The organism is Micromonospora sp. SH-82 (assembly GCF_051132485.1).
GTDB lineage: Bacteria > Actinomycetota > Actinomycetes > Mycobacteriales > Micromonosporaceae > Micromonospora.
This window is the reverse complement of record NZ_CP148049.1, coordinates 1,481,886-1,537,399: the sequence shown is the minus strand read 5'-3', so window position 1 is coordinate 1,537,399 and position 55,514 is coordinate 1,481,886. Positions and strand designations below refer to the sequence as shown.

General features: G+C 71.1%; 54 protein-coding genes, 1 tRNA gene and 2 pseudogenes (2 of these 57 cut by a window edge). 28 read left to right on the top strand and 29 right to left on the bottom strand.

Annotation, left to right across the window (positions count from 1 at the left end):
• Positions 1–2,122, top strand: the 3' portion of a protein-coding gene (locus tag WHN02_RS07165; RefSeq protein ID WP_434742616.1) for a helicase-associated domain-containing protein. 350 nt of this gene lie to the left of the window's left edge; the window shows 2,122 of its 2,472 coding nt (coding positions 351–2,472); the start codon falls outside the window, past its left edge; it ends in the stop codon at positions 2,120–2,122.
• Between the two features lie 19 nt (positions 2,123–2,141).
• On the opposite strand, the gene WHN02_RS07160 is transcribed toward WHN02_RS07165, so the two are convergent.
• Positions 2,142–2,345, bottom strand: a complete 204-nt coding sequence (locus WHN02_RS07160) for a hypothetical protein (protein WP_434742615.1) — start codon at positions 2,343–2,345, stop codon at positions 2,142–2,144.
• 441 nt (positions 2,346–2,786) lie between these two features.
• On the opposite strand from WHN02_RS07160, the gene WHN02_RS07155 reads away from it, so the two are divergent.
• A complete protein-coding gene (locus WHN02_RS07155) occupies positions 2,787–4,466 on the top strand; it encodes a DNA repair helicase XPB (protein WP_434742614.1) in 1,680 nt (559 codons plus the stop codon).
• A 216-nt stretch (positions 4,467–4,682) separates the two neighbouring features.
• A complete protein-coding gene (locus tag WHN02_RS07150; RefSeq protein ID WP_434742613.1) occupies positions 4,683–6,245 on the top strand; it encodes a hypothetical protein in 1,563 nt (520 codons plus the stop codon).
• Positions 6,246–6,272: 27 nt separating this feature from the next.
• On the opposite strand, the gene WHN02_RS07145 is transcribed toward WHN02_RS07150, so the two are convergent.
• The 3 genes from WHN02_RS07145 to WHN02_RS07135 all read right to left on the bottom strand — a co-directional run bounded on the left by WHN02_RS07145 (position 6,273) and on the right by WHN02_RS07135 (position 10,456).
• On the bottom strand, positions 6,273–7,025 hold the full coding sequence (locus WHN02_RS07145; RefSeq protein WP_434742612.1) for a TIGR03089 family protein: 753 nt from the start codon (positions 7,023–7,025) through the stop codon (positions 6,273–6,275).
• Positions 7,026–9,294: 2,269 nt separating this feature from the next.
• Positions 9,295–9,753, bottom strand: a complete 459-nt coding sequence (locus WHN02_RS07140; protein WP_434743854.1) for a hypothetical protein — start codon at positions 9,751–9,753, stop codon at positions 9,295–9,297.
• Between the two features lie 103 nt (positions 9,754–9,856).
• Positions 9,857–10,456 (bottom strand): dihydrofolate reductase family protein, encoded by a 600-nt coding sequence (locus WHN02_RS07135; RefSeq protein ID WP_434742611.1) that lies wholly within the window; start codon positions 10,454–10,456, stop codon positions 9,857–9,859.
• Positions 10,457–10,689: 233 nt separating this feature from the next.
• Here WHN02_RS07135 and WHN02_RS07130 point away from each other — a divergent pair, with 233 nt between their 5' ends.
• A complete protein-coding gene (locus WHN02_RS07130; RefSeq protein WP_434742610.1) occupies positions 10,690–11,454 on the top strand; it encodes a hypothetical protein in 765 nt (254 codons plus the stop codon).
• A 37-nt stretch (positions 11,455–11,491) separates the two neighbouring features.
• Here WHN02_RS07130 and WHN02_RS07125 read toward each other — a convergent pair whose 3' ends face one another.
• A complete protein-coding gene (locus WHN02_RS07125) occupies positions 11,492–12,253 on the bottom strand; it encodes a class I SAM-dependent methyltransferase (protein ID WP_434742609.1) in 762 nt (253 codons plus the stop codon).
• A 134-nt stretch (positions 12,254–12,387) separates the two neighbouring features.
• Between WHN02_RS07125 and WHN02_RS07120 the strand changes: the two genes are divergently transcribed.
• Positions 12,388–13,005, top strand: a complete 618-nt coding sequence (locus WHN02_RS07120; protein WP_434742608.1) for a hypothetical protein — start codon at positions 12,388–12,390, stop codon at positions 13,003–13,005.
• Here the strand turns inward: WHN02_RS07120 and WHN02_RS07115 are convergent.
• On the bottom strand, positions 12,984–13,121 hold the full coding sequence (locus WHN02_RS07115; protein WP_434742607.1) for a hypothetical protein: 138 nt from the start codon (positions 13,119–13,121) through the stop codon (positions 12,984–12,986). The two genes, WHN02_RS07120 and WHN02_RS07115, sit on opposite strands and share 22 nt — an antisense overlap.
• Before the next feature lie 590 nt (positions 13,122–13,711).
• Positions 13,712–13,930 (bottom strand): GntR family transcriptional regulator, encoded by a 219-nt coding sequence (locus WHN02_RS07110; protein ID WP_434742606.1) that lies wholly within the window; start codon positions 13,928–13,930, stop codon positions 13,712–13,714.
• Positions 13,931–14,373: 443 nt separating this feature from the next.
• Here WHN02_RS07110 and WHN02_RS07105 point away from each other — a divergent pair, with 443 nt between their 5' ends.
• Together WHN02_RS07105 and WHN02_RS07100 are read left to right on the top strand one after the other, a co-directional pair.
• Positions 14,374–14,667 (top strand): hypothetical protein, encoded by a 294-nt coding sequence (locus WHN02_RS07105; protein WP_434742605.1) that lies wholly within the window; start codon positions 14,374–14,376, stop codon positions 14,665–14,667.
• Between the two features lie 106 nt (positions 14,668–14,773).
• Positions 14,774–15,532 carry a hypothetical protein gene (locus tag WHN02_RS07100; protein ID WP_434742604.1) on the top strand — a complete coding sequence of 253 codons (759 nt, stop codon included), beginning with the start codon at positions 14,774–14,776 and terminating at the stop codon, positions 15,530–15,532.
• 52 nt (positions 15,533–15,584) lie between these two features.
• On the opposite strand, the gene WHN02_RS07095 is transcribed toward WHN02_RS07100, so the two are convergent.
• Entirely contained in the window at positions 15,585–16,433 is an 849-nt protein-coding gene (locus WHN02_RS07095; protein WP_434742603.1) for a hypothetical protein, read from the bottom strand.
• Between the two features lie 230 nt (positions 16,434–16,663).
• Between WHN02_RS07095 and WHN02_RS07090 the strand changes: the two genes are divergently transcribed.
• On the top strand, positions 16,664–18,091 hold the full coding sequence (locus tag WHN02_RS07090; RefSeq protein WP_434742602.1) for a hypothetical protein: 1,428 nt from the start codon (positions 16,664–16,666) through the stop codon (positions 18,089–18,091).
• Between the two features lie 11 nt (positions 18,092–18,102).
• On the opposite strand, the gene ligD (WHN02_RS07085) is transcribed toward WHN02_RS07090, so the two are convergent.
• On the bottom strand, positions 18,103–19,011 hold the full coding sequence (ligD, locus tag WHN02_RS07085; RefSeq protein ID WP_434742601.1) for a non-homologous end-joining DNA ligase: 909 nt from the start codon (positions 19,009–19,011) through the stop codon (positions 18,103–18,105).
• 17 nt (positions 19,012–19,028) lie between these two features.
• Complete coding sequence (ligD, locus tag WHN02_RS07080; RefSeq protein ID WP_434742600.1) at positions 19,029–19,991, bottom strand: non-homologous end-joining DNA ligase; 963 nt, start codon at positions 19,989–19,991, stop codon at positions 19,029–19,031.
• Between the two features lie 90 nt (positions 19,992–20,081).
• Here ligD (WHN02_RS07080) and WHN02_RS07075 point away from each other — a divergent pair, with 90 nt between their 5' ends.
• Positions 20,082–21,134, top strand: a complete 1,053-nt coding sequence (locus tag WHN02_RS07075; RefSeq protein WP_434742599.1) for a Ku protein — start codon at positions 20,082–20,084, stop codon at positions 21,132–21,134.
• 76 nt (positions 21,135–21,210) lie between these two features.
• Positions 21,211–21,849: a hypothetical protein gene (locus tag WHN02_RS07070; RefSeq protein ID WP_434742598.1), complete on the top strand. Its 639-nt coding sequence runs from the start codon at positions 21,211–21,213 to the stop codon at positions 21,847–21,849.
• A gap of 70 nt (positions 21,850–21,919) precedes the next feature.
• Here WHN02_RS07070 and WHN02_RS07065 read toward each other — a convergent pair whose 3' ends face one another.
• On the bottom strand, positions 21,920–22,312 hold the full coding sequence (locus WHN02_RS07065) for a PPOX class F420-dependent oxidoreductase (RefSeq protein ID WP_434742597.1): 393 nt from the start codon (positions 22,310–22,312) through the stop codon (positions 21,920–21,922).
• Between the two features lie 164 nt (positions 22,313–22,476).
• Between WHN02_RS07065 and WHN02_RS07060 the strand changes: the two genes are divergently transcribed.
• The 7 genes from WHN02_RS07060 (at position 22,477) to WHN02_RS07030 (ending at position 28,868) form a co-directional block, all read left to right on the top strand.
• The gene (locus WHN02_RS07060; protein WP_434742596.1) at positions 22,477–23,139 is read left to right on the top strand and encodes an FKBP-type peptidyl-prolyl cis-trans isomerase; all 663 of its coding nucleotides are present in this window, start codon (positions 22,477–22,479) and stop codon (positions 23,137–23,139) included.
• A gap of 67 nt (positions 23,140–23,206) precedes the next feature.
• Positions 23,207–24,031 (top strand): SCO6745 family protein, encoded by an 825-nt coding sequence (locus WHN02_RS07055; protein WP_434743853.1) that lies wholly within the window; start codon positions 23,207–23,209, stop codon positions 24,029–24,031.
• A gap of 41 nt (positions 24,032–24,072) precedes the next feature.
• Positions 24,073–24,726 carry an HAD family hydrolase gene (locus WHN02_RS07050; protein ID WP_434742595.1) on the top strand — a complete coding sequence of 218 codons (654 nt, stop codon included), beginning with the start codon at positions 24,073–24,075 and terminating at the stop codon, positions 24,724–24,726.
• Positions 24,727–24,786: 60 nt separating this feature from the next.
• Entirely contained in the window at positions 24,787–25,923 is a 1,137-nt protein-coding gene (locus tag WHN02_RS07045; protein WP_434742594.1) for a glutathione-independent formaldehyde dehydrogenase, read from the top strand.
• 163 nt (positions 25,924–26,086) lie between these two features.
• Entirely contained in the window at positions 26,087–26,956 is an 870-nt protein-coding gene (locus WHN02_RS07040) for a MerR family transcriptional regulator (protein WP_434742593.1), read from the top strand.
• A 143-nt stretch (positions 26,957–27,099) separates the two neighbouring features.
• The gene (locus WHN02_RS07035; RefSeq protein WP_434742592.1) at positions 27,100–28,110 is read left to right on the top strand and encodes an NADPH:quinone reductase; all 1,011 of its coding nucleotides are present in this window, start codon (positions 27,100–27,102) and stop codon (positions 28,108–28,110) included.
• 266 nt (positions 28,111–28,376) lie between these two features.
• Positions 28,377–28,868 carry an NUDIX domain-containing protein gene (locus WHN02_RS07030; protein ID WP_434742591.1) on the top strand — a complete coding sequence of 164 codons (492 nt, stop codon included), beginning with the start codon at positions 28,377–28,379 and terminating at the stop codon, positions 28,866–28,868.
• Between the two features lie 7 nt (positions 28,869–28,875).
• Here WHN02_RS07030 and WHN02_RS07025 read toward each other — a convergent pair whose 3' ends face one another.
• Positions 28,876–30,483: an MDR family MFS transporter gene (locus WHN02_RS07025; protein ID WP_434742590.1), complete on the bottom strand. Its 1,608-nt coding sequence runs from the start codon at positions 30,481–30,483 to the stop codon at positions 28,876–28,878.
• A 190-nt stretch (positions 30,484–30,673) separates the two neighbouring features.
• Positions 30,674–31,222 carry a type 1 glutamine amidotransferase domain-containing protein gene (locus tag WHN02_RS07020; protein WP_434742589.1) on the bottom strand — a complete coding sequence of 183 codons (549 nt, stop codon included), beginning with the start codon at positions 31,220–31,222 and terminating at the stop codon, positions 30,674–30,676.
• A 120-nt stretch (positions 31,223–31,342) separates the two neighbouring features.
• On the opposite strand from WHN02_RS07020, the gene rfaE2 reads away from it, so the two are divergent.
• Together rfaE2 and WHN02_RS07010 are read left to right on the top strand one after the other, a co-directional pair.
• Positions 31,343–33,373, top strand: a complete 2,031-nt coding sequence (rfaE2, locus tag WHN02_RS07015) for a D-glycero-beta-D-manno-heptose 1-phosphate adenylyltransferase (protein ID WP_434742588.1) — start codon at positions 31,343–31,345, stop codon at positions 33,371–33,373.
• Positions 33,370–34,233 (top strand): glycosyltransferase, encoded by an 864-nt coding sequence (locus tag WHN02_RS07010; protein WP_434742587.1) that lies wholly within the window; start codon positions 33,370–33,372, stop codon positions 34,231–34,233. Before rfaE2 ends, WHN02_RS07010 begins: the two co-directional genes overlap by 4 nt.
• Before the next feature lie 10 nt (positions 34,234–34,243).
• On the opposite strand, the gene WHN02_RS07005 is transcribed toward WHN02_RS07010, so the two are convergent.
• From WHN02_RS07005 to WHN02_RS06990, 4 genes are all read right to left on the bottom strand, one after another.
• Complete coding sequence (locus tag WHN02_RS07005) at positions 34,244–35,320, bottom strand: glycosyltransferase family 9 protein (RefSeq protein WP_434743852.1); 1,077 nt, start codon at positions 35,318–35,320, stop codon at positions 34,244–34,246.
• Between the two features lie 92 nt (positions 35,321–35,412).
• Positions 35,413–35,868: an Hsp20/alpha crystallin family protein gene (locus WHN02_RS07000; RefSeq protein ID WP_434742586.1), complete on the bottom strand. Its 456-nt coding sequence runs from the start codon at positions 35,866–35,868 to the stop codon at positions 35,413–35,415.
• The gene (locus WHN02_RS06995; protein WP_434742585.1) at positions 35,865–36,428 is read right to left on the bottom strand and encodes a DUF2231 domain-containing protein; all 564 of its coding nucleotides are present in this window, start codon (positions 36,426–36,428) and stop codon (positions 35,865–35,867) included. The genes WHN02_RS07000 and WHN02_RS06995 overlap by 4 nt, the downstream gene beginning before the upstream one ends.
• Positions 36,429–36,622: 194 nt before the next feature.
• Entirely contained in the window at positions 36,623–36,922 is a 300-nt protein-coding gene (locus WHN02_RS06990; RefSeq protein WP_350894224.1) for a helix-turn-helix domain-containing protein, read from the bottom strand.
• A gap of 234 nt (positions 36,923–37,156) precedes the next feature.
• On the opposite strand from WHN02_RS06990, the gene WHN02_RS06985 reads away from it, so the two are divergent.
• Positions 37,157–37,444: a DUF4190 domain-containing protein gene (locus WHN02_RS06985; protein WP_434742584.1), complete on the top strand. Its 288-nt coding sequence runs from the start codon at positions 37,157–37,159 to the stop codon at positions 37,442–37,444.
• A gap of 46 nt (positions 37,445–37,490) precedes the next feature.
• Here WHN02_RS06985 and WHN02_RS06980 read toward each other — a convergent pair whose 3' ends face one another.
• The gene (locus WHN02_RS06980; RefSeq protein WP_434742583.1) at positions 37,491–37,901 is read right to left on the bottom strand and encodes a winged helix-turn-helix domain-containing protein; all 411 of its coding nucleotides are present in this window, start codon (positions 37,899–37,901) and stop codon (positions 37,491–37,493) included.
• Positions 37,902–38,093: 192 nt separating this feature from the next.
• Between WHN02_RS06980 and WHN02_RS06975 the strand changes: the two genes are divergently transcribed.
• The 4 genes from WHN02_RS06975 to WHN02_RS06960 all read left to right on the top strand — a co-directional run bounded on the left by WHN02_RS06975 (position 38,094) and on the right by WHN02_RS06960 (position 41,255).
• The gene (locus WHN02_RS06975) at positions 38,094–39,101 is read left to right on the top strand and encodes a helix-turn-helix domain-containing protein (protein WP_434742582.1); all 1,008 of its coding nucleotides are present in this window, start codon (positions 38,094–38,096) and stop codon (positions 39,099–39,101) included.
• A gap of 170 nt (positions 39,102–39,271) precedes the next feature.
• The gene (locus tag WHN02_RS06970) at positions 39,272–39,442 is read left to right on the top strand and encodes a hypothetical protein (RefSeq protein WP_434742581.1); all 171 of its coding nucleotides are present in this window, start codon (positions 39,272–39,274) and stop codon (positions 39,440–39,442) included.
• Positions 39,429–40,655 carry a helix-turn-helix domain-containing protein gene (locus WHN02_RS06965; RefSeq protein ID WP_434742580.1) on the top strand — a complete coding sequence of 409 codons (1,227 nt, stop codon included), beginning with the start codon at positions 39,429–39,431 and terminating at the stop codon, positions 40,653–40,655. The genes WHN02_RS06970 and WHN02_RS06965 overlap by 14 nt, the downstream gene beginning before the upstream one ends.
• An 81-nt stretch (positions 40,656–40,736) precedes the next feature.
• Complete coding sequence (locus WHN02_RS06960) at positions 40,737–41,255, top strand: hypothetical protein (RefSeq protein WP_434742579.1); 519 nt, start codon at positions 40,737–40,739, stop codon at positions 41,253–41,255.
• 99 nt (positions 41,256–41,354) lie between these two features.
• On the opposite strand, the gene WHN02_RS06955 is transcribed toward WHN02_RS06960, so the two are convergent.
• On the bottom strand, positions 41,355–41,744 hold the full coding sequence (locus WHN02_RS06955) for a protein NO VEIN domain-containing protein (protein WP_434742578.1): 390 nt from the start codon (positions 41,742–41,744) through the stop codon (positions 41,355–41,357).
• 170 nt (positions 41,745–41,914) lie between these two features.
• On the opposite strand from WHN02_RS06955, the gene WHN02_RS06950 reads away from it, so the two are divergent.
• Positions 41,915–42,550 (top strand): class I SAM-dependent DNA methyltransferase, encoded by a 636-nt coding sequence (locus WHN02_RS06950; protein WP_434742577.1) that lies wholly within the window; start codon positions 41,915–41,917, stop codon positions 42,548–42,550.
• On the opposite strand, the gene WHN02_RS06945 is transcribed toward WHN02_RS06950, so the two are convergent.
• A complete protein-coding gene (locus WHN02_RS06945; protein WP_434742576.1) occupies positions 42,534–42,719 on the bottom strand; it encodes a hypothetical protein in 186 nt (61 codons plus the stop codon). The genes WHN02_RS06950 and WHN02_RS06945 overlap by 17 nt on opposite strands.
• Before the next feature lie 159 nt (positions 42,720–42,878).
• A tRNA-Thr gene (locus WHN02_RS06940) sits at positions 42,879–42,952 on the bottom strand.
• Positions 42,953–43,090: 138 nt separating this feature from the next.
• Between WHN02_RS06940 and WHN02_RS06935 the strand changes: the two are divergent.
• Positions 43,091–44,932: pseudogene (locus tag WHN02_RS06935) on the top strand (metallophosphoesterase); the annotation flags it as partial.
• A 103-nt stretch (positions 44,933–45,035) separates the two neighbouring features.
• Here WHN02_RS06935 and WHN02_RS06930 read toward each other — a convergent pair.
• The 6 genes and pseudogenes from WHN02_RS06930 to tmk form a co-directional block, all read right to left on the bottom strand.
• Positions 45,036–45,935: a PSP1 domain-containing protein gene (locus WHN02_RS06930; RefSeq protein ID WP_434742575.1), complete on the bottom strand. Its 900-nt coding sequence runs from the start codon at positions 45,933–45,935 to the stop codon at positions 45,036–45,038.
• Between the two features lie 80 nt (positions 45,936–46,015).
• Positions 46,016–46,690: a hypothetical protein gene (locus tag WHN02_RS06925; protein WP_434742574.1), complete on the bottom strand. Its 675-nt coding sequence runs from the start codon at positions 46,688–46,690 to the stop codon at positions 46,016–46,018.
• Between the two features lie 149 nt (positions 46,691–46,839).
• A pseudogene (locus WHN02_RS06920) lies at positions 46,840–47,115 on the bottom strand (hypothetical protein); the annotation flags it as partial.
• A gap of 1 nt (position 47,116) precedes the next feature.
• Positions 47,117–47,446: a YbaB/EbfC family nucleoid-associated protein gene (locus WHN02_RS06915; protein ID WP_434742573.1), complete on the bottom strand. Its 330-nt coding sequence runs from the start codon at positions 47,444–47,446 to the stop codon at positions 47,117–47,119.
• A gap of 120 nt (positions 47,447–47,566) precedes the next feature.
• Complete coding sequence (locus WHN02_RS06910) at positions 47,567–48,757, bottom strand: DNA polymerase III subunit delta' (protein ID WP_434742572.1); 1,191 nt, start codon at positions 48,755–48,757, stop codon at positions 47,567–47,569.
• Positions 48,757–50,820: a dTMP kinase gene (gene tmk, locus WHN02_RS06905; RefSeq protein WP_434743851.1), complete on the bottom strand. Its 2,064-nt coding sequence runs from the start codon at positions 50,818–50,820 to the stop codon at positions 48,757–48,759. The genes WHN02_RS06910 and tmk overlap by 1 nt, the downstream gene beginning before the upstream one ends.
• 584 nt (positions 50,821–51,404) lie before the next feature.
• Here tmk and WHN02_RS06900 point away from each other — a divergent pair.
• Positions 51,405–52,613 carry an amino acid deaminase/aldolase gene (locus WHN02_RS06900; protein ID WP_434742571.1) on the top strand — a complete coding sequence of 403 codons (1,209 nt, stop codon included), beginning with the start codon at positions 51,405–51,407 and terminating at the stop codon, positions 52,611–52,613.
• A 221-nt stretch (positions 52,614–52,834) separates the two neighbouring features.
• Here the strand turns inward: WHN02_RS06900 and WHN02_RS06895 are convergent, their stop codons facing one another.
• Complete coding sequence (locus tag WHN02_RS06895) at positions 52,835–53,413, bottom strand: TetR/AcrR family transcriptional regulator (protein ID WP_350894305.1); 579 nt, start codon at positions 53,411–53,413, stop codon at positions 52,835–52,837.
• A 226-nt stretch (positions 53,414–53,639) separates the two neighbouring features.
• On the opposite strand from WHN02_RS06895, the gene WHN02_RS06890 reads away from it, so the two are divergent.
• Complete coding sequence (locus tag WHN02_RS06890) at positions 53,640–54,953, top strand: D-arabinono-1,4-lactone oxidase (RefSeq protein WP_434742570.1); 1,314 nt, start codon at positions 53,640–53,642, stop codon at positions 54,951–54,953.
• A gap of 37 nt (positions 54,954–54,990) precedes the next feature.
• Here WHN02_RS06890 and topA read toward each other — a convergent pair whose 3' ends face one another.
• Positions 54,991–55,514, bottom strand: partial view of a type I DNA topoisomerase gene (topA, locus tag WHN02_RS06885; protein ID WP_434742569.1) — the 3' portion only. The gene runs 2,329 nt beyond the window's last position; only the last 524 of its 2,853 coding nucleotides appear in the window; the start codon falls outside the window, past its right edge; the stop codon is at positions 54,991–54,993.

The following is a 55,514-nucleotide window of genomic DNA, read 5'->3' as shown; positions in this document are numbered from 1 at the left end:
CCTGCTCGTCGCCGAGTCGGTGGACGAGATCAGCCCGTACCCGGCGGGGCTGGGCCGACCGGCGGCGGAGCTGGACCCGACGACGGCGGCGCTCTGCGCGGACCCGGCGAAGCTGCGCCGGACGCTGCTGTCCGCGCCCCCGTCGGCTCGGGCGGTCCTGGACCGGCTGGCCGCCGGACCGCCGGTGGGCAGCGTGCCCCCGGGGGCGTTGCAGGCACCGGCGACGGGTGCCGAGGACAGCGTCCCGCCGGACCCGACGAACGGCGGTGCCCCCACCGGTTCGCCGGTACGGTGGCTGCTCGACAACCGACTCCTGGTGCTCGTCGCCGGTGGGCGAAACGGTGGCACCGGGACCGTGGAGCTGCCCCGCGAGGTGGGGCTGCTCCTGCGGCGGGACTCCGGGCCGCTCGGCCCGCTGCGGTCGGCCCCGCCGACCGTCGCGTCCCCGCCCCGGGAGCCGAAGGCCGCCGACTCGGCGGGGGCCGGGCAGACCATGGAGGTCGTACGGCACACCGAGGCGCTGCTGGAACAGTTCTCCGACGAGCCGGTGCCGGTGCTGCGGTCGGGGGGCCTCGGCGTACGTGACCTGCGTCGGATGGCCCGGACCGTCGGGCTGGACGAGTCGACTGTCGCCCTGCTGGTGGAGGTGGCGTACGCGGCGGCGCTCCTCGGCGAGGTGGAGTTGCCCGCCGCCAACGGCCGGTACGGGGGTGACCAGCAGGTCCTGCCGACCGTCGGGTACGAGGTGTGGCGCGCCGGGTCCCTGGCCCAACGGTGGGAACAGCTGGCCCGGGCCTGGCTGGCCATGCCCCGACAGGTCGGGTTGGTCGGTCAGCGTGACGACCGGGACCGGCCGATCACGGTGCTGTCCGCCGAGGCGGAGCGGGCTGCGGCACCCTCGGCCCGGCGGGCCGTCCTCGGGGTGTTGGCCGATCTGGTTCCGGCGACCGCGCCGACCGTCGACGAGGTGCTGGCCCTGCTGGAGTGGCGGTCACCCCGGCGCAGCCGGGGACGGGAGGCCGCGCACCGGCAGGTGCTCACCGAGGCGGCCGCGATGGGGGTGACGGGACTGGGGGCGATGACCTCGTACGGGCGGCTGCTCCTGGCCGAGGTCACCGCCGACGAACGGGCGCAGGTCGACCCGCTGGGGTTGCTCGCCGAGAACCGGGACGCCGACCCGTCGACAGCGGTACGGGCACTCGACGCGCTGCTCCCCGCCCCGGTCGACCACTTCCTGGTGCAGGCCGACCTGACGGTGGTGGTGCCGGGGCCGGCCGATCCGGGGCTCTCCGGGGAGCTGGACGTGGTGGCCGAACCGGAGTCGGCCGGTGGGGCAGCCGTGCACCGGGTCACCCCGGCCAGTGTGCGTCGGGCGCTGGATCACGGGTACACCGCCGAGGACCTGCACGACCTGTTCACCCGCCGGTCGCGTACCCCGGTTCCGCAGGGGTTGACCTATCTGATCGACGACGTGGCGCGTAAGCACGGGGGGTTGCGGGCCGGGTCGGCCGGTGGGTATCTGCGCAGCGACGACGAGGCGTTGCTGGCGGAGGTGCTCGCCGACCGGCGGTTGGAGTCGTTGGCGCTGCGCCGGCTCGCCCCGACGGTCCTGATCACCACGTACCAGAGCAGGCTGTTGTTGAGTTCGCTGCGCGACGCCGGGTACGCGCCGGTGGCGGAGGACGCCAGCGGGGCCACCGTCCTGTCGAGGCCGAAGAGTCGGCGGGCCCCGCACCGGCCGCCGACCTCCCGGGCGGTGGATCCGTTGACCACTCCCCGCCCGGCGCTGCCCCGTCTGCTCGGGGTGGTGGAGCAGATCCGGCGGGGGGAGGCTGCCGCGCGGGCCGCCCGACGGGCTCCAGCGACGGTACGGGGTGGCGCCCCCCGGACCGGCCCGGTGCCGGTGCACACCCACACCGACGCGATCGCCGTCCTGCAACAGGCGTTGCGGGACAAGGCGCTGGTCTGGGTGGGGTACGTCGATCCGCACGGGGCGACCACGTCCCGGCTGCTGCGCCCGGTGTCGATCGGCGCCGGTTACCTGCGGGCGGAGGACGAACGCACCGAGATGCTGCACACGTTCGCCCTGCACCGGATCACCGCCGCCGTCCTGGACACGTGAGGGCGTACGGCGGCCCGGGTCAGCGGCGGTTGCGCCGGTAGCTGCCGATGATGGTCACGGCGACCAGCAGGGCGGATCCGGCGCCGGCCGCCTCGCCGACGGAGGCGACGAACCCCTGTCGGAGGACGAGCCAGCCGAACAGGAACCAGCCGAACAGGACTGTCGCCGCGACCGCGTACGCGACGATCGTGGTGGTGGACACCTCGTCGTGGTCGACCGCCATCAGCCCGCCTTCCCCGTTCGTCCGGTACCGACCCTTTCCAGAGTGTCACCGGGAGCGGGGTTTCGACAGTGCAGGACTCGCTGCGGGTGTGGGCGTCGCGGTCTCGTCCGGGCCGGGGATCGCCGCCTGCGGGCCGGGGGCGGGCCCGGGCGTGGCGTTCACCCCCGATGCCGTCGCGCCGCCGTTCGGCCGGGGGTGGTGACCCCGACCGGCCGGGCGACGAAACCGAACGCGCACGCGCCGGCCCGACCCTCCGCCGCCGGGTACGCGTCGAGGCGTCCGAAGCAGCGGTCGCCTGGTAGACGCTGTGGCGGCCGGTCAGGTTGCCTCGACAGCCGGTCTTTCTCGGGGAATCCGGCGTACGTGTCACACTGGTGGGTCGGTCCGGCGCAGGTCAGAGGCGTCGGGGGTCGACATCGGGGCGAGGAGAGGACACGGGGCGTGAGCAGTGGACCACTGATCGTGCAGTCGGACAAGACCCTGCTGTTGGAGATCGACCACCCTGACGCGCAGGCCTGTCGGATGGCCATCGCCCCGTTCGCGGAGCTGGAGCGTTCCCCCGAGCACGTGCACACCTACCGGCTGACCCCGCTGGGTCTGTGGAACGCCCGTGCCGCCGGGCACGACGCGGAGGGCGTGGTGAACGCGCTGATCACGTACTCCCGGTATCCGGTCCCGCACGCGCTCCTGGTGGACGTGGCGGAGACGATGGACAGGTACGGCCGACTCCAGTTGGCGAACGATCCGGCGCACGGTCTGGTCCTGCGGGGCCTGGACCGGCTGGTGTTGATCGAGGTCGCGAAGAGCAAGAAGCTCGCCGGAATGCTCGGGGACAAGGTCGACGACGACACCATCGTGGTGCATCCCTCCGAGCGTGGCCGGTTGAAGCAGGCGCTGCTCAAGCTGGGTTGGCCGGCGGAGGACCTGGCCGGGTACGTCGACGGGGAGGCGCACCGGATCGACCTGGCCGAGTCGGGTGCCGACGGCGGGAAGCCGTGGACGCTGCGGTCGTACCAGCGGGAGGCGGTGGAGGCCTTCTGGGCCGGCGGTTCCGGGGTGGTGGTCCTGCCCTGCGGGGCGGGCAAGACCCTGGTGGGGGCGGCGGCGATGGCCGAGGCGAAGGCGACCACCCTGATCCTGGTGACCAACACCGTCGCGGGTCGGCAGTGGAAGCGGGAGCTGATCGCCCGGACCTCGTTGACCGAGGACGAGATCGGCGAGTACTCCGGTGAACGCAAGGAGATCCGGCCGGTCACCATCGCCACGTACCAGGTCCTCACCTCCCGGCGGAAGGGCGCCTTCACCCACCTGGACCTGTTCGGTGCCCGGGACTGGGGGCTGGTCGTCTACGACGAGGTGCACCTGCTGCCCGCCCCGATCTTCCGGTTCACCGCCGACCTCCAGGCCCGTCGGCGGCTGGGTCTGACCGCGACCCTGGTCCGGGAGGACGGCCGGGAGGGGGACGTGTTCAGCCTGATCGGCCCGAAGCGGTACGACGCCCCGTGGAAGGACATCGAGCAGCAGGGCTGGATCGCCCCGGCCGAGTGCACCGAGGTACGGGTCACCCTCACCGACGCCGAGCGGATGGCGTACGCGACGGCGGAGGCCGAGGAGCGATACCGGATGGCGGCGACGGCCCGGACGAAGCTCCCGGTGGTCCGCGCCCTGGTGCAGCGGCACGTCGACGACCAGGTGCTGGTGATCGGCGGGTACATCGACCAGCTCCACCAGCTCGGCGAGTACCTGGACGCCCCGATCGTGCAGGGTTCCACCACGAACAAGGAACGGGAGCGGCTCTTCGACGCGTTCCGGTCGGGTGAGATCCGTACCCTGGTCATCTCGAAGGTCGGCAACTTCTCGATCGACCTCCCGGAGGCGGGGGTGGCGATCCAGGTGTCGGGGACCTTCGGGTCCCGGCAGGAGGAGGCCCAGCGCCTCGGCCGGGTCCTGCGCCCGAAGGCCGACCGCCGTCAGGCCCACTTCTACACGGTGGTCTCCCGGGACACCATCGACACCGAGTACGCCGCGCACCGGCAGCGGTTCCTCGCCGAGCAGGGGTACGCATACACGATCGTCGACGCCGACGACGTCCTCGGCCCGCCGCTCCCCTCCGTCGACTGACCCACGTACCGGCACCGGTCTGCCCACTTCCGGCACCCGTTTGCCCTGCTCGCGGCGGTGTGATCGGCGACAAAGTACCGTCCCCCGTCGAACCCGGCGTCGAGGTCCTGCGTAGTGACAGGGGACGACGGTGACCACCCACGCCCTTTCGACCTGCCACCTGACGGACAGTGACGGACTGGCCGCCCAATCCCCATCGGCCGCAGAGGAGATGACATGTCCGACAGATTCGGACCCGACTGGGAGCCTTCGGAAGCCGGGTCACCCACCCTCACCGAGAGCCGACTCCCGGAGGACTGGCAGCCGACGCCGCTCGGATCACCGACGCTCGCCGCACAGCCGGAACCCTTCGATCGCCGCGACGAACCCACCTCAAGTGGACTGTCCGAGCCCGTCTACCGGACCGCCGAGCAGGAAAGCACTGCGGACTTCAACAGCCTGGCCGGCGAACTTCGGGATCTGAAAACCCAACTCACCGCCGACAATTGGAAGAGGATCGCGGTCGTCCTCGACGAGACACGGTCGCAGCTGACGGCGGATCCGCACCGTCTGGAAAACATTCAATCGGCAACTCTGGCCCTGGCCAAGAAGGTCAGACGCCCCCTGATCGAGATGGACGCCAGGGAAACAGCAGCATACCGGTCGGCCACGGAACTCCAAAAAAAATACGCCCACGCCGCCGTGCCGAGCTCGACCGCACCCACATGGCGCATTCCCCGGCGACCGGTCCCGCAGCCGGGGCACGTCAGCAGCGCTACCAGCAGCGCCGCCGCCCTGCAGTCACCGCCCCCGGCGAGACAGCCCTCGCCACCCCCGCTACCCGACGCCACGCGCACACTCGCCTACGAATCGCTTGTCAACGTCTGGAACATGGCCCACGAACAGGTTTCCCCCCACTCGAACCAGGCCCTCAACGAGGTGCTCGAACTGCTCAAAGACAAGGGGAACTGGTCCCAGAGACCGACATTCAACGACATCAACCAGAATCGCCATGTCGCTGCCGGCGTGATCGCAGTCCTGGAGAGGCAGGACTCCGACGTTCCGAACTTCCGAGGGTCGAATCTCTACAAGGCGGCAGAATCGGCCACCCAGACGTTCGAATCGATCAGGTCCGAGTTCCAGAATCCGCAGCCGCACCCGAACAGGGCGACCCACGACCAGCAGGCGGCACCACGGACCTGGGGTTCCCAGGATCAACCCCTCCGCCGATCGACGCTGCCGGCCGACCTTCACGAGGGGTCCGTGAGGGCACCGGCCAGGTCGACCACCCTTCCCTCGATGGCCGACCTCGGGAGCGCCCTCCCGCAGAGCCAGCCGAATCGCGAACGCGACGAGGAGATCAGAACGAAGTGGTCGGAGCTGACCTCGACCTTCTACGGCGAGCGCTCGAACATGAGCCCCGACCTCAGCGACAAGCTCAACTGGGAACTCGCCCAGGCCAACAACCTCGGACCTTCCAAACGCGGCCAGATGGCCACCGCCATCGAGCAGGACCTGCGCAACAGCCGGCTCAGTGGCGGTGAACTTCACCGGCAGGCTCAGGCCCTGAACAGCTTCCACCACACCGAGCAGGTCACGACAGAGCCCCAGCCGACGCAACCGTGGCAGCAGGTGCCGACGAGTTGGCACGGACGACAGGGCTCGGGGCAGGTGACACAGCACCAGCAGTATCCGCCGCAGACGGGTCGACCGAACCAGACCCAGTACCAGCCCTATCGCCCCCCGGCGGGTGGATCGCACCAGAACCAGGGACAGCCCGGAGCGGGTCACCAACGGTGACCGGGGTCGCCATCATGGCGTAGCCGGTCAGAGGACCCGGGTGATCTGTTCGGCGGTGACGATCTCGTCGCGGCGGGTCGGGTCGAGGTCGGCGCAGAGCACCACCGAGGCCCCGGCGAACAGCGGCGCGAGCAGCCACCGTAGCGGCTGCTCGTGCTCGGCCGCGTCGACCAGGAGGCGGTCACCGGCCCGCAGGTCGAGCTGTTCGGCGAGGATCTGCGCCACCCGCCCCAACTCGCCGTAGCTGGTGCCGTCGGCAGTGGCGGCATCGGCCGGGTGGATCAGGTGGTGCTCCGGAGGGGCGTCGGTGCGCCGGTGCACCTCGGCCGACCAGTCCAGCCAGCCGACCGGCACGTCGACAAGGGGTTCGGGGCCGGTGCCGACCAGGTACCGGTGCACACCGTCGGGGACGTCCTCCAGCCAGTCGTCCAGCCGCTGCGGGGTGACGAACACCCCGTCGTACGGCCGGTCGGCCCCCGGCTCCAGCACCGGCAGCCCGGCGGTGGCGCGCGGCCGGAACGACACCGCCATCCCCACCGACCAGGCCCCGAGCAGAATCATCGCGGTACGCCAGTGCGGCGGAAGAAGCACCGCGACCCGACTGCCCGGCGACAGTAGACACTCGTCGCGCAACAACCCCGCCGTCAGTGCCGCGCCCCGCCCCAGCTCGACGGCGCTCAGCTCCACCCGCTCCCCGCTGAGCCCGTCAAGGTAGGTCAACAGCGGCCGGTCGACCCCTGCCGTGGAGGCCGGTACGGCCACAGGAAGCGCAACGTCCATCCGGCACATCCCTTCCCGCAGCCCCCGGCCGCACATTCACCGACAGCACTTCATCCTACGCACGCCCCCACCCATCTCCCGGCCATCGTCCCACCCCGCCACATGCCGACGCGCCGCCTCACCCCGCCGCGCCCCGCCTTTCGCAACAGCCCCCACCGAGTAGCGCCAGCGCCCGCTGTCGAGCTGCCCCACCTACGAGACCGCCCATCGACACCATGACAACAACCTGCGGAGGCAGTCCCACCCAGTAGCGACAGCAGCCCTACCGAGCTGCCCCACCTATGAGTCCCCCAACCGCATCTCGGCAACAACCTGCGCAAACAACCCCCACCAGACACCGACAGCAAGCCCTTTCGAGCTGCCCCGCCGATAGGACCGTCCACGAATACCGCGAGGGGAGGTCTTCCGCGAGGGCTGCTTTCCGCGAGGGCTGCTCTCCCGCGAGGGCAGCTCTTCCTCAAGGGCAGCTCTGCTGCGAAGGCTGCTTCTCCGTCAGGGCAGCTCTTCCTCGCCGACGCCCAGCCGGACCGTGAGCGAGGGCTCACCGGTGTCGACACCCGGTGCCCCGTCCGTGGGGGCAGCTCCACAGCGCACGGGAGGCACTACTCCCTGCGGAGAAACACCATGCCCCCAAGCCCAGTGCGGCCCGCCGGAAGGCAGCCCGAGGGACAGCCCGGGGAAGTGCGACCTCGGGGAAGTGCGACCCCGCGCGGGACAGCCCGGGGGGCCCGGGGAAGGGCGACTCGGCGAAGAGCCACCGGGGGTAGGCGTGACTCGGCGAAGAGCAGCCCGGGAGGGCGGCGAAGGGAGGCGAGGCGGCCCGCGTCGAAGAGCAACCTTCCCGGGCAGCTCTGTTCACCTTGAGGTAGGGAAATGTCCGCTTCGGAAATCTAGCCTTCCCTCGCAGCGGACCAGTGAGGCCAGGAGGCCAACGGACCAACGGACCAACGGACCAGGGCCAACGAGGCCGGCGGGCCGAACGCACCGACGCAGCAGCGCGTGAGCGGAGAGGGAGACGCAGAGTGCAGCGGCAGACGTACGTACCGTCCGGGCAGCCCGCCTCGGCGCGACCTTTCGAGGCCGACGGCAATGGTCATCGACGTGCCGAGCCGGGGAAGCGGCGCACCCTGATGCCGGGGAGCTGGGCGGAGCCCGAGCCTGAGCCGAGGTCGGGACTGGAGCCGAAGTCGGAGCCGAGGTGGGGGGTGGAGTCGGACGTCGAGGCGGAGGTCGGGGCGGAGACCCGGCTGAACACCCACCGGTGGGCCGAGGATGGCGGTGTGGCCGGGCCACGCCGGAACCCGTACCTCGATGGGGACCTGGCGAAGGCGACCGGAGCGACGGTGGCGCTGGCCGTGCCCGCCGTGGGCATCGCTGACGTCGCCGGGCAGGGTGCGCAGCTCGCGACCGCCGGCGTCGGAGTCTCCATGGCGACGGCGGTCGGTGACGCCGCGAGCGAGGTCGTCCGCTACCTCCAGAATGGCAAGCTCAATCTTCCCAAGCTGATCGGCGGCGTCATGACCGCCGGTGGCCTGCTGGTCAACGTGGGCGGGATGGCCCGCCGGGTGGACCTGGCCCGGTACGTCGGAATGGGTGTGCAGAGCGTCGGGCTGGGCTTCAAGAGCCTCGGCGAGGGCTACCGGTGGGAGGACGGCGGGGTCGGGCTCCTTCCCAACGGCGACATCGCGAAGATGGCGGGTGCGGCCCTCAATTTTCCCGCCCCGATTCTGCAGGCGTTGGCGCTCGACATCCAGCGTGACCTGGAGCAGCAGAGTCGGGCGGCCGGGGGGACCGGCGTCGCACCGCCGAATCCCCGGGCGGTGGCGGCGGCCCTGCTCGCCGGGGGCACGGCGGCCGGGGAGTTCGCCAGCGAGGTGGTACGCGGCCTCCGGGACGGCAGGGTGAACGTGCCGAAGTTGGCCGGCGGCCTGCTCAGCTTCACCGGTGCCGCCACCATCGCGTACAGCGTCGCCGCGACCAGCCCGGCCGCCCGGTACGTGGGGCTCGGTCTCCAGGAGATCGGCCTGGCGGCCAAGAGCGTGGGTGAGGCCCGCAAGTGGGAGGACACCCGGTTCCAGCCCCTGCCGTCGTCCCGTCGGCCGTCGAGCAGCACCCCGCAGCGCCGCCCCTCGCCGAGCCCGACCGCCACCCCCGCCGCACCGCCGGCTTTGCCGCCACTGTTGCCCGCCGCAAAGCCGAGCCCGCCGCCACCCGCCGCCCCGACGCCGACTGATGCACCGACGGCGGGCGTCTCCGTGGCCTACGCCGCTCAGTTGACGAGCGGTTCCCGGGTACGGGCTTCGAGCGCCTCGCCGACCCGTTCGATGCCGAACCGGATCGTCGCTCCGTACTCGTCGTCGGGAAGGGCGTCGACCAGGGCCCGCGCCCGGTCGTTGTGACTGCGGGCCGCTTCGAGGTCCCCGAGGCGGCGGTGGGCGTCGGCGAGGTTCAGGTGCAGCGAGGGCAGGAAGGCCCGTACCCGCAGCGAGGTGTGGAACCGCCGGACCCGTTCGTCGGTGAGCCCGGTGACCGCGGCCAGGGCTCGCCGGTCCCACTCCAACTCCGACTCGACGGTGTCCTGCAGGTCGGCCAGGTAGTGCGCGACGGCGCACCGGTGCAGCGGGTCGCCGTCCGGGCCGACCCGGTTCCAGAGCGCGCCGAGGGCGTCCCGCGCCGCCGCCACCTGCCCGGTGCGGCCGAGCCCGACCGCCTGCCCGATGGCCACCATCGTCTCGTCCGCTGCCCCGTCCCGGGTCTCCTCGTTCACGCCGTCACTGTGGCCCCTCGACCAGGTCGAGGGTCAAGTCACCTGCGTACCCGGTAGTAGAGGGTCACCGGCGTACCCGGTAGTAGAGGTGGGTGACCCGGTCGCCCTCCACGACCGTCGGGTTGTCCAGCTCCACCGGCCCGACCCCGAGGCGTCCGAAGAACGGCACCCCGTCGCCGAGCAGGACCGGCACCAGGTTGACCCGGATCTCGTCGAGTAGACCGGCCTCCAGGCACTGTCGGGTGATGGTCCCCCCGTTCACCCCGACCCAGCGTCCCCCGGCCAGTTCCCGGGCGTGGTCGATGGCGCTGGCGATCCCGTCGGTGACGAAGGTGAACGGCGCGTCGTCCCGGGGCCAGCCGTACGGCACCTGGTGGGTCACCACCACGACCGGCTTGTCCAGCGGGTGCTGCCCGTCCCAGCCGGCAGTCAACTCGAACAGCCGGCGGCCCACCACCAGCGCCCCGGTCTCCCCCATGGTCCGCCGCCGCAGGTGGTCGGCGCTCGCCGGTGACGTCCAGAACGGCAGGTCCGGCTTGGCGGTGGGGGTGTGGACGTCACCGTTTCCGTACCACTGGAACAGCTGGTCGAAGCCGCCCTGGTCGGGATCGGCGATGTAGCCGTCCAACGACATGCTCGCCTCGGCGTAGACCCCACTCCACATCGCGCTTCTCCTCGTCGCCCGTGAGGGTCACCCCTGCCGGGACCCTCCCTTGATCGTTCTACCCTGTCCGACCCGTGACCCGCGTGTCGAGCAGGAACACCGCGACGACGGTGTTGAACCGCCCTTCCCCGCCATCCGTTGTGGAGTCATTCGACCCCTGAGGCGCCCGCGACACCGGCGATCAGCACCCGCCCGGTCTCCCGGCGCGTCCACCGACTGGACGGAGCACCCCCATGCCCTCCCCGAAACGCAACGGCGAAGAGCCACTGACCACCTACCTCACCCCCGAGAACCAAGAGCAGTTCAAGCAGCTCCCACCGGAGGTGCAGCAGCGCCTCGTCGATCAGTCGAGAGATGACGTCAACCAGATGGCGCTCCTGACCACCGCCATCCTCAAACAGGAGGCGGTGCAGAAGAGGACCGAGGAAGCGAAGGCTGCTGGGGCCACTCACGTGTACTCGGGGGTGGACCGCAAGCAGCGCCTTCAGAAGAACGAGAACCATATCCGCTTCTACGAGCCGAGAATGGGTGGGACGGTGAGTTTCCTGCTGAAGGGACACCAGGTCCTCAAGGGTGACCGGCAGGAGTTCGATGTGATCCAGGCAGCCAAGTTGAACGGCGTCTACGCCAGCGAGAAGGAGATCGTGGCGAACCAGAAGGAATACGACAAACTCCACGAGGCCACGAACACCCGCGTCAGCAGCGAGTTCGCCGAGATGAATTCGAATCTTCCGACCTGGCAGGGCATGGCCACGCTAGGCGAATTCGATCCCGCCCTGACCACCGCTGCGGCACAGGCACAGGTGCCGCAGTTCCCGACTTCGGGTCCCAGCACCATGCCCGCGTACCTCTCGACGGGCAGCCCCGGAAACGGCCTCTTCTTCGCGTCCGGCTGGGACACTGCGCCGAAGAAGTTGACCAAGGAAGACTTCGCCGAGATGAACCGGCCACGGATCGTGCGACCTTCGCAGTACGGGGGTGGCGGTCGCGCCCGCTGACCCGGTGGTCGTGTCCTCAGACCCGGTGGTCGTGTCCTCAGGCCCGGGCCACCCGGCGGGCCTCCACGAGGGTGCGGGTCGAGTGCGCGACGAAGGACCCGTGTTGCCGGATGTGGTCGTGGAGACGTCGGAGGGTCCCCCGGTACCGCTCGACGGTGAAGTCGGGGACCCACCAGACGCACTTGCGCAGGAGGTAGACGGCCGCGCCGACGTCGTACAGCTCCATCCGGCAGCGGACGCTCTGTAGGTCGACCACCCGCAGTCCGGCCGCCTCCGCCGAGGCGGACTCCCGGACGGGATCCCGGTCGAGGCGGTGCTCCGGTTGCGGACCGACGAAGAACTCGATCAGCTCGAACGCCGACGCCGGGCCGACGTGCTGGGCCAGGTAGGTACCCCCGTCGACCAGGACCCGGGCGATCTCCGCCCAGTCCGGGTCGACGGGGTGCCGACTGGTGACCAGGTCGAACCCGGCGTCTGGAAAGGGCAGGGCCTCTCCCGGGCGCACCGCGACCACCTCGACGCCGCGAGGCTCCAGCAGCCGTCGGGCGTGCTCGACGTTCGGCGGCCAGGACTCGGTGACCGCCATCCTCGGCGGCAACTCCGGCATCTCGGCGACGATCTCACCGCCGCCGGTGTCGAGGTCCAGGGCGGCGGCGGCCCGGGGCAGGCGTACGGCGACCAGGCGGGAGTAACCCCACGGTGGGCGTTCCTCGGTCGCCCGACCAGCCAGCCACCCGAAGTCCCACCCGGAGACGTCGACGGCGGCGGCCTCCTCGATCAGCTCGTCGAAGGTACGCACGACACCAGTGTGACCGGCGTCGACGGACCACACCTACGGGTTTGTGAGGACGCAGTCGCCGCCGGGCTGAACCGGCAGGGGTCGGCTCCCGTAGGACAGGCGACCCGGCCACCCAGCCCACAGGATGGACCGCCATGAATCGCGACGACGGCAGGGACGACCTGCGTCAGCAGGTCAACGGTGACTTCGACTACCTCGACCGACTGGAATTCTCGGCTCTGCTCAGGAAGGCCGAGGCGAGCCAGTCGAACGCGCTGGCGAAGCTGGATTCCGTCGGTCGGGTGCCCGATCGGACGCAACAGCACCTTGGACGGGCTCTCGCCGAGCAGCGGCACGCCGGTGACCAGCTACGCCTGGCGGCGAAATTCTCTGCGGAACGCGGCGTGGGCGACTATCCGGAGGCCACCTGGTGGAGAGAGCGGGCGGGCGAGGTCGAAAGGGCACTCGACCAGCAGAGGGAGGCGACGGTGATGTTCCGGGTCGGAACGGAGCTGCCGTGGAATCCGAACCGACGCACGTACGACCTCGGCTCGACCCGGTCGACCCTCGACGAGGCGCGGCAGCGGGTGCTGGCGGCCGGGGCCACCTCACCTGGTTTCGCGGCGGGCGGTCGTCGGGTATCCACCCCGTCGCCCCAACCGACAGGTGACGATGCCCCGTCGGCGGGGCAGTCCGTCGGGGAGCACAGCCCGCACCGTCGACAGGGGGCGGACCCGACCGGCCAGGGCCGTCAGGCCGCCGCCAGACGGTAGTGCAGGTGCAGGACCCGGGCCGCGTACAACCGGAGATGATGGTCGGTACGGAGGATCCCGCGCGGGTCGGCGTACACGTGGAACCGCTCGTGCAGGGGCAGTCGGGCGGCGTACACCCGCTGTAGACGTATTCTCCGGTGGCGGTGAGGGTCCGCAGCCAACCGGCGGCATGTTGACGCCCCTCGGCGTCGAGCAGATGGACCACCCGGGAGTCCATCCCGTGTGCCACGTCCATCGGCCGGGTGGGCAGTGCCAACTGTTGGACCCGGCGACCGAACAGCCGACTGATCAGCTCGCCGCCAGGCTGGAACACCGGTGACCACTGGGTCCACACGTCCATCCGCCACCGGGCGGTGTGCTCGTAGAAGTCGCGTACCCGCTCGTCCAGGTCTGCGGCCCGGAACCCCGGCCCGCACGCGGGCGCGTCCAACCACCGGTGTTCCCCGGCCAGGTCGACCCGCCGCCCGACCGCCCGCCACCAGGCCCGCGACCCCAGGTCCAGGGTCCGCCCGAACCGCCCGTCACCCACCTCGACGCCTCTCCCGGCCCGACCCGTTCCCCGCACCGAACCCCACCGAGGGTACGACCCCACCCACCCCAACGGGTACGACCCCCACCAGGTCAGCACTCAGCCCCAGTGATGCCGAGAAACCACTCGAACCCAATGCGATCTTGGACCCGGATGACCGGGTGACCCCATGCAGCTTTACCGCTCGGCGACGAAGACTCCCCGTCCAGGCCGCCCCACCAGCACACCCTGCTTGCGCAGAGTCGCCCAGGCCCGGTTGATGGTCGAGAGTGACACGTTGTACTCGTCGGCCAGCATGTGCGCTGCGGGCAGCTGGGTTCCCGGGGGCCACTCCCCCTTCTCGATACGCTTGACATGGTCGTCGAGCAGCTCAGACATGGTGGGCGGGATGGGCACAGCGGGATCCCTTGCAGTCGGTTGGCCCCACCAGTATCGATGCTTGAGGTGCCATCGGCAAAACAACTAAGGCGGATGACAGTCCTGACATAAGTGAGGAGAGTGCAAGCACTGCGAGCCCTCTTGACACTGCTCCATACAGAGCCGTACCGTTGCTTTCAGTGACGGGGTGCCTGCGGTCGGTTGGCGCTTTCCGTGGTGGTGGCCCTGTCGCGTCGGCACTACTCCCCCGATCCGGGGCGGCCGGACCAACCCTCCGGTCCGGCCGCCCCGGGCTCCGTGAGATTCCCTGCCGCCGTACCGCCGGATGAGGCTGCGTCGGCAGGTCCACCCCCACCCACACGTCGAGAGGCGGTACGAATGCGCTCCCCGATGCGCCGGCTCCTGCCCGACCCCACCCAGCGACACGAGACGGGTGGCCGACACCGGGCCGCCGCGCCCCGATGGTGACCGGTGAGGCGGAGGGCCGGTGGGTGATCCACCTGCCGATCGCCGCACCCGACCTGATGCGTGCCCGAATCTTCGCCAGAACGGCCGCCCGGGTATTGGCGCAGGTCAGTCGAGTGATGGATGTCGGCGAGGTCACAGTGTCCCGGGAGGACGCCCAGGGCGTACACCATCGGGTGTTCTGTGACCGACTCCTGATCGGGGGCGGCCGATGTGCCCTGCCGACGGATCACACCACGCCCTGCACCCGCCGCGTCCGCAACCAGCGTCCGTTCCGCCACACCCCCTGAACCCACTCCCGCAGAAATTCGGTCGAACCGAAGGCAGCCGCCTTCCGTAGTGTGACCGGCCCTCGTTCCGGGCCGAACCCCGCCCGATCCTGCAGGAGTTCACGACATGCCTCGGCAGCACGACCTGACGCTGGACGAAGTCACCTGGAACATCTCCCCGGAGACCAAGACGCACTACGTCGACACCATGGGAGATGCTGCGAAGTCACTGGTCGACAATCATGATGTCCAACGCCTCGTATATGCACTCCGTCAGGCTTCTGCTGCGCTCGCCTGGCGACTGGCCGTCAAGAAATCGGCGCTCGACTACCAGGGTCTTCATGATCCGGAGTTCGACGGATCCCTGCACTTCACCCAGCCCGCATTCGCCGACAGAAAAGGCAACATATTGGCCGATTCGTACGCCAACAGCGGTCACATCATCGCCCCGCACGAGCACACGTCCTCAGACGAGCGCGGCAGGCAGCAGACGACCGTCCAGGAGGGTCACTACCTGACCGACGCCGGACTGGCAAACATGCGCGACCGGGAAAAGTCGCTGAAGGACGCAGGCATCGGCAAGAACAAGGAGGAGCGGGAGGAGTTCGACAAGGCCAAGGCGTGGAGACTGGGCACCTCCGACAAAGACATCCGAAAAGCCTCGGCCGATGTGCTGAAGATCCAGACCGGTCTCGACAGTCTGGTCAAACAGGAAAGCAACAGGTATTTCACGGCCCAGCGGGCCGAGAGCGCCAACGCGGCTTCGATGCGCGGCCCTTCCTTCCAGGCTCAGCACGGCAGGGGTGAACACGGGCAGAGTACGGTGCAGCAGCGCCACCACCGGTCAGATCAACACCGGCAGAGCGGACGCTCCCACAGGCAGTGAGCAGAGCGGTGGTTGGCGGCCACCACGAGGGCCTGTTCGAGTGTGGGTCCGGTCAGGGTGTGCGGTTGGGCGCCCGACTGGGTCCGCTATTCGAATCCTGCCCGGCAGGCCGGGTGGCGGAGCCGACACCATGTCGAGGCAGCTGACCGGGCCGGGCTGCGGCGGCGTTCGCGACGGCGGCATTCGCGACGGCGGCATTCGCGACGGCGGCATTCGCGACGGCGGCATTCTGTGCCTGGGGCGGATCGGCGGCGGCGCTGTTCACCTGCGACTGATCGACGACCGCATCGCTGCCGGCCCGGATCAGGGCATCGGCGGCCTTGTTCAGGGCTTCCGACAGCTTGGCGAGGCGGTATTGGAATTGCGAGTCGGCCTTGGTCACCATCGGACCGGTGGTAGCCAGCTCCTTGCGGCGGGATGCGTCGAAGGCGAGCTCTTCGAGATTTGCCGGCTCCTGGTTGGCGCGCGTGCGCGCCTCGGCTCGCTGACGCATCGACTCCTCACCGAAGTCCACCAGGTAGCGCCGGGGTTCTTGGGGAGGCTGGCTCGTCGCCCCCGACTCCGCCCGACCCGGAGCAGGCGGGAGAATGATGTGCCCGCGATTCTCGTACGCGGGAAGGATCTCGCGCCCCCGGGAATTGCGTACCGCCGGCTCGGTGTAGAACGGATTACCACCTTCCTCTGAATTCAGGTACCTCAACGACACGATCGTACCGTCCGTCATGGTCGACTTCAGAGCATCGCGGCGCCTCTTGGCGATCTCGGCTTGAACAACCTGAGCCCTCACCTCGCCGTTCTCCAGCAGCGCACGCGACATTTCGTCGGGGAGATCAGGGAACTTGTCGGCATGATCAGAAAAGATCTCCTTGAGCTTCTCATTCGTGAACAATTTCTCTGGCATCGAAGTGTCTCCCGTCGGGTGTGGCAAGGGCCGGCCGGTCACCGGTTCGCCCCCTTGACGGACGGGTACGTCCGACGGTTCAACGCGGTTCGGCACGTCTCACCAGAAGGCCGAGGGCGGAACCCGGGGTGAACCGGACGTGACGGGTGCCCGTAGAGGGGCGGGCAGGCCGGTTCCGTGCCCGCCCTTCCACAGCCGGTGACCCCCGACCTCCCCTGGAGCCCGCACCCATGACAGTCAACCTCGACAGAGTGAAAGAGATCTGCCACTCCGACGTCGTCAACCTCTACGTCGATCGCCTACTGTCCGCGCAGGGCCGGGATCTGCTTTCCGAGCGCCCTGAAATCGGAGCCAAGCTCGGCGCAGCGGAGAACGCGCTCAACTACCTCACCGTCCTCTCGGGACGCGGCTCGGCCGACGAGCCGAGGGCCGAGTACTGGTACCAACAGAGCCGGATGGAACTCGGTGGGCACGTGGTCAACGAAAGCATCGACATCCTCCGCGGGAGTGAGGAGTCCTTCTACACGACCGAGCACGTGTTCGCGTACTGCTCTAGGGAGGCCGTGCAGTACGTGGTGAGAGCGTCGTACGACCATCAGCTGGCGATGCCCGGGGACACCACGGTCAGGGACCTTCTGGGGCAGGCGACCGTCAACTTCGAGAGCCACCTGGCCGTGGCGAAGCGCAACGACAACTACCTGTCACTGCCCCTGGAGATCACTCAGTTGCCGAAGCTGGCCCCGAGACTCTCGCGGGCAGCGTGTGCGGCGATCCCGGCCGGCAGCAGCCGGGCAGCGGATCCCAGCATCTCCCAGATGGCATCCATGACCACCAACAGTCGACTCGGAAGAATCGGCAATGCCCTCAGGAGGGCTAGGGAGGGGGTGACCGGGCCGTCGGCCCAGCACCCCGACCTCGTCGCTCAGGGATCCCTGACGACCGGAGCCACAGCGGGTCAGGAGCATCTGCCGGACCTCAGAGAGCACGCGTCACGCACTGTGACCGAGCAGTACGTCAACGCCCTCGATGACCACGGGCAGATCCATCTCGTCAACCATCCCCAAGTGCGGGATCTCCTGTTCAGTGCCCGCGAAAGACGCCTCGAACTACAGGAACAGACCAAGATCGAAAAAGCTGCACTGGGCTACAGCCCCCGCTCCTCGCCCTACCAGCAGCCTGCGGCCAGAGACAGGCACGACAGACCCATCCTTCCCGCGTACGAGAACAGAGGCCACATCACCTTCACCGAGGTTCGCTCGTCACCCGACACCGGCGGACCGACGACAGTCACCCTGCGGTATCTCACCAGTGAGGGCGAACAGTCGATGCGTGATCGGGAGGAGGCCCGCCGACGAGTGGGCTTCGGGAACACCACCCTGGAGCAGGACGCCTTTCGGCAGAGCCTCGGGGAAGGGCTGGCAACCTCCGCTACACACGTCGCCAGGGCCAGAGTTGCAGCTGACGCAGCCACCCGGGACCTCGACTCGGCGGTGATCGCTGTCACCACGGATCTCTGGGCCAGTGCGAACCAGAGCCAGCAGTCCGTGGCGAACAGCCGCCTCCAGAAGGGGGGCCACCGCCCGGGTCCGGGCGGCGGAGGCAGCTCCTTCGCGTACCAGGGTCCCGGTCGGACGCAGGGCTCCTCGCTGGCTCGTTGACAACGTCGGGGCTACTCGGGAAGGGCAGGTCGAACACCACCGTCCGACATCAGGTCGCCGTACGTCTCGACCCGGTCGAGGACCTCGGTCGGGCCGTACGGTGTGGTGGCCGGACGCTCGCCGGCTGCGCCGGCCTCGACCTCCTCCCAGGTCAGCGGGGCGGAGACGGTCGGAGTCGGGGCGGCCCGCAGGGAGTACGGCGCGACGGTGGTCTTCGCCGCGCTGTTCTGACTCCAGTCGATGAAGACCTTTCCGGGGCGGAGGTTCTTCGCCATCTTCGACACGACCAGCCTCGGATGCCGCTGCTCCAACTCCTGGGCGATCCGCTTGGCGTACCCGGAGACCACCTCGGCGGACTGGGTCCCCGCCACCGGGCAGGAGAGCTGCATGCCCTTCTTCCCGGAGGTCTTCGGGTGTGCCTCGACGCCGTCGACGGCGAGCCGGTCACGCAGCAACAACGCCACCTGGCAGCACTGGCGCAGGGCCGCCGGGGCACCCGGGTCCAGGTCCACCACCATCAGGTCGGGATGGGTGCCGATCCGCCACTGCGGGGTGTGCAGCTCCAGGGCGGCCAGGTTCGCCAACCACACCAGGGTGGGCAGGTCGTCGGCGACCACGTAGTCGATGGTCTCCCGCCCCTTGCCGGAGCCGGGGACGGGGAGGGTGGCCACGCGTACCCAGTCGGGGGTGGCGGCGGGTCTGTTCTTCTCGAAGAACGAACCACCGTCGACGCCGTCGGGGTACCGGATCCGGGTGAGTGCCCGGTCGGCCAGGTGCGGCAGGAGGACCGGGGCGATCCGGGTGTAGTAGTCGATGACCTCACCCTTGGTGAACCCGGCCGCCGGATAGAGGACCTTGTCGAGGTTGGACAGCTCCACCGCGCGTCCCTGCACGTCGACCCGGAGCCGGTCACCCGCCACCTCGACCCACCTCCACCTCAGTCCACATCAGCTACCTCCCGGGCCGGTTTGTCAGGGCGCAGCCGCAGGACGCGGGGGAACCGGAGACGCCCGTCCGGGGTCCGCTGGCCGTACTTGACCTCGACGACGACCGTCGGATCCACCCAGATCGCACCTCGGGCGTCCTCCCGGGGGACGTCCCCGGCGAACGGCGAACCAGTGGTCCGCAGCGGTTCCAGCTCGTGCAGGAGCTGCCGTTGCAGGGCGGCACCGATCCCCCCGCCGACCCGCCCCCGGTAGGTGAGCCGACCGTCCGGGCGGGGCACCCCGACCAGGAGCCCGCCGATCCGCCGCGCCCCGGGCCGCCACCCGCCGACCACGAAGTCACCTGTGACGTCCAGCTTGACCTTCACCCAGTCGGGCGAGCGGACCCCCGGCCGGTAGGTGGAGGTCGACCGTTTGGCCATCACCCCCTCCAGGCCGTGTTCTCCCGCCACCTGCCAGGTCGTCTCCCCGTCGTCGTAGGCGGGCGGGACCGCCCACCGGGGGCCGCCGACCCCGAGGGACTCCAGGACCTCCCGCCGCTCGACGTAGGGGCGTCCGGTCAGGTCAGCGCCACCCAACCGGAGCAGATCGAAGATCAGGTACGTGACCGGGGCGGACGCCGCGAGCCGGGCCGCCCGTGCCCGGTCCCGGACGTGCATCCGCTCGGCGAGGGCGACGAACGAGGGTGCCCCGGACCCGGCGAAGAGGACCACCTCCCCGTCGAGGAGGGCGTCGTCGACCGGGTCGGGAAGCCCGGCCAGGTGGTCGGCCAGCCCCGCCAACTCCGGGTACGCCACCGTGATCTCCGTACCGGTCCGGGCGTACAGGTGCTGCCGCCCGGTGCCGACGTCGGCCAGCGCGCGGATCCCGTCCCACTTGAACTCGTACGTCCACCCGACGCCCGACGGCAGGGGGCCGGTCGTGGCGAGCATCGGCTTCAGCGGCGCCCCGGGCACCTGTCGAACTGTAGTTACCCGGCGAAGTCGACGTGCCGCCTTCGTTCATTTGCCATCCTGAGCAGTACGGGGGAAGAGGTGAGGAGCGGCATGCGGACCATCTGGAAGGGCGCGGTCTCGTTCGGGCTGGTCTCGATCGCCGTGAAGCTCTACGCCGCCACCGAGGAGAAGGACATCCGGTTCCACCAGGTGCACCGGGCCGACGGGGGGCGGATCCGCTACAAGCGGACCTGCCAGGTCTGCGGCAAGGAGGTCACCTACGACGACATCGCCAAGGGGTACGACATCGGCGGCGGGGAGATGGTCGTCCTCACCGACTCGGACTTCGCCGACCTGCCGTTGAGCACGTCCCACGCGATCGACGTCCTGGAGTTCGTCCCGGCCGAACAGGTCGACCCGATCCTCTACAACAAGGCGTACTTCCTGGAGCCGGAGGGGGCCGCGACGAAGCCGTACGTGCTGCTGCGGGACGCGTTGACCGACGCCGAACGGGTGGCCATCGTCAAGGTGGCGATCCGCCAACGGGAGCAGTTGGCCACCCTCCGGGTCCGTGAGGGCGTACTGCTGCTCAACACGATGCTCTGGCCGGACGAGATCCGTACCCCCGACTTCGCCTTCCTCGGCGAGGACCTGAAGGTCCGTCCCCCGGAGTTGGCGATGGCCAGTTCCCTGATCGACTCGATGGCCGGGGAGTTCCAGCCGGAGGTCTTCACCGACGACTACCGGGCCGCGTTGCAGGAGGTCATCGACGCCAAGGTGGAGGGTCGGGAGGTCGTCCAGCCGGAGGCCCCCGAGGAGGCCCCGCCTGCCGCGGTGGACCTGATGGCCGCCCTGAAAGCCTCCGTCGACAGGGCGCGGGCCGCCCGGGGCGAGTCCGGCGGCGGTGCGGGCGGACGGTCCGACGCGGGTGCGGGCGAGCCGACCCCGATCACGTCGGCCCGGTCGGCCAAGAAGGCAACGAAGTCGCAGGGTACGGCCAGGAAGGCCCCGGCTACGGCGAAGAAGAACTCGTCGAAGGCCCCGGTGAAGAAGGCCGACGCACAGAAGCGGAACCCGGCGAAGAAGGCCCAGACGGGCAAGACCGCCGCGAAGAAGGCCACGAACACCCCGCCGAAGAAGGCGGCCCCCCGCAAATCGGCCTGACGGAGGTCACTCGAACCGATCTCGGCCGTCTCCGTAGTAGCGGTCAAGCAGGCGACCCACGACAGGAGCCCCGGTCATGGCTTTCGACCCACACGTCCGAGCAGAGCACTTCGTCGGCTACTTCGAAGGCTACCTCTACGGCGCGGCGGCCGTGCTGACCAGGACGCAGACGAACCGCATCGTCACCGATCCGGCAGTCGCCGAGCCGCTCGACAAGCTGATCGAGTTCGACCGGATCCTCAAGGTCCGAGAGGAAGCCGAGCGGTACCGGGCGACCATCGGCGTGGAGCGGTCGAGCTTCCGGGAGAAGGTCGGCAACTCTCCCACCGGGGAGGCGCTCACATACCAGAACTCGGCTCACATCACGGTCACGACGGGCGTGGCCGATCCGTTCAGCTACCAGACCGACACCGAAGGACCGGTCACCCAACTGGAGCAGCGGGTGATCGACGCGCTGAGCAGCAGCGGGCGGCACGCGACCGGGGAGCAGGCGCGGCAGGCTGCCGCAGAGTACGAGCCGACCCGGGCCGCTCTGGTCTCGGCCGCCCAGCCGTTGATCGAGGATGCCTATCGCAACGGCCCCTTCGGGCCGTCCCAGGCGAAGGTGGCGAACGCCGCCGCCATGCAGGGAGCCGGTGGCCCCCAGCAGCCGTCGGCGAGCCGTCCCCATCAGCACGGTACGGCGACCGCCCCGAGTCACCAACAAACCCGCTGACCCCCGCCGCTGCTGCAAGGAAGGGCCCCCTGTTAACGCCTAGCGCCAACAAGGGGCCCTTCCTCACACCTCAGCCGCGACCCAGCTTGTGGGTCGGGGTGATCCGGACGATCACCCGCTCCTCGCCCGCCTGCCGGAACGGGTACGTCTCCTGACCGAGGTACTTCTGCGTCATCCGGTCGATGTGCTCGTCGGCACCCTCCTCGACGAAATCGGCGGTCCCCTTGACCCAGAGGGTCCGGTAGTCGTCGGCCTTGTCGACGACGCTGACGGCGACCACCGGGTTGCGCTGGATGTTCGTGTACTTCTGCCGGCCCTTGGCGGTGTTGAAGATGATGTGCTCCCCGTCCGTGTCCACCCAGACGGGGGTCACGTGCGGGCTTCCGTCGGGCTCGATGGTGGCGACGTGGGCGAGCTGGGGCTCGGCCAGGAGCGCCCGGTCCTTGTCGGTGAGGATCGTCATGTCCGGAACCTACCCCGACATCCCCTACCAAACATGCCCACGAATCACCCCATCTCTCCCACCGATCACGATCGATAGTCGGAGGTACGGCGACCCACCAGGTACCGTGTCCGCGACGGCGTCCGTGGCCGGACGCACCCACTTCTCAGCAGGGAGTCCAGGACGTGAGCGAGCGCGGCGCGCAGGAGAGCAAGGCTCGGCGGCGACTGGCCGAACAGTTGGCGGCCCAGAAGGCAGCCGAGGCCAAGCGCCGCCGACAGGCGTGGGTGGGTGCCGGGGCCGGGCTCGCCGTGGTGGCGATCCTCGTCGGCGTCTTCGTGGCGGTCGGCCAGGGCGGTGACGACGACTCGGCCGACCAGGCCGCAGGCACCCCCGCCGCCACCGCCGACCCGGCCAACCCGGCCGACCCCGCCAACCCCGCCGCTCCGCCCGCCCCGCAGCTGCCCGAGGGCGCCGACCCGGCCCTCGGCACCAAGCCGACAGTCACCGGGGGCGAGGGTGACCTGACCGAACTGAAGGTCACCCCGCTCATCGAGGGGACCGGCCCGGAGGTCAAGTCCGGCCAGAACATCACCACCAACTACGTCGGGGTCTTCTACAAGGACGGCAAGGAGTTCGACTCGTCCTGGGAGCGTGGCGAGCCCGCCACCTTCGGCATCGGCGTCGGCCAGGTCATCCCCGGCTGGGACCAGGGTCTCGTCGGGGTGAAGGTGGGCAGCCGGGTGCAGCTCGACCTCCCCGCCGAACTGGCGTACGGCAACGACGCCTCCGGTGGCCGTCCGGCCGGTCCGCTGCGGTTCGTGGTGGACGTCCTCGCCGCCCAGTAGTTCCGAGACCCCGCCAGTGGAGGTGGACGTGGTGACACAGGACGATCCGGGACGGACCGCCCGAACGATGTGGACGTACGTCGAACCGGTCCACGCAGTCACCTACTTCCACTCCCGGTCCCGGGCCGCGTACGAGGCGGTCGGGTTACGGGGCTACTGGCGGGGTTACTTCGCCGGGCGGGCCGCCCCGCTCGGCCCCGTCGAGGCCGCCCCGGTGGTGGCCGCCTTCTTCACCTTCGCCCCGCACATGGTGGCCCGTGCCCTGCCGTCGGTCTGGGAACTGGCCACCCCGGAGGAGGCCCTGCGGGCCCGGTTGACCGGTGCGGTGCAGGCGCTGGCCGAGTCGACGTACGAACTACCGGAAGCCCACCTCGCCGAGGCCGCCGACCTGATCGCGACGGCGGCCGAGGCGGTCGACACGGCCGGACGGGTCCTGGGGGCGGCGAACGCCGCCCTCCCACCGGCCGAGTACCCGTTGGCCCGGCTCTGGCAGGCGGCCACCACCCTGCGCGAGCACCGGGGGGACGGGCACGTCGCCGCCCTCGTCGCCGCAGGTCTGGACCCGGTCGAGACGCTGGCCTGGCGGGTCGCCGTGGACATGCCGGCCAAGAACCTGCTCGGCCGGGGCTTCACCGAGGCGCAGTGGCACGACGCCCGGGGGCGGCTGGTCGAGCGGGGTTGGCTGACCGCCGACGGCACCCCCACCGACCGGGGGCGGGCCGCATTCCAGGGGATCGAGGACGCCACCGACTCCGCCGCCGCCAGGCCGTGGCAGACCCTGGGTCCAGCCGGTACGGATCGGCTGCGGGAACTCCTCGAACCGATCGCCCGCCGGTGCCGCACTGTCATCCCGCCGGACAACCCCATCGGCCTCCCACCCCCCACCCCCTGACCCCTTCCTTGCATCTCGGGGGGGTCGGGGAGGATGGGGGCGTGGTGGATGCGGTGATCTTTGACCTCGACGGCGTGATCGTGGACTCCGAACCGGTCTGGGAGGAGGTCCGTCGGGCGTACGTGGCGACGCACGGCGGGACCTGGCAGCCGGACACCCAGCGGCGGCTGATGGGGATGAGCACCGGCGAGTGGGCCGAGTACCTCAGCGGCGAGTTGGGCGTACGCCGGACCGCCGAGCAGGTCGCCACGGAGGTGGTCGACGAGATGGCCGGGCGGTACGAGACCCGGGTACCGGTGATCGACGGGGCGGACGGGGTGGTGCGGGGGATCGCCGCCCGGTGGCCGTTGGGGCTGGCCAGTTCCTCCCCGACCCGCCTGATCGCGGCGGCGTTGGCGGCGACGGACCTGACCGGGTGTTTCCGCACCACGCTGTCGACGGAGCAGACGGAGCGGGGCAAGCCCGCCCCGGACGTCTACCTGGCGGTCGCGCAGCGGCTGGGGGTCGATCCGGCCCGGTGTGCAGCGATCGAGGACTCCTCCAACGGGGTGCGTTCGGCGGCGGCGGCCGGGATGCGGGTGGTGGCGGTGCCGCACGGGGCGTACCCGCTGGATCCGGATGCGCAGGCGCTCGCGGCGGTGGTCCTGTCGTCGGTCGGTGACCTGACCCCGGCGGTCATCGACCGCCTCGGCTGATCCCCGGCGGAGTCGGCCGAACCGACCGCACGGAACCCCCGGGCGGCCTACGGTCGAGACATGAAGGCTGTGGTGTACCAGGGGCCGCACGACGTCACGGTCTCCGAGGTCGACGATCCGCGTATCCAGGATCCGAACGACGTCATCGTCAAGATCACCACGACCGCGATCTGCGGTTCCGACCTGCACATGTACGAGGGCCGGACCGACGCCGAGGCCGGCATCGTCTTCGGTCACGAGAACATGGGCACGATCGTGGAGACCGGCCCCGGGGTGGTCAGTCTCCGTACCGGTGACCGGGTCTCGATGCCCTTCAACGTGGCGTGCGGGTTCTGCCGCAACTGTCGGGCGGGCAAGACCGGGTTCTGTCTGACAGTGAACCCCGGGTTCGCCGGGGGCGCGTACGGCTACGTGTCGATGGGGCCGTACCGGGGTGGGCAGGCCGAGTTCCTGCGGGTGCCGTTCGCCGACTTCAACTGTCTGAAGCTGCCCCCGGGAACCGAGTTCGAGAACGACTTCGCGATGCTCGCCGACATCTTCCCCACCGGGTACCACGGGGTGGCGATGAGCGAGCTGCGCCCGGGCGAGAACATCACCGTGATGGGCGGCGGGCCGGTGGGGTTGATGGCCGCGTACTCGGCGATGCTGATGGGGGCGGCCGAGGTGTTCGTGGTGGACAAGGTGCCGGACCGGCTGCGGTTGGCCGAATCGATCGGGGCCACCCCCATCGACTTCTCCTCCGGGGACGCGGTGCAGCAGATCCTCGACCGCACCGACGGGGTGGGCACCGACCGGGGGGTCGACGCTGTCGGCTACCAGGCGCACGGGTCGGGCGGCGAGGAGCAGCCGGCGGCGGTGTTGAACAGCCTCATCGACGTGGTGCGCCCGACCGGGATGCTCGGGGTGGTCGGGCTCTACCTGGCCCACGACCCCGGTGCGCCGGACGAGCACTCGGGCCGGGGTGAACTGCTGGTGAAGATGGGCAAGTTCTTCGAGAAGGGCCTGCGGATGGGGTCCGGGCAGGCGAACGTCAAGGCGTACAACGAGTTCCTGCGGAACCTCATCGTGGCGGGTCGGGCGAAGCCGGGCTTCGTGGTCAGCAAGGAGCTGCCGCTGGAATCCGCCCCGGAGGCGTACGAGCGCTTCGACCGGCGCGAGGCAGGCTACTCGAAGGTCGTGTTGAGGCCCGCCGCCTGAGCATCGGCCCGGTCCGTCCCGGCCCACCGGCCGGTCCGGCCCGGCTCGGCCCGGTCCGGCTCGCCCTCGGTGCGCCGGTTCCGGGCTTGCACCTGACGCTACGTCAGGTCCTAACGTCGGTTCCTGCCACCGCAGATCGCGGTGGTGCGAGAGGGAGTACGACGTGGAATCGGGCTGGCGGATCGGTGAGCTGTGTCGGCGTACCGGGTTGACGGTCCGCACGCTGCACCACTGGGACCATGTGGGGCTGCTGCGCCCGTCGACCCGTACGTCGGCCGGGCACCGGCGTTACGACGACCGGGACGTCGACAGGCTGTACCGGATCGTCGCCCTGCGGGAGCTGGGTCTGTCCCTGGAGACCATCGCGGCGCTGCTCGACGGTGGCCCGGAGGGGACCGACCAGGAACCGGCAGGGCCGAGGACAGCCGCGTCCAGGACGGCCGGGTCGGGAGCGACGGCACCGGGAACGGGCGGGTCGAGAACGGCCGCACCGGGAACGGGCGGGTCCGGGACGGGCGGGGATCTGGTCGCGCTGCTGCGGGACCACCTGGCTCACGTGGACCGGCAGCTCGCCGCACTGGGCAGCCTGCGTAACCGGTTGGCGGCGCTGCTGCCGGCGGTCCAGGCGGCCGGGCGGCCCACGTCCGTCGACCTGCTCGCGGTGATCGAGGAGGTCAAGAAGGTGGAGAACACGATTCGCAACTACTTCACCGAGGAGCAGATGGGCGCGCTGGAGCAGCGGCGGGCCACCCTCGGGGAGGACGCGATCCGCGCGGCGGAGCAGGAGTGGCCGAGGCTGATCGCGCAGGTGCAGGCCGAGATGGAGGCCGGCACCGACCCGACCGACCCCCGGGTACGCCCGCTGGCGCAGCGCTGGATGGAGTTGCTGGCGGAGTTCCACGGCAACGACCCGGGTCTGCGTGACTCGCTGTACAAGATGTACGGGGAGAACGCCGACCAGATCCGTCAGGAGTACAGCGGTCCGAGCCCGGAGATGATGGAGTACATCACCCGGGCGTCGGCGACGGACTGATCCCGTACCCCCGGCGACCCGGCCCGATGCGGACCGGGTCGCCGGGGTCGGCGGCGCGAGGCGGCGCGGACCGGGTCGGCGGGGTCGCCGGATGCGGGCAGGACCGGGGACGATCCGGGGAGCGATACCGACGGGAGGTACGGATGAGAGCGATCGTGTACGACACCGGCGGAGACGCCTCGGTCCTGCAACTGGTGGACCGGCCGGTCCCGGAGCCCGGCCCGGGTGAGGTGCTGGTGCGCCTGGCCGTGGCCGGGGTGAACCCGACCGACTGGAAGTCCCGCCGACAGGGGCCGGCCGTCGGTGACTGGCAGATCCCCGGGCAGGACGGTGCCGGGGTGGTCGAGGCGGTCGGTACCGGGGTGGACGCGTCGTCGATCGGCGAACGGGTCTGGGTGTGGGAGGCCGCCTGGCAACGGCAGTGGGGCACCGCAGCCGAGTACACGGTGGTCCCGGCCCGGCAGGCGGTGCCGCTCGGGGACGCCTCGTTCGAGGTGGGGGCGGCCCTGGGGATCCCGTTCCTGACCGCCCACCGGTGTCTGACCGCCGGGGAGTCCGTGCCGGACGTCCTGCACGCCGGGGCGCTGGCCGATCACGTCGTCCTGGTCCAGGGCGGGGCGGGGGCGGTGGGCAACGCGGCGATCCAGTTGGCCAGGTGGGCTGACGCGACTGTGGTCGCCACCGTCAGCAGCCCGGAGAAGGCCCGCCTCGCGGCGGCGGCCGGGGCCGACCACGTGGTGAACTACCGGGAGCAGGACGTGGTGGCCGAGGTCCGGGCGGTCGCCCCGGAGGGGGTGCACACCATCGTGGAGGTCTCCGCCGCGCGTAACGCCGAGGCCGACGTGGCGCTGCTGCGCCCCGGCGGGGCGGTCTGCGTGTACGCCGACGACGGCGGGGACGAGGTCCGGGTGCCGATCCGGCGGTCGATGGTGCCGAACGCCCGATGGCAGTTCGTCCTGGTCTACACGGAGCCGACGGCGGCGAAGGCGCGGGCGGTGTCCGACGTGTCGGCGGCGGTGGCGCAGGGGGCGGTCCGGGTCGGTGAGGCGGCCGGTCTGCCGCTGCACCTGCATCCGCTGACCGATACGGCCGACGCGCACCGGGCGGTGGAGAGCGGGGCGGTCGGGAAGGTGCTGGTGACCACCGGCGAGTGATCGTCGGCCGATCGGTTCGGACCGGTTTTCCGGTCGGCGCGACACACGCGAGGAGCTTTCGCAACAATGGGAAGGGCGGGGACACCCCCGTGACAACGGGCGGCCCCGGCGCGGTGCGAACGCCGGGGCCGCCCTTCCCTGCACACCGGGCCGCCTAGAACACCGGGCCGCCCCGCCCTGGAAGTCGGGGCAGCCCATGCCGAACGCCGGGGCAGCCCTTCCCCGAAATCCGGGACCGGGGCGGAGAACTTCCCTAGATTGTCCGGGTGAGTATTTCCTGGGCAGATTCCTATGTCGGGCAGCTCCGTGCGCTGGCCGGTGACCGGACCCTGATGTTCGTCGGCGCCCGTGCCGTCGTCCGGGACAACGCGGCGCGGGTCCTGCTGATCCGCCGCTCCGACAACGGCCAGTGGGCGCTGCCCGCCGGGGCGATGGAGCTGGGCGAGTCCATCGGCGACTGTGCGGTCCGCGAGGTCCGCGAGGAGACCGGCCTGCGGGCCCTACGGGTCAGCGCCTTCGCCCTCTACACCGGCCCGGACCGGATCCAGACCAACATGTTCGGCCACACGTACCAGCTCTTCACCGCGGCGTTCCGGGTCGACGAGTGGGACGGGCAGCTGATGCGGTGTACCGACGAGACCACCGAGGCGGGCTTCTTCCGGCCGGGGCAGCTGCCCGAACCGCTCTCCCTGTCGGTCCCGGAGACCCTCGCCGACCTGGACGTCTTCGAGCAGACCAACAGACTGATCCTCAAGTAGCCGCGGTTCAGATCATCGTCTGACTCTTGGACTGCATGTCGGCGGCGGCCTCCCCCTTCGACTCCTTCGCCAGCGGCTTGCCGCCGGCTGCGGGTGCCGGGCCGCCCAGCGGATCAGCCCCGCCGGTGGCCCCCTGCGGCCCCGCGCCCCGCAGCCTGTCGTCCGGCAGGGCGAGGGTGACCAGGACCGCCACCACGGCGACCAGCCCGGCGGTCAGGAAGACCAGGTGCAGGGAGTCGACGAAGGCCGACTGCACAGCGGCGCGTACCGGATCGGGTAGGGCGAGGATGGTCTCCGGTGCGTTGATCGAGATGTCGGTGCCGCCCTGCCCGGCCACCTCGGCGGCCTGGTCCGGCGGGAGTTGGGCGATCGCGCCGGGCAGCCGCTCGGCGAGGGCCGAGCCGAGCCGGGCGGAGAGCACCGCGCCGAGGATGGCCACCCCGAACGCTCCCCCGAGGGACCGGAAGAAGGTCGCCGACGAGGTTCCGGCACCCAGGTCACGCGGGTCCACCGCGTTCTGCGCGCCGAGGATCAGCGACTGCATGCACAACCCCAGCCCGACGCCGATGACCAGCATGAACCCGAAGGCGAGCCCGAGGGAGCTGTCCACCTGGAGCCGGGTGAACAGCAGCATTCCGGCGACCAGCACCACCGATCCGGCCACCGGGAACCACTTGAACCTGCCGAAACGGCTCATCGCCCGACCGGTGAGGATCGAGGTGCCGATGATCCCGACCATCATCGGGAGCATCAGCAGACCACTGCGGGTCGGGGAGGCGCCCTTGACGATCTGGAGGTACAACGGGATGAAGATGATCGACCCGAACATCACCAGACCGAGCACGAACCCGGCCACGTTGGCCAGCGAGAACGTCCGGCTGCGGAACAGCCGCAGGGGCAGGATCGGCTCGGCGGCACGGGCCTGCCTGACGACGAAGAGCACCGCCAGGACCGCCCCGGCCACGAAGAGCCCGACGATCGTCGCGCTCCCCCACGCGTACTCGTTGCCGCCCCAGCTCAGCGCCAGCAGCAGGGAACTCACCCCGGCCACCAGGAGGGTGGCCCCCAGCCAGTCGACGGCGTGTTCCCGCCTGGTGAACGGCACCAGTCGCAGGACCCGGGTGCAGACCGCGATGGCCAGGATCGCCAACGGGACGTTGATGTAGAAGATCCACCGCCAGTTGGTCTCGGCGAAGTAGCCTCCCACCAGCGGCCCGGCGACCGACGACACCCCGAAGACCGCACCGAACAACCCCTGGTAGCGGCCCCTCTCCCGGGGCGACACCACATCCGAGATGATGGTGAACGCCAACGTCATCAGGCCGCCCGCGCCGATGCCCTGCACCCCCCGGGTGAGGATCAGCTGGGTCATGTTCTGCGACAGACCCGCCAGCAGCGAACCCACCAGGAACGTCACGATGGAGAAGAGGAACACCGGACGGCGGCCGTACAGGTCGGCCATCTTGCCGTACAGCGGGGTGGAGGCGGTCGAGGCGAGCAGGTACGCGGTCACCACCCACGAGTAGTGGTCGATCCCGCCCAGCTCGCCGACGATGGTGGGCAGCGCCGTACCGACGATCGTCTGGTCCAGCGCGGCGAGCAACATACCTGTCATCAGGCCCGCCATCAGCAGGCGGATCTGTCGCGGATTCAACACCGGGGCTGCGTCGCTCGTCGTCACCCGGACCGGATTTCCCGAACGCCCCGGATCATGCACGTCGAACTCCGGTGTCCCGGCCCGGGGAGTCGCACGGCCCCGGCGTCGCCGGTGACGACGCCTACGCCACCGGCGACGCCCCTGCGCGTCAGCGCCGCCCCGCGAACTCCTCGACGATCGCGGCGCAGAAGGCAGGCAGGTCGTCCGGATTACGGCTGCTGACGAGCCCGCCGTCCGTCACCACCTCCTCGTCCACCCAGTTCGCCCCGGCGTTCATCAGGTCGGTACGCAGGCTCGGCCAGGAGGTGATCCGGCGGCCCCCGACCACCCCCGCCTCGATCAGGGTCCACGGGCCGTGGCAGATCACCCCGACCGGTTTGCCCGCGTCGAAGAACGCCTTCACGAAGGCGACGGCGTCCGGGTCGGCCCGCAGGAAGTCCGGGTTCGCCACCCCACCGGGCAGCACCAGCGCGTCGAACCGGCCCGGGTCGGCGTCCGCGGCCGTCACATCCACGTCGTACGCCTTCGAGTGGTCGAGGTGTTCGAAGGACCTGATCGTGCCGGGCTTCAGGGAGACCAGCTCGACACTGGCCCCGGCCTGCTCCACCGCCTCCCGGGGCTGGACGTACTCGACCTCCTCCACCCCGTCGGTGGCCAGGAACGCGATCCGCTTGCCCTGCAACGTCGTCGATGTCATCCGAGTTCTCCTCTCCGTGTCCCGACGAAATCCGTTCCCTGCCCCGGTGCCCCGAAACACCCCCGGCGGGGTGCTCCGGTCGACAGGTTTGACCGGGGCGGGCCGGGGGACCCGCAGCCCATGGCGCACGCAGCTGCGGGACAGGGCCGGCTCGCCTCCGTGGTGCAGAGCTGGCGGGAACGACCGGTACTGGTGATCGGGGACGCCATGGTCGACGACTGGCGGTTCGCCGACTCCGAACGGCTCTGCCGGGAGGCACCGGCCCCCGTACTCACCCTCCGACGTCGGATCTCGGCGGCGGGCGGCGCGGCGAACACCGCCGTCAACGTCGCCGCGCTGGGCGGACGGGCCGTACTCGTGGCACCCGTCGGCGCGGACGCCGCCGGGGACGAGCTGCACGACTGCCTGGACCGGGCCGGGGTCTGGGACCGGACCGTCAACGAACCGGGTCGACCGACCCCGGTGAAACGACGGATGCTCGCCGGCGACCAGATCCTGCTCCGCGAGGACTCCGGCGACCCGGACCCGCTGACCGCCGAAGGGGTGGAACGGCTACTCACCGCCCTCGACTGCGCCACCGAGGAGCTGAAGGCCGCCGCCGCAGGGGCCGCTCCCACCCTCGTGGTCTGCGACTACGGGCTCGGTGCCCTGCCCGCCCCGGTGCGGGCCTGGCTGATCACCGCCCGGGACCGGTACGCCACGGTCGCGTTGGACGCCCACGACCTGGCCGACTGGCACGGGCTCGCCCCGACGGTGGTCACCCCAAGCTTCGCCGAGGCGACCCGGCTGCTGGCCCGGGTCGGCGGCCCCGGGGTACGCCGTACCGCCCCCGACGACCTGCACCTCGACCACCCCGGACACGATCCGGCCGACGGCCCGTCCGAGCTGACCGTGGGCACCGCCCCCGGCGGGTCGGACGGCCTCTCGGACACCGGCCTCTCGGACACCGGCCTCTCGGACACCGGCCTCTCGGACACCGGGCTCCCGGGCACCGGCCGCGCGGGCACCGACAGACCGGACACCGGACCCGCCGCCACCGGTCCCCGGGGTGAGCCGACGCCCGGCGAGGGACGGGTGGCGATGACCGGGGACGGGCTGAGCGTGACCGGCACCGGGGTCACCGTCAACGCCGAGACCGGAGAGGGCGTCGACAGGGCGGTCCTGGCCGAGTCACGCCTCGCCGAGCTGCGCCGACGGACCGGGGCCGACGTGGTGGCGGTGACCCTGGACACCGACGGGGCGATCGTCGGCGGGGCCGAGGGGACCCCGAGGCGCAGCCACAGCACCCCCGTCCCGGCCAGCCACGCCGTCGGCGCGGGCGACGTCTACCTGGCGGCGATGACCCTGGCCCTGGCCGCCGACGCGCCCCTGCCGATCGCCGCGCAGCTCGCCCAGCTCGCCGCCACGATCACCGTGTCGGAGACCGGGACCTGCGTCTGCCGACGGGAGGACCTGCTCGGGGCGCTGGGCGGCAACCCGGGCGACGACACCCGCCCGGTCGTCGTCGACGCCGACGAACTGGCGACCATCGTCGCCGGGCAGCGGGAGTCCGGGCGGTCGGTGGTCTTCACCAACGGCTGCTTCGACGTCCTGCACCCCGGCCACGTCCGCTACCTGGAACAGGCCAGGACCCTCGGTGACCTGCTCGTCGTCGCCGTCAACTCCGACCACAGCGTACGGCGGCTCAAGGGGCCGGACCGGCCGGTCAACCCCGTCGAGGACCGGGTCGCACTGCTCGCCGCACTGTCCTGTGTGGACCACGTGGTGGTCTTCGGGGAGGACTCACCGGCCGGACTGATCAGGGTGGTCCGACCCGACGTGTACGTCAAGGGCGGCGACTACCCGCCCGAGCTGGTGCCCGAGGCACCGCTGGTACGTCGGCTCGGCGGTCAGGTCCGCACCCTCGGGTACACCCCGGACCGCTCCACCTCGGCCATCATCGAACGGATCCGCGCCGGAGAACGACTCCGCGCCGGTGAACGACTCCGCGCCGGTGAACGACTCCCGGCGGTGGAACGACTCCCGGCGGTCGAACGACCCCAGACGGTCGGACGACCGCAGGCAGGCGAGGAGGTTCCGGCAGGCGAGGGGCTTTCGAGCGGCACGGAGGGGGTGGCGTCGGGTCGGACCGTACCGGACCCGTCACAGTGAACCGGCCCCTCGACCCCGGTACGCCAGAAGGGTTCCGCCGGGAACGTCGCCTCGACGTGCTCGTCCCCACCCGCAACCGTCCCGCCGAACTGGCTGTCACCCTCGCCGGGCTGGCCGCCCAGGAGGGCGTACCCGGATTCGGGGTGGTGGTCAGCGACCAGTCCGACGACGAACCGACCTTCGCCCACCCGGCGGCGGCCACGATGGTCCGGGCGCTACGCCACCGGGGACACCCGGTCCTCCTGACCCGACGGCTGCCCCGGCGCGGGCTGGCCGAACACCGGGCGTACCTGCTGGCCGCCTCGGCGGCCCGGTACGTCCTCTGCCTCGACGACGACGTGTGGCTGGAACCGGGCAGCGTACGCCGACTCGTCACCGCCCTCGACGAGCTGGGGTGCGGGTTCGTCGGCAACGCCGTCCACGGGCTGTCCTACCTCGACGACGTACGCCCCGACACGCACCGGCACTACGAGCAGTGGACCGGGCCGCCGGTGCCCGAACGGGTCCGCCCCGACACCCCGGAGTGGGACCGGGCGCAGATCCACTCGGCGGCGAACCTGCTCCACGTCACCGCCGAACTGGACATCCCACCGGACACGTGGCGGGCGTACAAGGTGTCCTGGATCGGCGGGTGTGTCCTGTTCGACAGGGCGAAACTCGTCGACGCGGGCGGGTTCGAGTTCTGGCGGCGGGTCCCCGCCGACCACCAGGGCGAGGACGTGGCCGCCCAACTGGCGGTGTTGGCGCGCGACGGCGGCGCGGGCGTCCTGCCCAGCGGGGCGTACCACCTCGAATCCCCCACCACCGTCACCGACCGTGGCCCCGAAGCCTGGCACACCACCCTCCCCGACCTGTCGTGAGAAGGGCGGGTCAGGGGAGGAGTTCGCGGGCGGCTTCCAGGACCTCGGCGACGGGGACGTCGGCGACGAACGAGTCCCGGTGCGGGCAGTCGCCGGTGCCCTCCCGGTGCGGGTAGAGGCCCCGGGTGCAGTCCACCCCGCAGACCGGGCAGTGCACGGTCCAGGAGACGATCGGCCGGTGCCGGGCGCGGACCAGACTCCCGGAGTTGATCAGGTTGCCGACCCAGTAGACGCCGACGGTGGGGGTACCCACGGCTGCCGCCAGGTGCAGGGGGCCGGTGTCGTTGGAGACCACCACCGCGCAGTCGGCGTAGCAGGCGGCCAACGCGCCCAGGCTCAACGCCCCGATCAGGGGGCGGACGGGGGCGTCGGCCTCGGTGACCACCCGTTCGACGACGTCCCGCTCTGCTGGCGTACCGGTGATCAGGACGTCGTACCCCTGGCCGGTGAGGTCCCGGGCGACCTCGGCGAACCGGTGGGCGGGCCAGCGGCGGCGGGTGTCGGAGGCCCCGGGGTGCAGGGCGACCCGGGGGCGGTCCGGGTCGCCGAGGACCGCGCGGGCCTCGACCCGGTCGGCGTCGGTCACCGCGAACGTCGGTACGAGGGTGGTCGCGCCCGCCCCGACCAGCGCCACGACCTCCAGGTAGCGGAGCACCTCGTGCTGGTAGTAGACGTACCGGATCCAGTGGTCCAGCGGCGGCGCGTCCTCGGCCCGCAGCCCGGCGGTGACCCGGGCGCCCACGCCGGTGACCAGGGGGTTGGAGTTCGCCCCGCCGCCGTGCAGCTGCAACGCCAGGTCGAAGCGTTCCGCGCGGGCCTCGGCGAGGAAGTCGTCCACCCGCCCGTCGGCCTCACCGGGGCCGGCGACCCGGATCCCGGGGGCCGGCGGCACCACCAGGACCCGGTCCACCGGGCCGGGCCGGTCGCGGAGCAGGTTCGCGTGCCACGGCGCACCGAGCAACACGATCTCCGCCTTCGGGTACGCGGCGCGCAGCGCGTCGAGTGCGGGGAGTACGAAGATGAAGTCGCCGAGTGCGTTGGCGCGCAGGACGGCGATCCGTTCCACCCCCGGCACCAGATCCCCCAACGGCCCGAGCGACCCGACCGGTGTCTTCGTCGGACCGGCCGGGATCTTCGCCGGGCCGGGCGGGCCGACGGCCGGGGTCTTCGCCGGGCCGGTCACCGGCGGTCGGGGTCGCCCGGGGGCGGGTCGGAGGCGTGTAGTTCCCGGTCGGCGGCCGGGTCGACGGTGTCGACGGTGCGGCCCACCGGGCCTGGGGTCCGACGCGCACCGCCGACGGTGATCGTCCGGGGGGTGGTCCGGGGCAGCCGGACGTGCAACAACCCGTGGTCCATCACCGCGTCGATGGCCGACGGGTCCACCGGGGCGGGCAGGTCGATCAGATGCTCGAACCCCCGGGTCTCGGAGCCGCCGGGTATCCCCTGGTCGGCGTTGACCTCCGCCTCGGACCGGGCGCGTACGCACAGCTCCCGGTCGTGGAGTTCGACGGCGACCTCCTCGGGTGCCACCCCGGGCAGCCGTACGATCACCTGCCACCCGTCGGCGGCCTCGGTCAGCTCGATCTCCGGCGGGCCGACCCGGGGCAGCCCGTCACCGGCACCCCGACCCGTCACCGCCCCTCCCCCGTCCGGGGCCCGCCCGCACCGGGGCCGCCCGTCGCGCCAGGTCCACCGGTCGAACCGGGGCCACCGGACGCACCGGCGGGGCGTAGCGAGCTGGGGGCGTCCAGGTGGGCGTCGCGGTCCACCCCGACACCGAGCCTGTCGACCAGTTCCCCGCCCAGCCAGGCACTGATCGCGAGGATCGCCAACCCGACCACCTCGATGGCGAGCAGCGCACCCCCAGCCGCCCGGGAGTCGGCGTTGAGGCGTACCACCCAGACTGCGGCGAAGAGCAGAATCACCGCGACGTTCGCGGCGGCGTGGGTCAACGCGACCCGCTTGGCCCGCGTACCGGAAGGGATCGCCAGCAGGTCGAACGACCCGGCCGCCGCCGCGAGCAGACCGCCGACCAGGCCGACGCTCAGATTCCAGTACGCGACCTCGCCGAGGAAGTCCGGCCCGCCGACCACGTCGACCACGTCGAAGAGCACCGTGGTGACGAGCAGCGCGACCGGGAACATCACGAGCATCGGGTGGACCGGATGGCCCAGCACCTTCAGACGGCTCTCCATGGCGGGTCTCCACTGCTGCTCGCGAACAATGGGGCGTCCTCGACGTGGTACCCCCGGCTGCCGCCGGCGAATCGCGAGCGCCCGAACGCTGTCACCGGGGTCAACGCCGACGGGACGATCACGTGACGGTGGAATCCCCTGCCGACTTGGGGCGTAGCCCGAAAGCTACCGGAGCAGGCTCGGGGAAGCGGCCGTCACGCTGCATCGGCGTTCGGCGCGAACCGGACGTCGAGTCTCATGTTCAACGCTCTGGCGAGGCGTTCGAGCACCGGCAGCGTCGGCACTGTTCCGCCCGCCTCGAAGCGAGCGACCGCCGACTGGGTCATTCCAGCCGCCCGAGCCAACTCCGTCTGGCTCCAGCCGTTGTGTTCACGCAGGTGCCTCACCTCCCGGCCCAACTCGAAGGCGATCCGGGTGGACTCGTACGCCTCGGCAGCGCCCGGCTCCGTCATCCGCCGGTCGCGTATCTCGTTCCAGTCGACCCGACCACTCATTCCTCTGCCCCCTCGTTCACGGTGTGCCGCTCCGCAAAAGTCATAGCATCGATGCTATATCTCGGATGCTGAACTGTCGGACCGCCCCGATCGTGCGGCGCCGTTCTCTGGAACCGTCAGGCGTGCGGGGTGATCCGGCGAGGGGATCTCAAGAGCCCTCCCCTCCGCCCGGGGTTTCCGGACCGGCCAGATTGGAGATCACTGGAGGAAGTGAAGACCACAGAGGAGGTAACGATGAGTGAGACTGCCGTTCGCGAGCACCAGGCGCCTCCGGCCAGCCGACCGACCACTCTCGGCGGCACGAATCTTCTGGCGCTCCTGTCGCTGATCTTCGCCTTCGTCTTCTCTCCGGTGGGCATCGTGCTGGGCCACATGGCCAAGCGGCAGATCCGCCAGAGTGGCGAGCAGGGCAACGGTCTGGCCACCGTGGGGCTCGTCCTGGGTTACGTCTTCACAGTGCTCGGAATCCTGTACTTCGTGGGCGTCGCCCTCCTCATGGCTTCCGGTGGCTCCGGCGCCTGAGGCTCATGACCGCCGCCCTCGTGGGTGGCCCGTCCCGGACCGATCCTCACCGCCGCCGAAAGGTCACGTGGTACCGGTCGGCAGGGTACAGATCCTGGGAACCGTCGGGATGGGTCACCACGAGGAGCGGAACACCTTCTGGCACGTCGAGCGAGTCCCGCTCACGAGGGCTGGGCATCCGCCCCGAGATCCGGTCGTCCACGTCGGCGTGGACCGGCTCCGACTCGACCGGCTCCCGCACCACCACCCCGTACCCCCGGACCGACACCGCCAGCCCTTCGTCGCGAAGCAGCTTGATGGCGGCACGAGCGGTCTTGCTGGCCACTCCGTAGCTCTGAGCCAGGAACGCCTCGGATGGCAGCCGCTGGCCCGGCTTGAGTCTCCCGTCGGTGATCTGGACACGCAGGATGTCGGCCAGCTCCGAGTAGCCGACCGGACGTCGCCCCGGGTAGATCACTGACGCACCGTAAGACTGCGCTAACATGAGGCTAGCCAGGTACCCAGGTAGCTCAATTTCGAGAAAAAAGAACCTGAAAAAGCAAGGCCGCGCAACGGGGTGGTCGACCACCCCGGGAACACGTACCGTCCACAGTGGCAGCCCGGCGGGGTAGGCCGGTGGGCCGCTGCCCAGCCTTTCGGGAGACCGGCCATGCCTGCACGCATCCGCACCATCGTCGATCCACAGTTCCCGACCCACCTGTCACGGCTACGCACCCGCTGCGGGATGTCCCTGCGGGACCTGGCGCGTCACATTCATTGCAGCAAGAGCTACGTGCACGATCTGGAAAGCGGCCGAGCGCGGCCCACCCGGGCCGTCGCCACCCAACTCGACCGCGTGCTGCAAGCCGCCGGGGTGCTCGCCGCGATGGTCGTCGACACCCCGGCTGTCACCACGCCCGACGATGATCAACGCATCGCCTACGTGGCCGCCCATCCCACTCGGCTGGACGTCCAGACCGTGGCGCTGCTCGCCGACGTCCTGGCCGCTCAGCGCCGTCTGGACGACGTCGTCGCCGCCACGCTGATGCTGCCCTCTGCCGTACCGCAATGGCGTGTCACCCAGGATCTCGCCGCTGAGGCGCAAGGGCAGCACGCGACCGAACTACGAGCCATCGCCGCCGAATGGACTCAGTTCGTCGGCTGGCTTCGCGCAGAGGCCCGCCACGACGCCGAAGCCGTGCGAGTGCTGATCGAGGCCGCCGACCAGGCCGACGCCGTCGGAAGCGGGGTCCTCGCCGCGCAGGCCGAGAACTTCCGTGGATACGTCGAGCGCCAACGGGGCAATGCTCGGGGCATCGTGCGGCATTTCCTCGCCGCCTACCAGACGCCCGGGGCTTCGCCCCTACAGCGGATCGGTGACGGCGTGCAGGCCGCGCACGGCTACGCGCTGCTCGGCGACCGGAACAGCGCCGAGCGCCTACTCCACGAAGCGAGCGACCTCACCGAACAGGCCGACTCGGAGGTCGTGCCACCCTCCGCCTACTGGCTGACGCCGACGTTCGGCCGGATGAACATCGGCCTGGCCCATCTGGCACTCGGCAACGCCACCGCAGCGGCCGACAACCTTCAGGCCGGGTTGGGCGGCCTTCCGTTCGACCAACGTGACGCGGAGTGGGCGCAGGAGTATTGGGGTGCCCTGACCACCGCTTCGAGCTGACCCGCTTTGCCGGACGATTTCCGGACATGTCGTGGACGCCGTACCCCTTCTTAAACGCTCTCCGTGATCGCACGATCCTCATGGGGTCACGGCGACAAACATCTGCCGCCCCCTCCTTCGGGGGCGTTGCGAACAAGCCGCCCCTGTCCACCTATGCGCAGGGGATGGCGATGATCAGACGTACCCGCAAGGAACCGTCGGTGTCCGGGGCGGCGATCCAGGCGGCGGAGCACGAGGCGGCGAAGCAGCGGATCCTCCAGCTCGCCGAGGCGGAGCGGACGCCGGTGGAGGACACCACCCAGGCCGCACCGAAGCGGCGGTGGCGTGATGCTCAGTCCTGACAACAGCGTGCCGCTGGGTCGGCGGGTGGCCTACTGGCGGGTTCGACGGCAGCTGTCGCAGCAGGTGTTCGCCGACCGGCTCGGGAAGTCGAAGTCGTGGGTGGACAAGATCGAGCGTGGCGTACGTCGGCTGGACCGGGTGTCGGTGTTGCGGGAGATCGCCGACGCGCTCCGGATCGACGTCGCCCAACTCGTCCTCGCCGTCGACGGTGCGCAGCCGCCCGCCGGGGCGCAGGTCGGCGACGGGGTGGCCCGCATCCGGGAGGTCCTGGCCAGGTACGACACCATCGTCACCCCGTCCGGCCCGTCCTATCCTCCGGTCACCGACCTGCGGCAGGCGGTGGCCCACGGGTGGCTGTCGTTCCAGTACGGTCGCTACGACAGGCTGTTCCGTGGGCTGCCCCGCCTGCTCGCCGAGGTGCAGGCGCACCGGGGGCGACACGGGGACACCGAGTCGGCGGTGCTGCTCTGCCAGGCGTACCAACTCACAGCAGTGTTGCTCCGCAAGGTCGGGCAGACGCCGGTGGCGTGGGTGGCCGCCGACCGGGCGGTGGCCGTCGGCGGTGCCGTCGGTGACGAGGTGCTGACCGCGCGGGCGGTGTCGACGTTGGGCGGGGTGGTCCGGGAGCTGGGTCAGCCGCGCCGCGCCTACGAACTGTGCGTGGCCGTCGCCCACCGGCTGGCCGCGCCGGACCAGCCGGTCGGCGAGTGGCGGTCGGTCCACGGGTTCCTGCTGTTGCAGGCAGCCATGTGCGCGGCGCAACTCGGCGACGACAGCGCCGTGACCCAGCTGGTCGACCAGGCCGGTGACGTCGCCGAGCTGGTCGGCCCCGGGGAGAACCACCACTGGACGGCGTTCGGTCCGCCCCTCGTCGAAGGGGTCCGGATCGCCGCGGCGGTCACGCTGGGTGACCCGGTGACCGCCGTCGCCCGCCACGAACGGGCCAGGACCCGACCCGGGTACGGGTGGCTGCCGCCCGGCACCCGGGCGGACCACCTCGTGGACGCCGCCCACGGGTACGCCCACCTCGACGACCTACCGGCTGCCGGTCGGGCACTGCTCGCGGCGGACCGGATCGCCCCACCCGAGGTACGCCTCCGACCGCACGCCCACGCCGTCCTGACGACCGTCCTGCGCGGCACCCCCAGACCGGACCCCCTCCTGGTACGCCTGGCCGAAGCGTGCGGCCTCACTGCCCACCTGGCCCGGTGAACGTCAGGGATCCACGCCCCCACCGATACACTTACCCCGCCCGTGAGCTGCCCCGAATCCCCGAAGATCAGGAGAGGCCCTGTGCAGGTATCCCAGGTCCTGGACATGATGCAGGCCCTCTTCGAGGCAGCCGAGCACCCGGACGTCACCGCCGTCGAGCGGTACGGCCAGGACACGCAGCCCGGGGGCCAGTCACCGGCTGGGATCAAGATCAGCCATCGGTCCGGGTCGTCGGCGATGCTGTGGGTGGCGGTGCCCCCGCGCGACGCCCGAGCCGTGCCACTGCCCGACGAGATGCCGCCGCCCCGGCTACGCGCGGCCCGCGCGCTCGTCTTCGCCCACCGGCTTCTCGACGCAGCCCGCCCCGAGCAGCTGACCACGTGGGAGTTGTGCAGCCAGCCCGGTGTCGAGGTGCCGGTCGCCGCCGCGATCAGGATCACCGCCGGTAACGGTTCGGTGACCTACCTCCGTGGTACGTCAGCAGGCGGGTCCGGTGCCGAGCCGGACGTCGACAAGCACCCCGACTACCAGTTCCCCGAAGGAGTCCAGTCGTGGCACCTCAGAGTTCCTGCTCCGTCTGCGGGGCGCACGTCGGCGTGACCCCCGGACGCCCCTGCCCGCCACATCAGGCGATGGGCAGCCGGGGCACCTGCCCCGGACCAGGCCGCCCGACAACCTGACCGACGGGTCCCACTTTCCCTACATCTGGTCCGCCGCGTCGTACTCGTCGACCCGGAACGTGGGCCAGTACGTGATGTGCGGCCTGCTCCGGGCCAGCATGTCCCGCAGGGCGGTCCCGTGGACGACCCGGACCCGCATCCGACCCTCGTCGGCCTTCGCGACGTTGTCCACCACGTACAGGTAGAAGTGCTCGGGGTCCTGCATCGCGGCCTGGTACTGGCGGTCCTCCAGGGGGATGGCGAGTCCCCTGGCCGACCCGCCGAAAGCCTTCATCTCGATCTTGCGGGGCGGGCTGCTGACGTCGTAGGGCAACCCACTCGATCGCACGTCCTCCGGGGTACGCCCGGCCTGGCGTTCGACCTCCAACACCCGCGCTATCGCTGTCGCCTCGGTCTCGCTGTTGCCCACGGACACCCTCCAACCGCCGGCACGTCAGTCGGTGAAGCACCACTCTCCGACATGGAACCTACTCGCGACCGATCGATGGATGCCACACCCGCAGGCTGCGCTGGTCGCAGGGGACTTCCCGACCCGCCTGTGGGGTCAGGAGGCAGGTGCCTTGATCTAGCGTGGCCGCCATGAGCGTTGAGGACTGGTTGGCGGACACTCGCACCTCCTACGACACCGTCGCTGCCAGTTATGCGGATCTCCTGCGCAACCACCTGGATGAGACGCCGTACGAACGAGCGAGTCTGGCACTGTTCGCCGACTTCGTTCGAGCCGCCGGTGGTGGGCCGGTCGCGGACGTGGGCTGTGGATCAGGACGGATCACCGCCCGCCTGCACGAACTCGGCGTCGACGCCTTCGGGGTCGACCTGTCACCGGGCATGATCGAAGTGGCTCGCCGTGACCACCCAACGCTGAGGTTCGACGTGGGCTCCATGACGGACCTCGCTCTCGCCGACGACTCGGTCGCCGGTCTGGTCGCCTGGTACTCGCTGATTCATGTTCCCGACGACCAGGTCGGCCCGGTCGTCACAGGCTTCCGACGAGTGATGCGTCCCGGTAGCCCGCTCCTGGTCAGCTTCCACGTCGGTGACGAATCACGGCTCAAGACCCAAGGCTACGGCGGCCACCCGATGAAGGTTCACGTCCACCGTCGGCAGCCCGCTCGGATGGCGGCCTGGCTGCAAGAAGGCGGATTCACGGTCGAGGCACAGATGACGCTCACCTCTGCCGAAAGCTCGCTGGGCGGAATCATCTTCGCGCGCTGACGGAATCGATCCGTCGACCAACGTCCGAACGCCCACTGCCCGTGCGCCGCGACTCAAGGTCAGACGCGTCGACCCACGCCTCCGTCCGGGCACGTTCCTCGGCGAGCGCGTCGTCGTCCCCATCATGCAGTTCGGCGCGGATGTCGTTCCAGTCGTGAAAGTCGCTCATCAGCCCTCCAGTCGCGGGTGGGTGTGGCGCGGGAGCCCACAGCAAGCCGAACCGAATGACGGTCTGCAACCGCCCGGTGCAACCCGACACCGTCGACGGGGCACACCCGGACTCCGGAAACGGCGAAGCCCAGGTCGCCTGACCTGGGCTTCTGAACCGAGCCGCCTGACGGAATCGAACCGTCGACCTACGCATTACGAGTGCGTCGCTCTAGCCGACTGAGCTAAGGCGGCAACGGTCGCCAAGTCTACGCCACACAGCGCCCGGGGCCGAAGGGGATCCCCCACGGGTCGGGTCGATCGGTCGGGTCGGCGCGCCGTGGGTCGGCGGCTGGACAGCGGTTCGCGGTCGACGGCACTACGCTGCGCCGGGTGAGCGACGATTCCACCCCCGCCGTCGACCCCACCTCCCCCGTCGACCCCACCAGGCCGACCGAGCCTGCCGGGTCGACCGGACCAGCCAGGTCGCCCGAGCCGAGCGAACCCGCCAGGCCGACCGACCCGGATGATCCGGAGGCCAGTGAGGCGGCCGGGGGGCGGGCGGCGCGTCGACCGCGCAGCACGGATCCTCGGGAGTTGGGGTTCACCCCGCGCAAGCCGGTGCCGTGGCTCGCGCCGCTGCTGCTGATCAGCACCGGGCTGCGTACGCTGCTGGCGATGCTGTTCGGGGCCTACCTGGACAAACGGGAGTTGCAGCGGGCCTTCGCCGACGAGGTGCCCCGGCAGGTGGGGGCGGACGGCGGGCTCTGGATCGACTTCGTCGCCGACCTGGGCGACGGGTTCGACGCGACGTACTCGGTGGCGTACCTGCTCGCCCAGCCGGAGCTGAGCGTCGACGGGCACCGGCTGCCCCGGGCGCAGACCCTGGTGATGGGTGGGGACCAGGTGTACCCGTCGGCGGCCTACGAAGCGTACGAGGACCGGTGCAAGGGGCCGTACCAGGCGGCGTTGCCGGTCACCCCGGCGGAGCGGCCGACCCTCTTCGCGATCCCCGGCAACCACGACTGGTACGACGGGTTGACGGCCTTCCTACGGCTGTTCGTCCGGACCCGGGACCGGCACTTCGGGGGGTGGGCCACCGGGCAGACCCGGTCGTACTTCGCCACCGAGCTACCTGCTGACTGGTGGCTGCTGGGCCTCGACGACCAGTCGGGGTCGTACCTCGACGATCCGCAGCTCACCTATTTTCACCAGGTCGCCGAGCGGCTCGGCCCGCAGTCCCGGGTGATCCTGGCCGTTCCGGCACCGACGTGGGTGAAGGCCGCCGACGACCCCGAGGCGTACGACTCGATCGACTACTTCATCCGTACCGTGGTGGCCCCGACCGGCGCCCGGGTGAAGGTGATCATCACGGGGGACCTGCACCACTACGCCAGGTACTCCGCCCCGGACCGCCAGTTGATCACCTGTGGTGGCGGGGGCGCGTACCTCTACCCCACGCACAAGCTGCCCGAGCGGATCGAGGTCCCGCCCCGCGACACCATGTCCCGGCGGGCCAGCAAGACCAGGGAGTACGAGTTGGCCGGCCGGTTCCCGGCCGCCGACCGGTCCCGCCGGTACGGCTGGGGGGTCTTCGCCCGGCTGCCCCGACGGAACCCCGGTTTCGCCACCCTCCTCGGGCTCCTGCACACCCTGCTGATGCTGGCGATGGCCGGGGTGTCGACCCAGGAGATGAACACCACCGACCAGCGGCTGTTCAGCGTCCCCCTGGTGGTGATGGTGGTGGTGACACTGCTCGGGGCAGGATTCTTCGCCAAGCCCCCCACCGCCAGTGGCAGCCGACAGGTCAGACACTGGGTCCTCGGGGTCGGCCACGGGCTGGCCCACGTCGGGTTGGCGGTCGTCGGCACCTGGGCGTGGCTGCACCTGCCGGTGCACGACTGGGTGTGGCCGTTGCCGGCGGTCGCCGCCGCCGTCGCGTACGGGCCGGTCGCCGGACTGGTCGCCACCCAGGTCGTGGCCGCGTACCTCCTGGTCGCCTCGACGTTCGGGGTGAACCTCAACGAGCTGTTCGCCGCGCAGGGGATCGAGGACGCCAAGTCGTTCGTCCGGATGCGGATCGACCCGGACGGCACCCTGACCCTCTATCCGATCGCCGTGGACCGGGTGGCCCGACGGTGGCGGGTCAACCCGGACGCCGACCCGGAGTCCTCGTGGCTGGTTCCGGCGGGGTCGCTGCGGGCCCGGCTGGCCGAACCGCCGGTCGTCGTTCGTCCCGCGCCCGCCACCACCGCCCCCCACCAGCGAGGCGCTCAGGACTCCGCGCGCGGGGACGCCACCACCTGACGGCTCAACCGACGCCGGGCGGAGCCGTCGGTTATCGGGCGACCGGTCGCGGGGCGGACTGGTCGGTCACCGGGCGGTCGGCCGGTCGAGGGGCGGACTGGTCGCGGCTGTCGTGGGCGCGGCGGGGGCCGCAGACGTCGGCGCGGGAGCACACGGAGCGGGACCCGTCGGCGTCGAGGCGTACCGTCACGGCGTCGCGGGGGACGCTGTGGCCGACCACCTTGCCGTCTCCCTGAGCGGTGGTGACCCGGGTGCCGACCGGCGGGGCGGACTCCTGGAACTTCTGGTACAGCGGATGCTCGAACTTGAGGCAGCACATCAGTCGGCCGCACGCCCCGGAGATGCGCATCGGGTTCAGCGGAAGGTCCTGGTCCTTGGCCATCCTGATGGTCACCGGCTCGAAGTCGGTGAGGAAGGTGGCGCAGCACAGGTCCCGGCCGCAGGAGCCGATCCCGCCCTGCACCCGCGCCGAGTCCCGGGCGGAGAGCTGACGCAGCTCCACCCGGCAGTGCAGGGTGGCGCCCAGGTCCCGGACCAGGGACCGGAAGTCCACCCGGTGCGGGGCGGTGAAGAAGACCGTGGTCCGGTCGCTGTTGCCCTCGCCGACGGCGAAGACGTGGTCGACAGCCACCACCTTCATCGGCAGACCGTGCTCACGGATCAGACGCTTCGCGGCGACCTTCGCCTCGGCCTTGCGCCGCCGCAACGTCTCGTCCCGGCGCAGGTCGCCCTCCCCGGCCATCCCGGCCAGTTTCGGGAACCCGTCGGTGTCGTCGGTGACCCACTGCGCGGCCCAGACGCACTCGGCCACCTCCGGCCCGTCGTCGGTGGGCACCAGGACCTTGTCCCCCACCTGGGGGTGCAGGTCACCGGGGTCGAGATAGTAGAGACGCCCGTACCGGTTGAAGCTGACCGCACAGAGCATGCCCATGAACCCACCCTACGACGCGTCGACGACGACAGGCGGGGCACCCGTCACCGACCGGTGACCCACCGCAGTTCCCGCCACGTTCACCAGCCCAACCTCGTCGGGGCGTCGAACCGCACCGGACGCTGCGGGGGTTGCCGCCACGGGGCCGGGCCGAGGCTGGGCGACCACTCACGCAGCAGGGTCTCCGCCCCGTCGTAGGCCACCGAGAGCACCGCCAGGACCCGCCGGGCGATCTCCGCCGCCTCACCGACCCCGGCCCCACCGTCGGACGGTTCCCGGCCGGGAGAGGTCGCCGCCACCACTGCCACCGCCTCCGCCGAGCCCAACACGTCGGCGAGGGTCCGGGCCACCGCCACCCGGCTGCGGTCCACCCAGTCGGCGAGCGCGTCGGCGTACCCGGCTGTCGACTCCAGCCGCCCCACCAGACTGTCCGGCCCCTCGTCGATCTGGTGCAGCAGCGCCGCCCGGCTGCGCCCGTACGCCGAGGCGGCCGGACCGGACCAGGCGACCTGGTCGGAGAGGGTGGCGCAGACCTGGTCGTAGCCCCTGACGAGCTGACGGACGGCGTGCCCGGCGGTGGCCAGCGGGGCCGGGTGCAGACCGAGGAAGCTGTGCAGGGCCGCCCCGGGGAGCACCTGGAGCCGCCGCAGCAGCGGCCACACCGGGTGGTGCTCCGGCGCACCCCGGGCGAGCAGGGTGTCGACCCGGTCCAGGAGGTCCAGTCCGGGTTCGGCGAGTCGGTCCAGCGCGTCCATCACCACCCCCGGGGCCGGACCGGGTCCGGTGGGGTGTACCGGGCCGACTCCAGGTCGGCGTACCGGCTGGGGGTCTCCGATCCGGCGTACCGGCTGGGGGGTTCCGATCCGGTGTGCCGGGCCGGGGCGTCCCGGACGGACTCGGCCACGGCGGCGTCGGTCTCGGTGTAGCGCTGCGCGGCGTCACGGACCGCACCGGCGGCGGAGGAGAGCCGGGCGGCGGCGGTGCCGGCCTCCCGGGACCGCTCGTCGGTGGCGGCGGTCCACTGCCGGTGCAGGGCCCGCCCGACCTCTCCGAGCCGTCCCGGCGCGTCGGCACCGAAGGCCGGGTGGGCCGGGTCGGTGGCGGGGACCCGCCGGGCCAGGTCGGTCAGGGTGTCGCCGGCCTCGTCGAGGCGGGCCGCCAGGTCGCGTAGCGGATCCATCTCAGGCCCCCGCGAGCGGCCGGTAGGCGGTGAAGGTCTCGTTGTGCAGCTTCTCCCTGGCCCACTGGGCAGCGTCCCCGGCGGCGGTGATGGCGGCCTGCACGGAGGCGGCGACGGCGCGCGGGTCACGGGAGTGCAGCGGCCCCAGGAACCGGACGCCGGTGATCCGCCCCCCGGCGGTGACCACCACCTCGACCAGCCCGTCCGGCGACCGGACAGTCACCTCGACTGTCGACACCGCCTGGTCGAACTCGGCCTGGAGGGTCTCGATCCGGCGGTAACGCCGCACCGCCTCCTCGATCCAGGCCTCGTCGATCTCCCCCCGCGGCATCGGCGACTCCTCCCCCGGACGCGGCTTCACGCAGCGTGCCACCGCCGTCACGGCGGCGTCACCGGGGACCGTACCGCACACCAATCGGGCCTGTCGATGGCTGTGGACGACGCCTCGGGGTCAGCCCTTCCACAGGGCGAGCATCATCGCCTCCACCGCGATCCGGGGCTTCACGTTGGCCGTGATCGCCTGACGGCATTCGAGCACCGCCTCCAGCCGTCGCAGCGCCCCCTCGGCCGTCCACTTCTGCGCACCGGCCCGGGACAGCTCGGCGGTGTCGGTGTGCACCGGCGCGACGGGTGCCCCCACCGCCGCCGTCACCGCGTCCCGGTAGAAGCCGGCCAGGTCCACCAGGGCCCGGTCCAGGGCGTCCCGCTGCGCCCGGGTGGCCCGGGACTTCTGCCGCTTCTCCAGCTCCTTGATCTGACCGGCGGACCCGCGTGCCGCACCGGCCGCGCCCCGGCCGGTGCCCCCGGCACCGAGGGCGGTCTGCAACGCGGCCTTCTCGGCGGCGTCCGTCTCGGCCACCGCCGCCTCCGCCTCCGCCTCGGCGGCCTCGATCAGGGCGGAGGCCGCGTCGAAGGCCGCGCCGACCCCGGTCAGCCGTCGGGGCACCCCCAGGACGGCCGAGCGGCGCTGCTGGGCCTGCGGGTCCCGGGCCAGCCGACGGGCCCGACCGACGTGTCCCTGGGCGGCCGCCGCCGCCCACTGTGCGACGTCGGGGGCGATGCCGTCCCGCCGGACCAGCACCTCGGCCACCGCGCCGGGCGGCGGCTGCCGCAACGGTACGAGGCGACACCGCGACCGGATGGTCACCGAGACGTCCTCCGGGTGGGTGGACGGGGCGCAGAGCAGGAAGACCGTACGCGGTGGTGGTTCCTCGACCGCCTTGAGCAGCGCGTTGCCGGCGGCCTCGGTGAGCCGGTCGGCGTCCTCCACGATCACCACCTGCCACCGGCCCCCGGAAGGGGTGCTGGCGGCCCGCAGGACCAGCGCCCGCATCTCGGTGACACCGATGGAGAGCCCTTCCGGCACCACCAGCCGGACGTCGGCGTGGGTACCGGTCAGCGTGGTGTGGCAGCCGGGACACGCCCCGCACCCGGTCCCGTGTACGCACTGGAGGGCAGCGGCGAAGGCGCGGGCGGCCACCGACCGGCCCGATCCGGGCGGCCCGGTGAAGATCCAGGCGTGGGTCATCCCCGCCCCGGCCCCGGCGGTGTTGCGGAGCACGTCGGCGGCGGCGGCAGCCGCCCGGCGGAGGGTGTCGACGGCGTCGTCCTGCCCGACCAGCTCGGCGAAGACGTCAGACATCAGGTGGGGTGCCTCACCGTCACCAACTCCTCGTCGGATAACTCGGGTCGACCCGGGTTCTGAGGCGGCTCGGACTGGCGCGGCTTCACCAGGTCACCGGGCTCGACGAGCAGCTCGGCGACGCGCTTGGCGACCAGTTCGGTGATCTCGTCGGTCGGGCGGGCGGCGTCGAGGACGAGGTACCGCTTCGGGTCGGTGGCGGCCAGGTCGAGGAAGGCGTACCTGACGCGTTCGTGGAAGGCGACCGACTCGGCCTCCAGCCGGTCGGTGGCCTCGCCGCGGGCGGCGACCCGGGACAGTCCGGTGTTCGGGTCGATGTCCAGCAGGACGACCAGGTCGGGCTTGAGCCCCCCGGTGGCCCAGGAGGAGAGCCAGGAGACCTCGTCCACCGGCAACGTCCGCCCGGCCCCCTGGTACGCCAGGGACGAGTCGACGTACCTGTCGCTGATCACCACCGCGCCCCGGACCAGCGCCGGCCGGACCACCGTCGCCACGTGGTGCGCCCGGTCGGCGGCGTAGAGCAGGGCCTCGGTCCGGGGGGACGGCGCCTCCGTGCCGGAGTTCTCCAGCAGGAGGGCGCGGATCCGGACACCGATCGGGGTGGCACCGGGCTCACGGGTGACCACCACCTCGCGCTGCTCCTCGCGCAGCCGCCCGGCGAGCCGTTCCAGCTGGGTGGACTTCCCGGCCCCCTCCCCCCCCTCGAAGACCACGAAGAGGCCGTTGGAGACGAACGACTCGGCGGGCATCAGCGGCCTGCCCCGGATGGAGCCCCACAGGTCGGCCAGGACCGGGACGCCCTTCTTGTCGTCCATCTGCCCGAAGGCGCTGACCCCGGCGAAGATCCCGGCCGCACCGGCGGCGAGCAGCAGCAGGCGGGTCGAGGAGATCGAGATGCCCAGGTCGACGATGTTCAGCTGCCGTGACCCGCCGACACCGGCGAGGAGACTGCTCAGGCCGATCGCCAGGATGAGCACCATCCGGGTGCCGATCTGGACCACCGCGAAGACCCGGCCGCGTACCTCGTCGGCGATCTCCCCGCCGAGCAGTGTGGTGCCGGCGAGGAAGGCCATCCCGGCACCCGCCCCGACCAGGATCGCCCCGACCATCGCCATGGACAGGTGGATGGCGAAGGCCAGCGTCATCACCGACGCGCTGGCCAGCACGATGCTCATGCCGAACCAACGACGCCGGGACATGTCCCGCACGATCAGCGGCCCCAGCCCGATGCCGAGCGCCAACCCGATGAAGATCGACCCGAAAAGCAGGTAGAAGGCGGCGTCACCGGCGCCCAGCGAGTTCGCGAAGAACCGGGCGGTGCCGATCACGATGCCACCGCCGGCGAACGCGCCGAAGATGCCCAGGACGAGGCCCCGGACCAGGGGGGTCTGACCGATGAACCGCCAGCCCTCGAGGAACTGCCGGGTCATGCTCTGCTCGTGGCGTTCCTGCCGGCTGGCCCGGGTCTGGCTGATCTCCTTGATCCCGAAGGCCACCACCAGGGCGGTCGCCAGCCGGGAGAAGGCGTTGAACCAGAGGGCCAGCTGCGCGGGCTCCGCCCAGCCGGGCATGTCGCCCCCGGTGACCCCCCGGATGCTGCGGTCCAGGACCGCGATGACCAGCGCGGCGAAGACCGGGGTGAGCCCGTACGTGGTGATCAGGGTGAGCTGGTTGGCGGCTTCGAGTCGGGCCCGGGGGATCAGGTTCGGGACCGCGGCCTCCTTGGCCGGGATCCAGAGGAGGGTGATCGTCTCGATCAGGAAGGTGGCGATGGTGGCCCAGCCGACGACCACCGCCCCGCTGGCCCCGAAGAGGAAGACCAGCGGCATCGAGGCGAACAGGGCGAACCGGAGGACGTCGCAGATGACCATGGTCCATCTGCGGTCGAACCGGTCGGCGAAGACTCCGGCGACCGGGCCGAGGACCAGGGCGGGCAGCAGCCGGACCGCGATGACGGCACCGAACGCGGCACCCTGGGCGGTGCTGCCCTGCACCTGCGAGGCGGCGAAGACCGAGGTGGCGAGCAGGCCCAGCCAGTCACCGAACGAGGCGGCACCGAGCACGATCCACAGCCGCCGGAATGGCCGGATCCGCAGCACCGACCGGATCGCCGTGTACCCCGAGAGGTCGGCCGGTCCGCCCCCGGATGCGGAGTCACCGGCGGCCTCGCCGCCGGGGGTGTCACCGCCGGAGGACTTGTCACCGGTACGGGAGCTGCCGCCGTCCGAAGGCTTGTCGGTGGTACGGGCGCTGCCGCCGCCGGAGGGCTTGTCGCCTTGCGAGGGCTTGTCGGTGGTACGGGCGGTGTCGGTGCCCGGGGAGGCGGTGCCGCCTGGTGTGGCGGAGACGTCCGTCGACGGGTCGCCGGCGGGTACGGAACCGGCAGCCGACCTGGTCTGATCGTCCTGACCTGGGCCGTTGGTCCGTGACACGCCGGACGGCTCGCCGTTGCGCTGGCTTTCGATGGCCGTACCTCCGCGTGCCGGCCCATCACTGGGCACCCCGTTCGGACACTCTAGTCCCGGCAGGACGTCGACCCGCCGGGACATCGCCTGCTCGCCGAGCCTAGGTGGCCGAGGCCACCGACCGCAGCCCGGTCAGAGGTGAGGCTATTTCGCATACCGTTCCAGACAGTTAGCGTGCACCAGTGGCCACCGAACGTGACGAACTACGCGATCGACTCGACCGGGCGACCGCCCACCTCGACCCGCCGTACGCCGTGGTCGACCTGACCGCCTTCGATGCCAATGCGACGGCACTCGCCGGTCGGGCCGGAGGCAAGCCACTCCGGCTGGCCAGCAAGTCGGTCCGCAGCCGGGAGCTGACCCGGCGAGCCCTGGCCACCCCGGGGTGGCGCGGGATCATGGCGTTCACCCTCGCCGAGGCGATCTGGCTGGCCCGGGCCGAACTGACCACCGACGTCCTGGTGGCGTACCCGACAGTCGGGCGAGGATCGCTGGGCGAGTTGACAGCCGACGCCGCCCTGGCCGAGACGGTCACCCTGATGGTCGACGACGTCGCCCAACTCGACCTGGTCGACGACGTCCGACCCGCCGACCGGCGGCCCGAGATCCGGGTCTGCCTGGACCTGGACGCCTCCTGGCGACCCCTGGGCGGGCGGGTGCACGTCGGGGTCCGCCGATCCCCGGTGCACACCGCGCAGGCCGCCGCCACCCTCGCCGCCACCGTCGCCGAGCGGCCCGGCTTCCGACTGGTCGGGCTGATGGCGTACGAAGCACAGATCGCCGGACTCGGGGACGCGCCACCGGGGCAGGCGATGCTGGGGGCCGCCATCCGGTTCACCCAGCGCCGGTCGTACCGGGAACTGCTGCACCGCCGAAGCGCGGTGGTGGCCGCCGTCAGTGACCTCACCGACCTGGAACTGGTGAACGGCGGTGGCACCGGAAGCGTGGCGGCGACCAGCGCGGACCCCTCGATCACCGAGATCACCGCCGGTTCCGGCCTGTACGGGCCGACCCTGTTCGACGGCTACCGGGCCTGGCGGCCCGCACCGGCGGCCTTCTTCGCCTGCTCCGTGGTCCGCCGCCCCGACCCGACGGTGGCGACGGTCCTCGGCGGCGGCTGGATCGCCTCCGGTCCGGCGGCGGCCAGTCGACTGCCCACCCCCTGGCTACCGGAGGGGTTGAGCATGATCGGTGCCGAGGGTGCCGGCGAGGTGCAGACCCCGCTCACCGGGCCCGGGGCAGCCGGACTCGACCTCGGCGACCGGGTCTGGTTCCGCCATGCCAAGGCCGGTGAGCTGTGTGAACGCGTCAACGACCTGCACCTGGTGGACGGCGACGAGGTGGTGGCCACGGTCCCCACCTACCGAGGCGAGGGGCGAGCCTTCCTGTGATGCCGCCCTCCGACCCGATGCGGCCCTCCGACCCGGCGCGACGAACCGGCGCGGTGCCGCCGGTCAGCGTGATGCGGCCGGTCGGCGCGGGGCTGTCGCTCGGCGTGGACCTCGGTCGGGCCCGCTCCTCGACGGGGAGGGCGGGCCCGGCCGATCCTCGACTGTCTGCCGCCGGGCGGGTGCACGTCGTCGGCCGACGGACGCGGAGCCCCGGCCGACGGTCAGCCGGTCTGGGCCACGTCGTGGGCGGGCGCGTCGACCTGCCGGTGCAGGTACTCCCGGATCAACGCCTTGGCCTCCGCCAACACCGCCTCGTCACCGCCGGGCGACCGACGGAAGGCCAGCTTGATCAGGGCGTCGGCCGCCTCGACGGCGATCTCCAGGATGAACCTCAGCCGGGGTCCGTCCGCGATGCCGAACCGGTCGATCAACACCCGGGCGAGCTGTTCGGCGATCACGCCGTTGTTGTCCCGCTTCTCATCGAGCAGATGCAGGTCGACCACGTCGCCGAAGTGGAGGGTACGGAACCCGGGGACCGTACGGTGCATCGTGATGTACTCGTCGATCCCCGCGTCGACCCCGTCCCACCAGTGGGTGAGGTCGTCGGCGGCGAACCTCTTGTCCAGCCGCTGCAGGTAGGACTCGATCGTCCGCAGGGTCAACGCCTGCACGATCGCCCGCTTGTCCGGGAAGAACTGATACACCGAACCGATCGCCACCTCGGCGCGCTCGGCGAGCAGGGTGGTGGTCAGACCCTCGTACCCCACCTCGTCGACGAGTTCGGCGCAGGCATCCAGCATCCGCTGGACCCGAGCGACGCTTCGACCCTGAACCGGCACCCGGCGCAACGGCCCGGTCGTGGCGGCTGGTGTGGACACTCGGCGCCACCCCCCTTCGACGGATGAACATATCTGAACGTCACGAATACGTGACTACCGGTACTAACGAGCCGACCTCGATTGCGGTATTTACCAGGCACAACGTTCCTGTTGCGAATTTGGTTCATGTTCACTGGGAGGAGTTCCGATGGCCGGCACCGCCACACCGCCTGTCCGCTGGACCAATTGGGCCGGCAACCAGCACTTCCACGCCCCCGTGTTGCGCCCCGCCGACGCCGAGGAGACCGCGGCGGCGGTCCGCGACGCGGCCACCCGGGGGCACCGGATCCGGCCCGTCGGCAGCGGCCACTCCTTCACCGCCCTGGCCTGCACCGACGGGTACCGACTCCAACTGTCCCGTCCGGTCACGGAGGCCACAGTCGACATCGGACGACGTCGGGTGACGGTGCCCGCGGAGACCACCCTGCACGACCTCAACGACCTCCTCGCCCGACACGGGCTGGCGCTGCCGAACCTCGGGGACATCGACGCCCAGACCGTCGCCGGGGCCATCGCCACCGGCACCCACGGCACCGGCTCACACCTGGGCTGCCTCTCCACCACAGTCGTCGCGTTCACCCTGGTCACCGGCGTCGGCGAGATCCTGCACTGCGACGCCGACGAACACCCCGACGTCTTCGCCGCCGCCAGGGTCTCCCTCGGTGCGCTGGGGGTCCTGGTCGACGTCACCCTCCAGTGCGTCGACGCCTTCGTACTACACGCCCACGAACGCCCCGACTCGCTCACCGCCGTACTGGGACAGATGTCCACTCTGGTCGAATCGCACGACCACGTCGAGTTCTTCTGGTTCCCCTACACCGACCGGGTACAGGTCAAGACCAACGACAGAGTGCCCCTCGACGACCGCCCGCTGCCCGGGTGGCGACGATGGCTCGACGACGACCTGCTCGCCAACACTCTCTACGGGGGACTCTGCCGGATCGGCCGGGCGCTGCCCACCCTCGCCCCGACCCTCACCACCGTCGCCACCCGCGCCCTCACCGAACGTCGCTACACCGGACGCTCCGACCGGGTCTTCTGCACGCCCCGCCGGATCCGGTTCACCGAGATGGAGTACGCCCTCCCGCGCGAGAACCTGCCCGAGGCGCTGCACGCCCTCCGGCGCATCGTCGACGGCCTCCCGTTCAGGGTGCTCTTCCCGGCCGAGGTCCGGTTCACCGCCGCCGACGACATCTGGCTGTCGCACAGCCACGGTCGGGATTCGGCGTACGTGGCCGTTCACCAATACGCCGGAATGCCGTACGAGCCGTACTTCCGGGCCTTCGAGGCAGTCGCCACCGAACTCGGCGGCCGCCCGCACTGGGGCAAACTGCACTGGCGCGACGCCGAGTCACTCGCCCCCGCGTACCCCCGGTTCGCCGACTTCCAGCACCTGCGCGACCGCCTCGACCCCCACCGGGTCTTCACCAACCCCCACCTGACCACCCTCCTCGGCCCCTGACCTCACCCACCGGCCCAGACCGAGGAGAGCGGACGGGTCAGTCGGCGGGGGTGGGGGCCTTGGCAGGGGCGGCCTTCTTCGCGGCGGGGGCCTTCGATGCGGTCGCCTTGGCGGGGGCCTTCTTCGCCGCAGTCGCCTTGGTCGCCGTGGACTTGGCCGCCGTGGACTTGGCCGTCGACTTGGTGGTGGTCGACTTGGTGGCCTTCTTCGCCGGTGCCTTCTTCGTGGCCTTCTTCTTCGGGGCCGGTCCCTTCGCCCGCTTCTCGGCGAGCATCTCGGAGGCCTCCTCGATGGTCAGCGCCTCCGGCGTCTGCGCCCGGCGCAGGGACGCGTTGGTCTCCCCGTCGGTGACGTACGGGCCGAACCGGCCGTCCTTGATGACCAAAGGCTTCTCGGTGAGGGGGTCCACGCCCATCTCCCGCAGCGGCGGCGCAGCGGCCCGACGCTGACGGGCCTTCGGGGCGGCCAGCAGCGCCAGCGCCTCGTCGAGGGTGACGGTGAACATCTTCTCTTCGGAGTCCAGTGAACGGAACTCGTCGCCCTGCTTGACGTAGGGGCCGT

What these genes read in the sequence shown, in the direction of transcription:
- WHN02_RS06990 (WP_350894224.1), bottom strand. Translation starts at nt 36,922, where the DNA reads ATGAGTGGTCGGGTCGACTGGAACGAGATACGCGACCGGCGGATGACG.
- WHN02_RS07070 (WP_434742598.1), top strand. Translation starts at nt 21,211, where the DNA reads ATGGCTTTCGACCCACACGTCCGAGCAGAGCACTTCGTCGGCTACTTC.
- WHN02_RS07020 (WP_434742589.1), bottom strand. Translation starts at nt 31,222, where the DNA reads ATGACATCGACGACGTTGCAGGGCAAGCGGATCGCGTTCCTGGCCACC.
- WHN02_RS06950 (WP_434742577.1), top strand. Translation starts at nt 41,915, where the DNA reads ATGAGCGTTGAGGACTGGTTGGCGGACACTCGCACCTCCTACGACACC.
- WHN02_RS07135 (WP_434742611.1), bottom strand. Translation starts at nt 10,456, where the DNA reads ATGTGGAGTGGGGTCTACGCCGAGGCGAGCATGTCGTTGGACGGCTAC.
- WHN02_RS07065 (WP_434742597.1), bottom strand. Translation starts at nt 22,312, where the DNA reads ATGACGATCCTCACCGACAAGGACCGGGCGCTCCTGGCCGAGCCCCAG.
- WHN02_RS06890 (WP_434742570.1), top strand. Translation starts at nt 53,640, where the DNA reads ATGGCCGGCACCGCCACACCGCCTGTCCGCTGGACCAATTGGGCCGGC.
- WHN02_RS07090 (WP_434742602.1), top strand. Translation starts at nt 16,664, where the DNA reads ATGACAGTCAACCTCGACAGAGTGAAAGAGATCTGCCACTCCGACGTC.
- WHN02_RS06995 (WP_434742585.1), bottom strand. Translation starts at nt 36,428, where the DNA reads ATGGAGAGCCGTCTGAAGGTGCTGGGCCATCCGGTCCACCCGATGCTC.
- WHN02_RS07045 (WP_434742594.1), top strand. Translation starts at nt 24,787, where the DNA reads ATGAAGGCTGTGGTGTACCAGGGGCCGCACGACGTCACGGTCTCCGAG.
- WHN02_RS06910 (WP_434742572.1), bottom strand. Translation starts at nt 48,757, where the DNA reads ATGTCTGACGTCTTCGCCGAGCTGGTCGGGCAGGACGACGCCGTCGAC.
- WHN02_RS07140 (WP_434743854.1), bottom strand. Translation starts at nt 9,753, where the DNA reads ATGGTGGCCATCGGGCAGGCGGTCGGGCTCGGCCGCACCGGGCAGGTG.
- WHN02_RS07095 (WP_434742603.1), bottom strand. Translation starts at nt 16,433, where the DNA reads ATGCCAGAGAAATTGTTCACGAATGAGAAGCTCAAGGAGATCTTTTCT.
- WHN02_RS06970 (WP_434742581.1), top strand. Translation starts at nt 39,272, where the DNA reads ATGATCAGACGTACCCGCAAGGAACCGTCGGTGTCCGGGGCGGCGATC.
- WHN02_RS07025 (WP_434742590.1), bottom strand. Translation starts at nt 30,483, where the DNA reads ATGACAGGTATGTTGCTCGCCGCGCTGGACCAGACGATCGTCGGTACG.
- WHN02_RS07105 (WP_434742605.1), top strand. Translation starts at nt 14,374, where the DNA reads ATGGTGACCGGTGAGGCGGAGGGCCGGTGGGTGATCCACCTGCCGATC.
- WHN02_RS07120 (WP_434742608.1), top strand. Translation starts at nt 12,388, where the DNA reads ATGAATCGCGACGACGGCAGGGACGACCTGCGTCAGCAGGTCAACGGT.
- WHN02_RS07160 (WP_434742615.1), bottom strand. Translation starts at nt 2,345, where the DNA reads ATGGCGGTCGACCACGACGAGGTGTCCACCACCACGATCGTCGCGTAC.
- WHN02_RS07100 (WP_434742604.1), top strand. Translation starts at nt 14,774, where the DNA reads ATGCCTCGGCAGCACGACCTGACGCTGGACGAAGTCACCTGGAACATC.
- WHN02_RS06975 (WP_434742582.1), top strand. Translation starts at nt 38,094, where the DNA reads ATGCCTGCACGCATCCGCACCATCGTCGATCCACAGTTCCCGACCCAC.
- WHN02_RS06915 (WP_434742573.1), bottom strand. Translation starts at nt 47,446, where the DNA reads ATGCCGCGGGGGGAGATCGACGAGGCCTGGATCGAGGAGGCGGTGCGG.
- WHN02_RS06945 (WP_434742576.1), bottom strand. Translation starts at nt 42,719, where the DNA reads ATGAGCGACTTTCACGACTGGAACGACATCCGCGCCGAACTGCATGAT.
- WHN02_RS06930 (WP_434742575.1), bottom strand. Translation starts at nt 45,935, where the DNA reads ATGGGCATGCTCTGTGCGGTCAGCTTCAACCGGTACGGGCGTCTCTAC.
- WHN02_RS07130 (WP_434742610.1), top strand. Translation starts at nt 10,690, where the DNA reads ATGCCCTCCCCGAAACGCAACGGCGAAGAGCCACTGACCACCTACCTC.
- WHN02_RS06965 (WP_434742580.1), top strand. Translation starts at nt 39,429, where the DNA reads ATGCTCAGTCCTGACAACAGCGTGCCGCTGGGTCGGCGGGTGGCCTAC.
- WHN02_RS06985 (WP_434742584.1), top strand. Translation starts at nt 37,157, where the DNA reads ATGAGTGAGACTGCCGTTCGCGAGCACCAGGCGCCTCCGGCCAGCCGA.
- WHN02_RS07145 (WP_434742612.1), bottom strand. Translation starts at nt 7,025, where the DNA reads ATGGACGTTGCGCTTCCTGTGGCCGTACCGGCCTCCACGGCAGGGGTC.
- WHN02_RS07150 (WP_434742613.1), top strand. Translation starts at nt 4,683, where the DNA reads ATGTCCGACAGATTCGGACCCGACTGGGAGCCTTCGGAAGCCGGGTCA.
- WHN02_RS06895 (WP_350894305.1), bottom strand. Translation starts at nt 53,413, where the DNA reads ATGCTGGATGCCTGCGCCGAACTCGTCGACGAGGTGGGGTACGAGGGT.
- WHN02_RS06925 (WP_434742574.1), bottom strand. Translation starts at nt 46,690, where the DNA reads ATGGACGCGCTGGACCGACTCGCCGAACCCGGACTGGACCTCCTGGAC.
- WHN02_RS07035 (WP_434742592.1), top strand. Translation starts at nt 27,100, where the DNA reads ATGAGAGCGATCGTGTACGACACCGGCGGAGACGCCTCGGTCCTGCAA.
- rfaE2 (WP_434742588.1), top strand. Translation starts at nt 31,343, where the DNA reads ATGGCGCACGCAGCTGCGGGACAGGGCCGGCTCGCCTCCGTGGTGCAG.
- WHN02_RS07055 (WP_434743853.1), top strand. Translation starts at nt 23,207, where the DNA reads ATGTGGACGTACGTCGAACCGGTCCACGCAGTCACCTACTTCCACTCC.
- WHN02_RS07075 (WP_434742599.1), top strand. Translation starts at nt 20,082, where the DNA reads ATGCGGACCATCTGGAAGGGCGCGGTCTCGTTCGGGCTGGTCTCGATC.